The 56,960-nt window shown below is 67.1% G+C and carries 54 protein-coding genes (2 of these 54 running past the window's edge); 17 read left to right on the top strand and 37 right to left on the bottom strand.

The window, feature by feature from the left end; all coding sequences use genetic code 11:
• The 10 genes from ACRCUN_RS10330 to ACRCUN_RS10285 form a co-directional block, all read right to left on the bottom strand.
• Positions 1-172 carry the 5' portion of a glutamate synthase subunit beta gene (locus ACRCUN_RS10330; protein WP_462141528.1) on the bottom strand. It extends 1,331 nt beyond the left edge of the window, so only the first 172 of its 1,503 coding nucleotides appear in the window; its start codon is at positions 170-172; the stop codon falls past the left edge of the window.
• The gene (gltB, locus tag ACRCUN_RS10325) at positions 165-4,721 is read right to left on the bottom strand and encodes a glutamate synthase large subunit (protein ID WP_462141527.1); all 4,557 of its coding nucleotides are present in this window, start codon (positions 4,719-4,721) and stop codon (positions 165-167) included. Before gltB ends, ACRCUN_RS10330 begins: the two co-directional genes overlap by 8 nt.
• An 84-nt stretch (positions 4,722-4,805) precedes the next feature.
• Positions 4,806-5,219 (bottom strand): DUF2752 domain-containing protein, encoded by a 414-nt coding sequence (locus tag ACRCUN_RS10320; RefSeq protein ID WP_462141526.1) that lies wholly within the window; start codon positions 5,217-5,219, stop codon positions 4,806-4,808.
• A complete protein-coding gene (locus ACRCUN_RS10315; protein ID WP_462141525.1) occupies positions 5,209-5,616 on the bottom strand; it encodes a TM2 domain-containing protein in 408 nt (135 codons plus the stop codon). The genes ACRCUN_RS10320 and ACRCUN_RS10315 overlap by 11 nt, the downstream gene beginning before the upstream one ends.
• 27 nt (positions 5,617-5,643) lie before the next feature.
• Complete coding sequence (lgt, locus tag ACRCUN_RS10310) at positions 5,644-7,701, bottom strand: prolipoprotein diacylglyceryl transferase (protein ID WP_462141524.1); 2,058 nt, start codon at positions 7,699-7,701, stop codon at positions 5,644-5,646.
• Positions 7,698-8,486 carry a tryptophan synthase subunit alpha gene (gene trpA / locus ACRCUN_RS10305; RefSeq protein WP_462141523.1) on the bottom strand — a complete coding sequence of 263 codons (789 nt, stop codon included), beginning with the start codon at positions 8,484-8,486 and terminating at the stop codon, positions 7,698-7,700. The genes lgt and trpA overlap by 4 nt, the downstream gene beginning before the upstream one ends.
• Positions 8,486-9,748 (bottom strand): tryptophan synthase subunit beta, encoded by a 1,263-nt coding sequence (gene trpB / locus ACRCUN_RS10300; protein WP_462141522.1) that lies wholly within the window; start codon positions 9,746-9,748, stop codon positions 8,486-8,488. Before trpB ends, trpA begins: the two co-directional genes overlap by 1 nt.
• Positions 9,749-9,783: 35 nt before the next feature.
• Positions 9,784-10,602 (bottom strand): indole-3-glycerol phosphate synthase TrpC, encoded by an 819-nt coding sequence (trpC, locus tag ACRCUN_RS10295; protein ID WP_462141521.1) that lies wholly within the window; start codon positions 10,600-10,602, stop codon positions 9,784-9,786.
• An 83-nt stretch (positions 10,603-10,685) separates the two neighbouring features.
• Positions 10,686-11,291: a TIGR02234 family membrane protein gene (locus ACRCUN_RS10290; protein ID WP_462141520.1), complete on the bottom strand. Its 606-nt coding sequence runs from the start codon at positions 11,289-11,291 to the stop codon at positions 10,686-10,688.
• Positions 11,288-12,829 (bottom strand): anthranilate synthase component I, encoded by a 1,542-nt coding sequence (locus ACRCUN_RS10285; protein ID WP_462141519.1) that lies wholly within the window; start codon positions 12,827-12,829, stop codon positions 11,288-11,290. The genes ACRCUN_RS10290 and ACRCUN_RS10285 overlap by 4 nt, the downstream gene beginning before the upstream one ends.
• Before the next feature lie 71 nt (positions 12,830-12,900).
• Between ACRCUN_RS10285 and ACRCUN_RS10280 the strand changes: the two genes are divergently transcribed.
• Positions 12,901-13,356, top strand: coding sequence for a peroxiredoxin (locus ACRCUN_RS10280; protein WP_462141698.1), 456 nt, complete (start codon positions 12,901-12,903; stop codon positions 13,354-13,356).
• On the opposite strand, the gene ACRCUN_RS10275 is transcribed toward ACRCUN_RS10280, so the two are convergent.
• Positions 13,343-15,091 carry a 2-isopropylmalate synthase gene (locus tag ACRCUN_RS10275; RefSeq protein ID WP_462141518.1) on the bottom strand — a complete coding sequence of 583 codons (1,749 nt, stop codon included), beginning with the start codon at positions 15,089-15,091 and terminating at the stop codon, positions 13,343-13,345. The genes ACRCUN_RS10280 and ACRCUN_RS10275 overlap by 14 nt on opposite strands.
• A gap of 156 nt (positions 15,092-15,247) precedes the next feature.
• Between ACRCUN_RS10275 and ACRCUN_RS10270 the strand changes: the two genes are divergently transcribed.
• A complete protein-coding gene (locus ACRCUN_RS10270; protein WP_462141517.1) occupies positions 15,248-15,919 on the top strand; it encodes a FadR/GntR family transcriptional regulator in 672 nt (223 codons plus the stop codon).
• Positions 15,916-16,713, top strand: a complete 798-nt coding sequence (locus ACRCUN_RS10265; RefSeq protein ID WP_462141516.1) for an ABC transporter ATP-binding protein — start codon at positions 15,916-15,918, stop codon at positions 16,711-16,713. Before ACRCUN_RS10270 ends, ACRCUN_RS10265 begins: the two co-directional genes overlap by 4 nt.
• Here the strand turns inward: ACRCUN_RS10265 and ACRCUN_RS10260 are convergent.
• A complete protein-coding gene (locus tag ACRCUN_RS10260) occupies positions 16,710-17,705 on the bottom strand; it encodes a hypothetical protein (RefSeq protein ID WP_462141515.1) in 996 nt (331 codons plus the stop codon). The two genes, ACRCUN_RS10265 and ACRCUN_RS10260, sit on opposite strands and share 4 nt — an antisense overlap.
• Complete coding sequence (locus tag ACRCUN_RS10255; RefSeq protein WP_462141514.1) at positions 17,695-19,362, bottom strand: N-6 DNA methylase; 1,668 nt, start codon at positions 19,360-19,362, stop codon at positions 17,695-17,697. The genes ACRCUN_RS10260 and ACRCUN_RS10255 overlap by 11 nt, the downstream gene beginning before the upstream one ends.
• Positions 19,363-19,416: 54 nt before the next feature.
• Here ACRCUN_RS10255 and ACRCUN_RS10250 point away from each other — a divergent pair, with 54 nt between their 5' ends.
• Positions 19,417-21,036: an HNH endonuclease signature motif containing protein gene (locus ACRCUN_RS10250; protein WP_462141513.1), complete on the top strand. Its 1,620-nt coding sequence runs from the start codon at positions 19,417-19,419 to the stop codon at positions 21,034-21,036.
• Positions 21,037-21,060: 24 nt separating this feature from the next.
• Here the strand turns inward: ACRCUN_RS10250 and hisI are convergent, their stop codons facing one another.
• From hisI to hisD, 8 genes are read right to left on the bottom strand one after another with little or no spacing between them, the layout of a single operon-like run.
• Positions 21,061-21,414, bottom strand: a complete 354-nt coding sequence (gene hisI / locus ACRCUN_RS10245; protein ID WP_085145579.1) for a phosphoribosyl-AMP cyclohydrolase — start codon at positions 21,412-21,414, stop codon at positions 21,061-21,063.
• Positions 21,415-21,442: 28 nt separating this feature from the next.
• Positions 21,443-22,228, bottom strand: coding sequence for an imidazole glycerol phosphate synthase subunit HisF (hisF, locus tag ACRCUN_RS10240; protein ID WP_462141512.1), 786 nt, complete (start codon positions 22,226-22,228; stop codon positions 21,443-21,445).
• A complete protein-coding gene (locus ACRCUN_RS10235; protein ID WP_462141697.1) occupies positions 22,225-23,055 on the bottom strand; it encodes an inositol monophosphatase family protein in 831 nt (276 codons plus the stop codon). Before ACRCUN_RS10235 ends, hisF begins: the two co-directional genes overlap by 4 nt.
• Positions 23,052-23,786: a bifunctional 1-(5-phosphoribosyl)-5-((5-phosphoribosylamino)methylideneamino)imidazole-4-carboxamide isomerase/phosphoribosylanthranilate isomerase PriA gene (gene priA / locus ACRCUN_RS10230; RefSeq protein WP_462141511.1), complete on the bottom strand. Its 735-nt coding sequence runs from the start codon at positions 23,784-23,786 to the stop codon at positions 23,052-23,054. The genes ACRCUN_RS10235 and priA overlap by 4 nt, the downstream gene beginning before the upstream one ends.
• Complete coding sequence (gene hisH, locus ACRCUN_RS10225; RefSeq protein WP_462141510.1) at positions 23,783-24,400, bottom strand: imidazole glycerol phosphate synthase subunit HisH; 618 nt, start codon at positions 24,398-24,400, stop codon at positions 23,783-23,785. The genes priA and hisH overlap by 4 nt, the downstream gene beginning before the upstream one ends.
• Positions 24,397-25,005: an imidazoleglycerol-phosphate dehydratase HisB gene (gene hisB, locus ACRCUN_RS10220; protein WP_067845475.1), complete on the bottom strand. Its 609-nt coding sequence runs from the start codon at positions 25,003-25,005 to the stop codon at positions 24,397-24,399. The genes hisH and hisB overlap by 4 nt, the downstream gene beginning before the upstream one ends.
• Entirely contained in the window at positions 25,002-26,135 is a 1,134-nt protein-coding gene (locus ACRCUN_RS10215) for a histidinol-phosphate transaminase (RefSeq protein ID WP_462141509.1), read from the bottom strand. Before ACRCUN_RS10215 ends, hisB begins: the two co-directional genes overlap by 4 nt.
• Positions 26,132-27,460, bottom strand: coding sequence for a histidinol dehydrogenase (gene hisD, locus ACRCUN_RS10210; RefSeq protein ID WP_462141508.1), 1,329 nt, complete (start codon positions 27,458-27,460; stop codon positions 26,132-26,134). The genes ACRCUN_RS10215 and hisD overlap by 4 nt, the downstream gene beginning before the upstream one ends.
• Positions 27,461-27,554: 94 nt before the next feature.
• On the opposite strand from hisD, the gene ACRCUN_RS10205 reads away from it, so the two are divergent.
• Complete coding sequence (locus ACRCUN_RS10205) at positions 27,555-27,965, top strand: nitroreductase family deazaflavin-dependent oxidoreductase (protein WP_067845890.1); 411 nt, start codon at positions 27,555-27,557, stop codon at positions 27,963-27,965.
• Between the two features lie 21 nt (positions 27,966-27,986).
• The gene (gene rhtB, locus ACRCUN_RS10200; protein WP_462141507.1) at positions 27,987-28,622 is read left to right on the top strand and encodes a homoserine/homoserine lactone efflux protein; all 636 of its coding nucleotides are present in this window, start codon (positions 27,987-27,989) and stop codon (positions 28,620-28,622) included.
• A gap of 10 nt (positions 28,623-28,632) precedes the next feature.
• Here rhtB and nadC read toward each other — a convergent pair whose 3' ends face one another.
• From nadC to nadA, 3 genes are read right to left on the bottom strand one after another with little or no spacing between them, the layout of a single operon-like run.
• On the bottom strand, positions 28,633-29,490 hold the full coding sequence (nadC, locus tag ACRCUN_RS10195; RefSeq protein WP_462141506.1) for a carboxylating nicotinate-nucleotide diphosphorylase: 858 nt from the start codon (positions 29,488-29,490) through the stop codon (positions 28,633-28,635).
• Positions 29,490-31,070, bottom strand: coding sequence for an L-aspartate oxidase (locus ACRCUN_RS10190; protein WP_462141505.1), 1,581 nt, complete (start codon positions 31,068-31,070; stop codon positions 29,490-29,492). Before ACRCUN_RS10190 ends, nadC begins: the two co-directional genes overlap by 1 nt.
• Complete coding sequence (gene nadA, locus ACRCUN_RS10185; protein ID WP_462141696.1) at positions 31,067-32,092, bottom strand: quinolinate synthase NadA; 1,026 nt, start codon at positions 32,090-32,092, stop codon at positions 31,067-31,069. Before nadA ends, ACRCUN_RS10190 begins: the two co-directional genes overlap by 4 nt.
• Positions 32,093-32,155: 63 nt before the next feature.
• Here nadA and ACRCUN_RS10180 point away from each other — a divergent pair, with 63 nt between their 5' ends.
• The 4 genes from ACRCUN_RS10180 to ACRCUN_RS10165 are packed head-to-tail and all read left to right on the top strand — an operon-like array spanning position 32,156 to position 35,504.
• On the top strand, positions 32,156-32,848 hold the full coding sequence (locus ACRCUN_RS10180) for an NUDIX hydrolase (protein WP_462141504.1): 693 nt from the start codon (positions 32,156-32,158) through the stop codon (positions 32,846-32,848).
• A gap of 43 nt (positions 32,849-32,891) precedes the next feature.
• Positions 32,892-34,223: a lipase family protein gene (locus tag ACRCUN_RS10175; RefSeq protein ID WP_462141503.1), complete on the top strand. Its 1,332-nt coding sequence runs from the start codon at positions 32,892-32,894 to the stop codon at positions 34,221-34,223.
• Between the two features lie 17 nt (positions 34,224-34,240).
• Positions 34,241-35,059: an AraC family transcriptional regulator gene (locus ACRCUN_RS10170; protein ID WP_462141502.1), complete on the top strand. Its 819-nt coding sequence runs from the start codon at positions 34,241-34,243 to the stop codon at positions 35,057-35,059.
• Positions 35,060-35,108: 49 nt separating this feature from the next.
• A complete protein-coding gene (locus tag ACRCUN_RS10165) occupies positions 35,109-35,504 on the top strand; it encodes a VOC family protein (protein ID WP_462141501.1) in 396 nt (131 codons plus the stop codon).
• Here the strand turns inward: ACRCUN_RS10165 and ACRCUN_RS10160 are convergent.
• Genes ACRCUN_RS10160 through bioB form a run of 3 tightly spaced genes read right to left on the bottom strand, consistent with a single transcriptional unit; the run spans position 35,485 to position 37,409 of the window.
• Entirely contained in the window at positions 35,485-36,099 is a 615-nt protein-coding gene (locus ACRCUN_RS10160) for a DUF2567 domain-containing protein (protein ID WP_462141695.1), read from the bottom strand. The genes ACRCUN_RS10165 and ACRCUN_RS10160 overlap by 20 nt on opposite strands.
• Positions 36,100-36,152: 53 nt before the next feature.
• Positions 36,153-36,389 (bottom strand): biotin synthase auxiliary protein BsaP, encoded by a 237-nt coding sequence (gene bsaP, locus ACRCUN_RS10155; protein ID WP_462141500.1) that lies wholly within the window; start codon positions 36,387-36,389, stop codon positions 36,153-36,155.
• A gap of 12 nt (positions 36,390-36,401) precedes the next feature.
• On the bottom strand, positions 36,402-37,409 hold the full coding sequence (gene bioB / locus ACRCUN_RS10150) for a biotin synthase BioB (protein ID WP_462141499.1): 1,008 nt from the start codon (positions 37,407-37,409) through the stop codon (positions 36,402-36,404).
• 109 nt (positions 37,410-37,518) lie between these two features.
• Between bioB and ACRCUN_RS10145 the strand changes: the two genes are divergently transcribed.
• The gene (locus ACRCUN_RS10145; protein WP_462141498.1) at positions 37,519-38,124 is read left to right on the top strand and encodes a TetR family transcriptional regulator; all 606 of its coding nucleotides are present in this window, start codon (positions 37,519-37,521) and stop codon (positions 38,122-38,124) included.
• Between the two features lie 11 nt (positions 38,125-38,135).
• On the opposite strand, the gene ACRCUN_RS10140 is transcribed toward ACRCUN_RS10145, so the two are convergent.
• From ACRCUN_RS10140 to ACRCUN_RS10120, 5 genes are all read right to left on the bottom strand, one after another.
• Positions 38,136-38,891 carry a maleylpyruvate isomerase family mycothiol-dependent enzyme gene (locus ACRCUN_RS10140; protein WP_462141497.1) on the bottom strand — a complete coding sequence of 252 codons (756 nt, stop codon included), beginning with the start codon at positions 38,889-38,891 and terminating at the stop codon, positions 38,136-38,138.
• A gap of 13 nt (positions 38,892-38,904) precedes the next feature.
• Complete coding sequence (locus ACRCUN_RS10135) at positions 38,905-39,414, bottom strand: 2'-5' RNA ligase family protein (RefSeq protein WP_462141496.1); 510 nt, start codon at positions 39,412-39,414, stop codon at positions 38,905-38,907.
• On the bottom strand, positions 39,415-40,092 hold the full coding sequence (gene bioD / locus ACRCUN_RS10130; RefSeq protein ID WP_462141495.1) for a dethiobiotin synthase: 678 nt from the start codon (positions 40,090-40,092) through the stop codon (positions 39,415-39,417).
• 28 nt (positions 40,093-40,120) lie between these two features.
• Positions 40,121-41,269 (bottom strand): 8-amino-7-oxononanoate synthase, encoded by a 1,149-nt coding sequence (locus ACRCUN_RS10125; protein ID WP_462141494.1) that lies wholly within the window; start codon positions 41,267-41,269, stop codon positions 40,121-40,123.
• Between the two features lie 73 nt (positions 41,270-41,342).
• Positions 41,343-42,692, bottom strand: a complete 1,350-nt coding sequence (locus ACRCUN_RS10120; RefSeq protein ID WP_462141493.1) for an adenosylmethionine--8-amino-7-oxononanoate transaminase — start codon at positions 42,690-42,692, stop codon at positions 41,343-41,345.
• Positions 42,693-42,738: 46 nt separating this feature from the next.
• Between ACRCUN_RS10120 and ACRCUN_RS10115 the strand changes: the two genes are divergently transcribed.
• The 4 genes from ACRCUN_RS10115 to treZ are packed head-to-tail and all read left to right on the top strand — an operon-like array spanning position 42,739 to position 51,052.
• Positions 42,739-44,898: an acetyltransferase SucT gene (locus ACRCUN_RS10115; RefSeq protein ID WP_462141492.1), complete on the top strand. Its 2,160-nt coding sequence runs from the start codon at positions 42,739-42,741 to the stop codon at positions 44,896-44,898.
• Entirely contained in the window at positions 44,895-47,045 is a 2,151-nt protein-coding gene (glgX, locus tag ACRCUN_RS10110) for a glycogen debranching protein GlgX (RefSeq protein ID WP_462141491.1), read from the top strand. The genes ACRCUN_RS10115 and glgX overlap by 4 nt, the downstream gene beginning before the upstream one ends.
• A 3-nt stretch (positions 47,046-47,048) precedes the next feature.
• Positions 47,049-49,313: a malto-oligosyltrehalose synthase gene (gene treY, locus ACRCUN_RS10105; RefSeq protein WP_462141490.1), complete on the top strand. Its 2,265-nt coding sequence runs from the start codon at positions 47,049-47,051 to the stop codon at positions 49,311-49,313.
• Positions 49,310-51,052 (top strand): malto-oligosyltrehalose trehalohydrolase, encoded by a 1,743-nt coding sequence (gene treZ, locus ACRCUN_RS10100; RefSeq protein ID WP_462141489.1) that lies wholly within the window; start codon positions 49,310-49,312, stop codon positions 51,050-51,052. The genes treY and treZ overlap by 4 nt, the downstream gene beginning before the upstream one ends.
• Positions 51,053-51,065: 13 nt before the next feature.
• Here treZ and ilvA read toward each other — a convergent pair whose 3' ends face one another.
• Positions 51,066-52,346 (bottom strand): threonine ammonia-lyase IlvA, encoded by a 1,281-nt coding sequence (gene ilvA / locus ACRCUN_RS10095; protein ID WP_462141488.1) that lies wholly within the window; start codon positions 52,344-52,346, stop codon positions 51,066-51,068.
• A gap of 28 nt (positions 52,347-52,374) precedes the next feature.
• The gene (locus tag ACRCUN_RS10090) at positions 52,375-52,812 is read right to left on the bottom strand and encodes a nitroreductase family deazaflavin-dependent oxidoreductase (RefSeq protein WP_462141487.1); all 438 of its coding nucleotides are present in this window, start codon (positions 52,810-52,812) and stop codon (positions 52,375-52,377) included.
• Between the two features lie 90 nt (positions 52,813-52,902).
• On the opposite strand from ACRCUN_RS10090, the gene ACRCUN_RS10085 reads away from it, so the two are divergent.
• Positions 52,903-53,133 (top strand): hypothetical protein, encoded by a 231-nt coding sequence (locus tag ACRCUN_RS10085; protein ID WP_462141486.1) that lies wholly within the window; start codon positions 52,903-52,905, stop codon positions 53,131-53,133.
• Here the strand turns inward: ACRCUN_RS10085 and ACRCUN_RS10080 are convergent.
• On the bottom strand, positions 53,130-53,531 hold the full coding sequence (locus ACRCUN_RS10080) for an SRPBCC family protein (RefSeq protein ID WP_462141485.1): 402 nt from the start codon (positions 53,529-53,531) through the stop codon (positions 53,130-53,132). The genes ACRCUN_RS10085 and ACRCUN_RS10080 overlap by 4 nt on opposite strands.
• Before the next feature lie 51 nt (positions 53,532-53,582).
• The gene (locus ACRCUN_RS10075) at positions 53,583-53,972 is read right to left on the bottom strand and encodes a MerR family transcriptional regulator (protein ID WP_462141484.1); all 390 of its coding nucleotides are present in this window, start codon (positions 53,970-53,972) and stop codon (positions 53,583-53,585) included.
• A gap of 61 nt (positions 53,973-54,033) precedes the next feature.
• Here ACRCUN_RS10075 and ACRCUN_RS10070 point away from each other — a divergent pair, with 61 nt between their 5' ends.
• Positions 54,034-54,495, top strand: coding sequence for a PPOX class F420-dependent oxidoreductase (locus ACRCUN_RS10070; protein ID WP_462141483.1), 462 nt, complete (start codon positions 54,034-54,036; stop codon positions 54,493-54,495).
• Here the strand turns inward: ACRCUN_RS10070 and dnaE are convergent.
• Positions 54,492-56,960, bottom strand: partial view of a DNA polymerase III subunit alpha gene (dnaE, locus tag ACRCUN_RS10065; RefSeq protein ID WP_462141482.1) — the 3' portion only. The gene runs 1,086 nt beyond the window's last position; the window shows 2,469 of its 3,555 coding nt (coding positions 1,087-3,555); its start codon lies off the right edge, out of view; the stop codon is at positions 54,492-54,494. The genes ACRCUN_RS10070 and dnaE overlap by 4 nt on opposite strands.

Genomic DNA, 56,960 nt, shown 5'->3' with positions numbered 1-56,960 from the left:
AGAACGGGATTCCGCAGTCCATGCAGCGGCGTGCCTGTTGCGACACCTCGCCGGCACGTTCGTGCGGGTCCTGGCGTTCGTACACTTCGCGCCAGTCTCCGACGCGCTCGTCCACCGGCCGCTTGGCGGCTTCGATCTTGGGTACTCGCAGGAATCCGGTCGGATCAGCCACGGCTGGCCTCCATAATCGCGCTGTCGACGTCGCGTCCCTCGGCCTTGGCCATCCGGGTGGCCTGGAGCACGCGCTGGTAGTCGGTGGGCATGACTTTCGTGAATTGAGCACTGCGCCTTGGCCAGTCGGACAGGATCGACGTGGCCACGGTGCTGCCCGTGTGTTGAGCGTGTCTGGCGACGACGTCGTGCAGCCAGGTCAGATCCTCTGGCTCCAGACGCTGCAGTTGCACCATCTCGGTGTTGACCCGCGCCGGGTCCAGGCCGAGAACGTAGGCGATGCCACCGGACATACCTGCCGCCAGGTTGCGCCCGGTCTTCCCGAGGATGACGACGCGACCACCGGTCATGTATTCGCATGCATGGTCACCGACGCCCTCGACGACGGCGAGCGCCCCGGAATTGCGGGCGCAGAACCGTTCCCCGACGCGACCGCGCAGGAACACCTCCCCGGACGTCGCGCCGTAGAGCAAGGTGTTGCCCGCGATGACGTTGTCCTCGGGCAGGAAGAGCACATCGTCGGGTGGCCGAACAACCACCCGTCCGCCGGACAATCCCTTGCCGACGTAGTCGTTGGCGTCGCCGATCAATTCGATCGTGATGCCGGGCGGGAGAAACGCCCCGATCGACTGCCCGGCCGAACCGGTCAGGGTTATGTGAATGGTGTTGTCGGGCAGGCCGGCCGCGCCGTAGCGGCGGGTGACCTCAGCGCCCAGCAGCGTGCCGACCGTGCGGTTGACGTTGCGGACCGGCAATTCCAGCCGAACCGGGTGCGCGTCCTCGAGAGCACCTTCGGCAAGTTGAATCAGCGTGCGGTCCAGCGCTTGTTCCAGACCGTGGTCCTGTGCGCGGAGCCGGCGGCGCTGGGTGAGCTTGCCGCCGTGGGCGTCGGTGGGCACCGCGAATATCGGACTGAGATCGAGCCCGCGGGTTTTCCAATGCGCCACGCCCGGTGCCGTATCGAGCACCTCCGCGTGTCCGACGGCCTCGTCGATGCTGCGGAAGCCGAGCTCGGCGAGGTAGCGCCGGATGTCCTCGGCGATGAACGTGAAGAAGTTCTCCACGAACTCCGGCTTTCCGTTGAACCGGGCCCGCAATTCGGGATTCTGCGTGGCGACGCCGACGGGGCAGGTGTCCAGATGGCAGACGCGCATCATGATGCAGCCCGAGACGACCAGAGGTGCGGTGGCAAAGCCGAACTCCTCCGCACCGAGCAGCGTGGCCACCATGACGTCGCGCGCGGTCCGCATGCCGCCGTCGCACTGCACGGTGATGCGGTCGCGCAAGCCGTTGAGCACCAGGGTCTGCTGCGTGTCGGCCAGTCCGATCTCCCACGGGGCGCCGGCGTGCTTGAGCGATGTGAGCGGTGCCGCGCCGGTGCCGCCGTCGTACCCGGAGATCAACACCACGTCGGCGTGCGCCTTGGAGACACCCGCGGCGACCGTTCCCACGCCGACGCTGCTGACGAGCTTGACGTGGATGCGTGCGTCGGCGTTGGCGTTCTTCAGGTCGTGGATCAGTTGGGCCAGATCCTCGATCGAGTAGATGTCGTGGTGGGGCGGCGGCGAGATGAGCCCGACCCCTGGCGTCGAGTGCCGGGTTTTGGCGATGTTGGGATAGACCTTGTAGCCCGGAAGTTGGCCGCCCTCACCGGGCTTGGCGCCCTGGGCCATCTTGATCTGGATGTCGGTTGCGTTGACGAGGTAGTCGCTGGTGACGCCGAAACGTCCCGACGCCACCTGCTTGACGGCGCTGCGGCGGCTCGGATCGTAGAGTCGGTCGACGTCCTCGCCGCCCTCACCGCTGTTGGACCGTCCGCCGAGATTGTTCATGGCGATGGCCATCGTCTCGTGGGCTTCAGCCGAGATCGAGCCGTAGCTCATGGCTCCGGTGTTGAAGCGCGTGACGATCGAGTCGACCGGTTCCACCTCGTCGAGTGGGACCGGTGGGCGCAGACCTTTCTTGAACTCGAACAGGCCGCGCAGCGCCCCGCCCTCGCGGGCCAGGCGGTCGACTTCCCCGGAGTACTGAGCGAATACGTCCTCGCGCCCGGTACGAGTCGAATGTTGTAGCAGGAACACCACTTCCGGCGTGAACAGATGAAGCTCGCCTTCGCGCCGGAACGCGTACTCACCGCCCACCTCAAGCCGGCGGTGCACCCGTTCGGTCGGGTTCTCCGGATAGGCGCGCCGATGCCGCTGCTTGACCTCCTCGGCGAGCACATCCAGCCCGACCCCGCCGAGTTGGCTCGTCGTGCCCGCGAAGTACTCGCTGACGACGTCACGGTCCAGGCCGATCGCTTCGAACACCTGGGCACCGGTGTAGGACGCGACCGTGGAGATGCCCATCTTGCTCATCACCTTGACCACGCCCTTGCCGAGCGCTTTGACGTAATTGCGGACCGCGGTGGCGGATTCGATACCGGTGAGTTCTCCTTCGCGAATCAGGTCCTCGATCGATTCGAATGCCAGGTACGGGTTGACCGCGGCGGCGCCGAATCCGATGAGCATCGCGATGTGGTGGACCTCGCGGGCGTCGCCGCTCTCCACCACGAGCGCCACCTTGGTGCGTTCCTTGGTGCGCACCAAATGATGGTGCACGGCGGAGACCGCAAGGAGCGACGGAATCGGCGCCCGGGTGTGATCGGAGTCCCGGTCCGAGATCACCAGCGTGCGAGCGCCTTTGGCGATCGCGTCGCAGGCCCGCATCCGCAGGTCCTCCAACGCCTCGGCCAGTCCTTCGCCCCCGCGTTCGACATCATAGAGAGCCCGCAGCACGGTCGTGCGCAAGCCGGGGTGTTCGCCGTCATCGTTGATGCGCACGATCTTGCCGAGTTCGTCGTTGTCGAGCACCGGCCACCGCAGCACGATCTGACGACAGGATGCGGCCGTGGGTTCCAGCAGGTTTTCCTCGGGCCCCATCACTCGGGCCATCGAGGTGACCACCTCTTCCCGTATGGCGTCCAGGGGTGGATTGGTCACCTGTGCGAACAGTTCGACGAAGTAGTCGTATAGCAGCCGCGACCGCGATGACAGCACCGCGGTCGGAGTGTCGGTGCCCATCGAACCGAGCGGCTCATTGCCCGATGCCGCCATCGGGGTGAGCAGGATCCGAAGTTCTTCCTCGGTATAGCCGAATGCGATCTGACGCCGCACGACCGATTCATGGTTCGGCTGGATCGAGGCCCGGTCGGGCAGGGTCTTGAGGTCGAGCAGCCCGGCGTGCAACCACTCCCCATAGGGTTCGGCCGACGACAGCTGCTCTTTGATCTCGTCATCGGTGATGATGCGGCCGGCCGCGGTATCGACCAGGAACATCTTCCCCGGCTGCAAGCGCCCCTTGGCGACGATCTCGCCGGACGGCACGTCCAGCACGCCACTCTCGCTGGCGAGGATGACTTTGTCGTCGACCGTGCGCCACCACCGGCCGGGCCGTAAACCGTTGCGGTCCAACACCGCTCCGACGACAGTTCCGTCGGTGAACGTGACGCACGCCGGACCGTCCCACGGTTCCATCAACGATGCGTGGTACTGCCAGAACGCACGCTCGGCCGGACCCATCGTGGTGTTGTTCTCCCACGCCTCCGGAATCATCATCAGCACCGCGTGCGGCAGGCTGCGGCCCCCGAGATGAAGCAGCTCCAAGACCTCGTCGAACGACGCCGAATCAGACGCGTCAGGCGTGCAGATGGGCGACAGCCGGCTCAGGTCACCCGGGATCCGCGAACTCGCCAGCATGGCCTCGCGCGCATGCATGCGATTGCGATTGCCACGGACGGTGTTGATCTCGCCGTTGTGGGCGACGAACCGGAACGGATGCGCCAGCGGCCACGATGGGAACGTGTTGGTCGAGAACCGGCTGTGAACAATGGCGATGGCGCTCTGGCACCGCTCGTCACGAAGGTCCGGAAAGTACTGGGGCAGTTGCAAGGTCGTCAACATGCCCTTGTAGACGATGGTGCGGCTCGACAGCGACGGGAAGTACACGTCAGACCGTTCGGCTCGTTTGCGCAAGGGATAGACCCTGCGGTCCAGCTCGATTCCGCTCGGCCGGCTGCCTGCGACCTCGGGGCCTGCGACGAACAACTGCGCCATGTAGGGCATACACCCCAGTGCTGTCATTCCGATGCCTGCGCCGTCCGGGTCGACCGGAAGTGCTCGCCAGCCCAGTACCTCCAAGCCTTCCTCGGCGGCGATGGCCTCGACCTCATCGCGAGCAGCGCTGCGCGCGATCGGATCCTGCGGCAGGAAGCAGATGCCTGCGGCGAATGCGTTGCTGCCGTCGGCGGCCGGTTCCGGCAGCGCGAAGTCGACGGTCTCGCGCAGCAGCTCGACCGGCAACTGCAGGAGAATCCCGGCGCCGTCGCCGCTGTTGGGTTCGGCTCCGGCCGCGCCGCGGTGCTCGAGGTGCTCGAGTGCGACCAACCCGTCTGTGACGATGCCGTGGGATCGGCGGCCCTGGATATCGGTGATCATGGCAACGCCGCAAGAATCGGCTTCGTGGTCAGGGTCGTAGAGACCCTGCGCGTCTGGCAATGCCGAGAAGAGCACTGGCTCGCACCTCCGCAGTCGGGAACTTCCTGGTCCCGGGACTGCACCGGCCCGAATTTCTAGTGTATCAGCGCAGGTCGGCGACTACTCCGCAATCAGAGTCGGCACGAAAGGGAAGCCGGGCAGGTTTCGTACGACAGTCCAGGCAACGATCGCGACCACGAGGATCACCACCGCCGTGACCGGAAACGGCTTCCTGCCCGTACGCCACCGCACCACGGCCCATGCGGCCAGCAGCGGTAGCCCGACCAGCAGAAACACGTTGTCCACCACTGCCGCGGCGATGTCGCCGTGCAGCAGGTCGTGCGTCATCCGCAGCCCGCCGCAGGCGGGACAGTCCCACCCGGTGATCGCCTTGAACGGGCATGGCGGGAAGAGAAAACCCGCCCGGTGGGGATCGGCGATGCCGATGTAGGCGAGCGCCCCGACCAACGCCGCGCCGGTGCCCAGCGCGCCGTAGCGCGCGGCCTTCGCCTGGGATGCGCTGCTAGGTTCCATCGCGCAGCGGACGTCCCTGCGGATCGCGGACCTTGTCGGTCAGAATCAGGATCGCGTCGACGATGCCCCAGATGAAGGCGCCGACGCCACACGTCACCAAGCCGACGAGCAGTTGGGCGATACCCAGGCCCGTCTGCCCGAGGTAGATGCGACCAAAGCCGACGAAACCGATCAGGCCGATCAGCTGGAGCACACCCGCGGTGACTTTGGACTTGTCGGAGTAGGGCTCCCCGGTGAGCGGGTGGCGGCCATACGGGGCGCTGGGGTCACCGAACCCGGGCGCATAACCGGGCGACGGTTGATAGCCCGGTGGGGGCGGCGGATATCCCGCAGGCGGAGGAAAAGGCGGCGTCGATGCGCCGTCGGCGGTGCCACCGGACTGCGTTGGATCGGTCATGTTGCCAGCATGCCAGAGCGTCGGGCGTTATCGGTTGCGGCGCAACCACCGGCGAATGCGCCCGCCCTCCGGCTGGGTCGGCGCGGGTGCTGCGACGCTTTCCGCGGAAGCAGGCTGCGCGACGGGGGTTTCGGCTTCAGCGTCGTCTGACGTAGCCGCTTCGGGGGCCGGCTCAGCGGGCTCAGGCTCGGCCGCGCCGGTCTGGTCTTCCGGCTCGCTCTGATCGGGTTCTTCGACGGTTTCGGTGACGTCTGCGGGCTCGCTGGCCTCGTCAGCGGCGGCCTCGCTCTCCGCCGGTGCCTCGGTGTCGGCCTCAGCCTCGCCGGCCTGCTCTTCGCCTTCCGGCTGGATCTGCTTGGGCTCTTCGACGCCCTCGGTGGCCTCTGCGGGCTCACTGGCCTCGTCAGTGGCGGCCTCGCCTACCGCTTCGCCGTCGGTAGGTGCCTCAGTGGGCTCGGCGCCGACCGGCTCTTCGGCTTCCGGCCCGGTCTGCTCGGGTTCTTCGACGGTTTCGGTGACGTCTGCGGGCTCGCTGGCCTCGTCAGCGGCGGCCTCGCCGTCCGCCTCGCCGTCCGCAGGTGCCTCATCAGCCTCGCCCTCGTCGGCCTGCTCTTCGGCTTCCGGCTCGGTAGACGACTCCGCGACGATGTCAGACACATCAGTCTCACCATCGTGCTCAACGGACTCAGCCGCCTCAGGCGCTTCGTCCTCCGCCTCGGGCTCGGCGGGGGCGCCCTCGGTATCGAGCGCGGACTCGTCGGCCTCGGCGATCTCAGCGGACTCGTCTTCTGCTTCGGTTGCAGTGGGTGCGCCCTCGACCTCCGGCTCGCCATCCTCGCTGAGTTCCTCGGAAGGCGGCTCGGTCGCGTCCGTCTCGTCGGCCTCAGGCTCCCCTTCGGTCTCTTCTTCCGCTTCCGGTTCGGCGGGCGCACCCTCGGTGTCCAGCTCGGTCGCCTCGGCCGAGTCGGGTTCTTCGACCGAATCGTCGTGGTCGGCCTTGGAGGCGACGGCCTTGAGCTCGACTGCGGCCGCGGCATCGACGCTGTCGTCCGCGACGACCTCATCCGTATGCATGTGGTCGGCTTCGGTGTCCCCGACCGCTGCCGCATCCTCAGCCTCGTTCTTCCCGGCGACGGCGGCTGCCGCCACCACCCCGGTCGTCGCGGCAGCGGTGACGAACTCCTTGCCGACCTCGTCGAGCGCAGACTCCTCGTCCTCAGCGCGCTTGCCGCCAAGCGTGGCCGGATCCTCGCGCCCCTTCGGCGCGAGCATGATGTAGACCACCGCGCCGATGAACACGAATGTCGAGGTGAACGTGTTGACCCGGATTCCGGCGAACTCGGTCGCGAAATCGCTGCGCATCAGCTCGATCCAGAACCGACCTGCGCAGTAGCCGGCGACATACAGCGCGAACAACCGCCCGTGGCCAAGGTTGAACTTGCGGTCGGCCCAGATCAACAGCGCGAATATGAGGACGTTCCACAGCAGTTCGTAAAGGAACGTGGGATGGACGACGGCGACCACTTGACCGGTCGACACACCGTTGAGTTCGTCCCGGACTCCGGCGGCGTTGAGGCGTTCGTAAATCTCCAGACCCCAAGGCAGCGTCGTGGGCCGGCCGAACAGTTCTTGGTTGAAATAGTTGCCGAGCCGGCCGATCGCCTGGGCCAGGATGATGCCGGGCGCGATCGCATCCCCGAACGCGGGCAACGGAATTCCGCGCAGGCGGCAGGCGATCCAGGCACCCAATGCACCCAGCGCCACAGCGCCCCAGATGCCCAGGCCGCCTTCCCACACCTGGAAGGCCGCTCCCAGGCCCTTGCCCGTTGGGCCGAAATAGGTGTTCCAGTCGGTCAGGACGTGATAGAGCCGGCCACCGATCAAGCCGAACGGCACTGCCCACAACGCGATGTCGTAGATGACGCCGGGTTCGCCGCCGCGTGCCTGCCAGCGTCGGTCACCGATGATCAGCGCCGCGACTATGCCGATGATGATGCAGAGCGCGTACGCACGGATCGGGACCGGGCCCAGATGCCATACCCCCTGTGCCGGGCTGGGCAGGTATGCGAGCACGGTTGTGGTCAAGCCGAAATCCTCTGTCGAACCCCGCCGGCCAGTTCCTCGGTCAGCGCGCGCACCGAGTCGAGTCCGCTCTGCAACGCCGAGACGAGCGCCGATCCGACGATCACGCCGTCGGCGTACGAACCGATCTGGGCGGCCTGTTCACCGGAGCGCACCCCCAGCCCCACACCGACCGGGATGTCGGACACCTCGCGCACCCGGCGCACCAACTCAGGGGCGGCCGAGGAGACCGCGTCACGTGCACCGGTGACCCCCATCGTCGATGCGGCGTAGACGAACCCGCGCGACGCCTGCACCGTGGCAGCGAGCCGTTCCGGGGTCGAGGACGGCGCCACCAGGAATATGCGGTCCAACTTGTGCGCCTCGGAGGCCGCAAACCACTCGTCGGCTTCCTCCGGGATGAGGTCAGGGGTGATCAACCCGTAGCCGCCTGCCGCGGCGAGGTCTCGAGCAAAGGTGTCAACTCCCCTGCGCAGCACGGGATTCCAGTAGGTCATCACAACCGCTCGGCCGCCGGCATTGCTGATCGCCTCGACCGCGGCCAGTGTGTCGCGCACCCGGACGCCCCCTGCCAGTGCAGCCTCGGTGGCTGCGGCGATCGTCGGGCCGTCCATGCCGGGATCGGAGTAGGGCACACCGACTTCGACGAGGTCGCAACCTGATTCGACCATCGTCGTCATCGCCGCGATCGAAGTCTGTACATCGGGGAATCCCGTCGGCAGGTAACCGATCAGCGCGGCGCGGCCCTCCGCGCGGCAGGTATCGAAGAGTTCGGCCAGGCGGCTCATCAGGAATCTCCCTCGTCGAGCAAGCCGAACCACTTGGCTGCCGTTTCGACGTCTTTGTCACCGCGACCCGACAGGTTTACCACGATGACCGCGCCGGCACCGAGTTCCTGACCCAGCTTGAGGGCGCCGCCCAGCGCATGTGCCGACTCGATCGCCGGGATGATTCCCTCGGTGCGGCACAGCAGCGAGAAGGCGTCCATGGCTTCGGTATCGGTGACCGGCCGGTACTCGGCCCGCCCGATGTCCTTGAGATGGGCATGCTCAGGTCCGACCCCGGGATAGTCGAGACCCGCCGAGATCGAATGCGATTCGATGGTCTGCCCGTCCTCGTCCTGCAGCAGGTACGAGAACGATCCCTGAAACGCGCCCGGCGACCCGCCGGTGAAAGTCGCGGCGTGGCGACCGGTTTCGACGCCATCGCCCGCAGCCTCGAAACCGATCAGCCGAACACCTGGGTCGTCGATGAACGCGTGGAAGACACCGATCGCGTTGGATCCACCGCCGACGCAGGCGGTCACGGCATCGGGAAGCCTGCCGGCCTGCTCCTGGATCTGCGCCCGCGCTTCCAGGCCGATGACCCGTTGGAAGTCACGGACCATGAGCGGGAACGGATGCGGTCCGGCCGCGGTGCCGAAGCAGTAGTACGTCTCGTCGGCGTTGGTCACCCAGTCCCGGAACGCCTCGTTGATGGCATCCTTGAGAGTTTTCGACCCGGCCTGTACCGCGACCACGGTCGCGCCGAGCAGGCGCATCCTCGCGACGTTGAGCGCCTGACGTGCGGTGTCGACGGCGCCCATGTAGATCACGCACTCGAGACCGAGCAGCGCACAAGCCGTCGCGGTGGCCACGCCGTGCTGGCCGGCCCCGGTCTCGGCGATGACGCGTGTCTTGCCCATCTGCTTGGCCAGCAGCGCTTGGCCGAGCACATTGTTGATCTTGTGAGAACCGGTGTGGTTCAAGTCTTCCCGCTTGAGGAAGAGGCGGGCGCCACCGGCGTGCTCGGACAGCCGGGTCGCTTCGTAGAGCGGCGACGGGCGACCGCTGTAGTGACGCTGCAGCCGATCGAGCTCGTCGAGGAAAGTCTGGTCGCCCCGGGCCTTCTCGTAGGCCGCGGTGACTTCCTCGATCACGGCCATCAGCGCCTCGGGCACCAGCCGGCCACCATAGGAACCGAAATGCCCGCGGTTGTCGGGATCATGGACAGTGCGTTCGGCCACCCCCGCGCTCGAGCGCGGAAGTTCGGGGCCGGCGAGATCCGCCATCAGTTTGTCTCTTCGTGCAAGCGGCTCATGGCCGATTAGCGAGCCGGTTTCGGACAGGACGGGTGAGTGCCGGCGGTGACCAGATCGGCAACCGCGCTGCGGGGATCTCCGCTGGTCACCAAGCCCTCACCGACGAGCACGGCATCGGCGCCTGCGCCGGCGTAGGCCAACAGGTCGGCGGTGCCGCGGACACCGGACTCGGCGATTCGGATGACATTGCTCGGAAGTCCGGGCGCGATGCGTCCGAAACAGTCCCGATCGACCTCGAGCGTTTTGAGGTCGCGCGCGTTGACCCCGATCACGGTGGCACCGGCCTGCAACGCCCGGTCCGCCTCCTCTTCGGTGTGCACCTCGACGAGGGCGGTCATCCCGAGCGACTCGGTACGTTCCAGCAGCGATTCGAGCACCGACTGGTCCAGCGCCGCAACGATCAGCAACAGCATGTCGGCGCCATGCGCGCGGGCCTCGTGGATCTGATACGGCTTGACGATGAAGTCCTTGCGCAGCACGGGAATTGACACCGCTGCGCGAACCGCGTCGAGGTCGGCGAGTGAGCCGTTGAACCGCCGTTGTTCGGTCAACACGCTGATGACCCGGGCGCCACCGTCCTGATATGCCTGCGCCAACTCGGCGGGATCGGCGATGTTGGCCAACTCGCCGCGCGACGGGCTCGCCCGCTTCACCTCGGCGATGACGCCGATTCCCGGTTCCCGCAGCGCGGCCATCACGTTCAACGGCGCCGGTGCGGCTTTCGCCCGCTCCTTGATCTCAGCAAGGCTTATTAGGGCCTCGCGGGCGGCAACATCGGCACGGACTCCCTCGATTATGGAGTCGAGCACTGTGGCCGAACTCATCGCCCGTCGATTCCTTTCCGGTGTGACCGGGACGATCCCGGTTGACCTCCATCGAAGGGTAGCCGCCGCCGCACGTTCATCTGTCACCGACCCTTGTTGTCCGTATCGGTCTGGTCGCCGGTCGGATCATGACCTTCGTCCAGCGCATCCCAGATCATTCGCTCCGACATCGGTTCGTCGGAATCTTGCCGGGTAGCGGCCCGGCGGGCCGCCGGCGCGGCGTAGCGCGTCGCGACCCGGCGCTGCGCGCCTTTGGCCGAACGCATGAGCAGGACCGCACCTGCCAGCGCGCACACCGCCGCCACCAGAGTGATCACCGCGCCGCCGTAGTACCGCTGTGTGCCGGTCAACTGCGCGACGGGCACCAGTGCCAGGTCTGCGGCACGCACCGCGACGTCTTCGATCACCCAGAGGCTGATCGCGAGGTAACCCATCCCGGCGCTCGCCGCAGCAACGAGGATTGCGAGCAAACGCAGCGGCCAACCGCGCACGGCCAGCGCTGCGACTGCCGCCGCCAACACCAGTAGCGCCAGGGGAACCAACGCCGTCGACCACGTGGCGCCGTTGAGCTCGGTGCTCTTGGGCTGTCCGAGCCCGTCGAACGAACTCACCTGCACCCAATCCATGCGCGAGGCCACCCACAGCCCAAGTGCGGCCACGACGAGCAAGGCCTGCGCTATCCGCATCATGGCTCGGCCAGCGTGTCGGCGGCCGCGATCGCGTTCAGCACTGCCTTGGCCTTGTTGGAGGCCTCGGTGTACTCGTATGGCCCGTTGGAATCGGCCACGACTCCCCCGCCGGCTTGCACGTAGGCAGTGCCGTTGCGCATCAATGCCGTGCGGATCGCGATGGCGAAGTCGGCGTTACCGGCGAAATCGAGATAGCCCAGCACGCCGCCGTACAACCCGCGACGCGTCTTCTCTACCTCTTCGATGAGTTCCATGGCCCGCACCTTCGGCGCACCCGACAGCGTTCCCGCCGGGAAACAGGCCGTCACCGCGTCGAGCGCCGTCTTGCCCGCGGCAAGCTCGCCGGTCACCGTGGACACCAGGTGCATCACGTGGCTGTAGCGCTCGATGTGGCTGTAATCCTCGACCCGCACGCTGCCCGGCCGGCACACCCGGCCCAGGTCGTTGCGACCCAGATCGACCAGCATCAGGTGCTCGGCACGTTCCTTCTCGTCGGCCAACAGCTCTTTTTCGAGCAGCACGTCTTCTTCTTCGTCGTTCCCGCGCCACCGGGTCCCGGCGATCGGATGTGTGGTCGCGCGCCCGTCCTTGACCGTGACCAGCGCCTCCGGGCTGGAACCCACGATCGAGAAGTCCAGTCCCCCATCGGCATTGGGGACGTTGAGCAGATACATGTAGGGGCTCGGGTTGGTCACGCGCAGCATCCGGTAGACATCGAGCGGGTCTGCCGCGGTATCCATCTCGAACCGCTGCGACGGCACGACCTGGAACGCTTCGCCCGCCTCGATGTCGCCGACGAGTTTCTCCACGATCGCGGTGTACTCCTCGACCGTCCGTTGGGCACGATGCGCCGGCACCGGGCGGCTGAAGGTTGCGACGGTTGACGGCAACGGCTGGCCGAGCGCCTTGGTCATCACATCCAGTCGCGCGACGGCGTCGTCGTAGGCCCAGTCGACGCGCTCGTCGGTGCCGTTCCAGTTGACCGCGTTGGCGATCAACGTGATGGTGCCCTCGTGGTGGTCGACCGCGGCGATGTCGGTGGCCAGGAGCAGCACCATGTCCGGCAGCCCCAAGTCATCCACGGCGAGCTCGGGCAGCCGTTCGAGCCGCCGCACCATGTCGTAGGCGAAGAATCCGACGAGCCCCGACGACAGCGGTGGAAGCCCCGCCATGGACTCGGTCTTCAACAACTCCAGTGTCGCGGCGAGGGCCTGCAGCGGATCCCCACCGCTCGGCGCGCCCTTGGGCGCCGTTCCCAGCCATACGGCCTGGTCGTCGCGCACGGTCAACGCCGACGGCGCGCCCGCACCGATGAATGACCATCGCGACCACGACCTGCCGTTCTCGGCGGATTCCAGCAGAAAGGTCCCGGGACGGTTGGCGGCCAGCTTGCGGTACGCCGACAGCGGCGTCTCGCTGTCGGCAAGCACCTTGCGGGTGACGGGCACGACCCGGTGCTCAGCAGCCAGCGCCCGGAAGTCCTCGCGGGACGTGGTGACTGCGAGCGAGCCTGCGGCCCCGTTGGCGGTGATTTGCACGGTTCAATCCTCCCAGACCGCCAGCACCGTGCTGGCATCCAGACGGCGTAGCGTGGGCGGCCATGACACCTATCAGAACGGGTGACACCGTCGCCGAGTTCGAACTGCCGGATCAGACCGGCACAGTCCGAAGCTTGACAAGTTTGCTCGCCAACGGTCCCGTCGTGCTGTTCTTCTATCCGGCGGCGATGACGCCCGGATGCACCAAAGAGGCCTGCCATTTCCGAGATCTGGCCGCTGAGTTCGCCGCTGCGGGGGCGAGCCGGGTCGGTATCAGCACCGACCCGGTCGCCAAGCAGGCCAAGTTCGCCGACATCCAGCGCTTCGATTACCCGTTGCTGTCCGATGTCGACGGGAAGGTGGCCTGCCAGTTCGGTGTGAAGCGTGGCCTGCTCGGCAAGCTCATGCCGGTCAAGCGGACCACGTTCGTCATCGACACCGATCGCACCGTCCTCGAGGTGATCTCGAGTGAGATCAGCATGGACATGCACGCCGACAAGGCGCTCGAGGTGCTCAAGGCGCGTTGACGGCGCGCAGCACCGCTGCCATCGAGGCCCCGAGCACCGAATCGCTGCGACCGCACGCCCAGCCGGAGCCACCGCCCGAGCGGAACTCCAGGTAGGTGATCGCCGTGCTGCCGATCGACTGCTGAGTCAGGCTCAGCACTTCGATCGGCCGGCCGATCTCTGCCAGCGCGGCCGTCAGCGCGTCCACGGGTCCGATTCCGCGGTGCGTGCTGGCGACCGTGCACCCGTCGGCAACGAGGGTCAACTCGGTGACCGCATCGGCTCCGTCGCCGCCGGTGTGCCAGTCCTTGAGTTCGACCGAACCTCCGGGCTCCAGATACGTCGTTTCGAACAGGTCGAACAGCTCGGCCGCGGTGATCTCGGCTCCGCTCTCGTCGGTGCGCTCTTGGACACGGCGGGCGAAGTCGATCTGCAACCGCCGGGGCAGATCCACCCCGTACTCGGTGAGCAACAGGTAGGCGATGCCGCCCTTGCCGGACTGCGAATTCACCCGGATCACCGCATCATAAGTGCGCCCGATATCGGCCGGGTCGATCGGCAAATACGGTACATGCCAATCGATTTCGCGTTCCGCCCGACCCGTCGCCAGGGCTCGTGCGCGATGCTCGGCCATTCCCTTCTTGATCGCATCCTGGTGGGTGCCGGAGAACGCCGTGTGCACCAGGTCCCCGACGTAGGGATGACGTTCGTGGATCAGCATGCGCGTGCAGTGCGCGACGGTCCGGGCGATCTCGTCGATATCAGAGAAGTCGATCATCGGATCCACGCCCTGCGCATGGAGGTTCAACGCCAGGGTCGCGATGTCGACATTGCCGGTGCGTTCACCGTTGCCGAACACGCATCCCTCGACGCGCTGCGCGCCGGCCAGGACGGCCAGTTCCGCGCACGCGATGCCGGTACCCCGGTCGTTGTGCGGATGTACCGACAGGATGACGCTGTCGCGGCGGGAGATGTTGCGGTGCATGTACTCGATCTGATCGGCGTACACGTTCGGGGTGGCGATCTCGACCGTGGCGGGCAGATTCAGGATCACGGGGCGTTGCGGAGTGGCCTGCCACAGGTCGGTCATCGCGTCGCAGAGCTCCAACGCGAAGTCGGGCTCGGTGAGGTTGAAGACCTCCGGAGAGAACTCGAACCGCACATTCGGCAGGTCACCGGCGAGTTCGAGGACGTCACGCCCACCGGCCAGGATCAGTTCGCGCAACTGATCGCGGTCCTTGCCCAACACGACGTCACGCCACGTCCGTGCGGTTGCCGTGTACATGTGGACGACGACCTCGTTGGCCATGCCCCGCACCGAGTCGACCGTGCGCTCGATCAGATCGCGGCGGGCCGGGGTGAACACCACGATGGCGACGTCGGGAGGCGCGATGTCGGATTCGGCCAACAGCCGGACGAAATCGAAATCGGTCTGGGATGCCGACGGGTAGCCGACCTCGATCTCCTTATAGCCCATGGCGACGAGTAGTTCGAAGAACCGGCGCTTACGGGCCGGATCCATCGGCTCGGCCAGGGCTTGATTGCCGTCACGCAGGTCGACCGGAACCCACAGCGGCGCGGTGGTGATCTGGGCGCTCGGCCAATCTCGTTGGGTCAGTGGGACTTCGACGCGGTCGTAGACACTCGCGTAGCGGCGCGAAGGCATCTGGGAGTGCCGCTGCCGGTTCCAGGCCGGCGCATCCGCCGCGACGTTCCCGGCCGGGGTGTCGATGGTGGGAAAAGCAGAAGTGGTCATGAGGGTCTTTCGGTCGGTTGAAGATCGACCGGCGCGGCGCAGCCCCACGGCAGGGGGCCGGTCGATTCAGGCCCCGCCGAGGCGGCTAAGGAGAAGGACGCGCGTCATGATGGCTAGACTGTACACAACTCCTCAGACAAGTAGAGAGGTTTGGCCATGCCCGCGCAGGTCCAGCGTCATCCATTGGCAGCGCAAACCGCGTCGCTGCTGCTGGCACGTATTCGCGACGGCGAGTGGCCATTGGGACATCGGTTGCCGGGCGAGACGACGTTGGCCGCCCAACTGGGCGTCGGACGCTCGACGCTGCGGGAAGCTGTCCGCGAGCTCGCGGGCAAGGGGGTGCTCGACAGTCGGCAGGGAGCCGGTGTTTTCGTGACCGCGCTCGACGTCGCCGAAGACTGGGACACCGTGCTGCGACGGTCGACGATCGTGTCGGTGATCGAAGCGCGGATCGCGATCGAGGCCGAGGCAGCGGCCCTGGCAGCGACCCGGCGCACGCCCGCGGATTTGCGCACGATCCGCCGCACGCTGGTGGCGCGCGGCGTCGTGGGACAGTCGGTGCCCGACCACGTCGACGCGGACATGGCGTTTCACCGAGCGGTCATCGCGGCCGCCCACAACGATGTGCTGACGCAGTTGTTCGACGCCTTCCTCCCCCGGCTGCGGCTGGCGATGATCGACATGCTCAAGATCCAACCCATCGCGTCCGAACCCTGCGACCACGCGCTGCATCAGCAGCTGGCGGACGCGATCATCGCCAGGGACCCCGAAGCGGCGGCCTCGGCCAGCAGAACCCATCTGAGCTCGTTGAAGGAGTCTTTCGCATGACGTCGGTCCTCGAACTCGACGAGGTCACATTCCGTCGCAACGGAAAGCAGATCATCGACGGGATATCGCTGACCGTGCAGGCCGGTGAACATTGGGCACTACTGGGCCCGAACGGTGCCGGCAAGAGCACGCTGCTGGGATTCTGTGCGGCCGTAACCTTTCCGACCACCGGCACCGTGCGGGTGCTGGGCGGGCAGATGGGCCGCACCGATCTGACGGTGCTGCGGCGGTCGATCGGTCATGTCAATCCGCGTCATCGCCTGCAGTATCCGCTGACCGTGCGCGAGGTGGTGCTGACCGGTATCACCGCGACCATCGACACCGCGGCGCGATGGACACCCAGTTCCGAACAGGTGCGCCGGGCCGAGGAACTGATCGACACGGTGGGCCTGTCAGCGCGGGTCGACGCGGTGTGGCCGACTCTGTCGCAGGGTGAACGCGGGCGCGCCCTGATCGCACGCGCACTGATCTCCGATCCCCGGCTGTTGCTGCTCGACGAGCCCACCACGGGGCTGGACGTCGCCGCCCGCGAGCAACTGCTGGAAACCCTTGACACACTGGACGACACGCATCCGGACATGGCTTCGATCCTGGTGACGCACCATCTGGAGGAGCTGCCGACCAGCACGACACATGCGTTGTTGATCGCCGACGGGCGAACGGTCGCCAGCGGCCCCGCCCTCGACACGGTCACCACAGACCATGTGACGACGGCGTTCGCGCATCCGGTTGCCGTCGGCCATCAGGACGGCCGGTGGACGGCCCGCGCGAAGCCCGGCCCGCGGATCCGTTAGGTCGCCTCGGCCGGAGTGCTGCGGCGCCTGCGCGCTTCCCGGTGCCGGGTCACCGGCGAGATGTCGAGAACGCGCGACACCATGGTGGCCAGAAATCTCGCCGGCTGCAGTTGAGGCGGCACGACATCGTGGCGGACGGCAATGTCGGGCAATGCCGCCAACGCCTCATCGACCGCGGCCGTCTCGACATCGACGATCTCGAAAAGCGTGTCGGGTTCGGCCTTTTCGATGCTGTCGACCTCATCCTCTTCGCGAGGCACCTCGGCGTCGTAGTCGATCATCACCAACGCGACCGCGTGATAGGCGTCGTCCTCGGTGCCGAGCTTGCCCAGGAGATCGATGAGCCATTCGGCCTTGTCGGGTTCGGTGTTGAGGATGGTCGAGCGCAGGCCGTAGACGAATCCGAGCGCGGCCAGCGGGTGCCGCAGTCTCAGGTTCTTGGCGTCGCCGTAGCTCTCCTCGACGCGGTTGGCCGCGTTCTTGCCGAAGCTCGAATCCATGCGTTTGGTGCTGATGAGAAGCTCGGGCCCGGTGTCCCAGTCCGAGATCACCACGTCGACCTGCTTCATGTAGTGCTTGCCGAGCACGCTCGCGCTGGACCCCGCCACGCCCTTCATCGAGCGCCGCAGACGTTGTTCGATCAGCACCCGTTCTTTCTGCGGCAGGGCGTCGAGCAGGTTCGCGATGGCACTCGGCATGATGCGGGGATCGGTGGGCCGCGGCCATACCGCGTCCGGTTCGAAGCCGGCGCGCCGCAGCTCATACGACAGCCACACGTCGAGCGCCAACGCAGGCACCCCGGTGGTGGACGGCGCGTTCAGATGGAGCGGCACGCCGAGCAGCTTGCGCAGTACGCGGAAATCGGGCATGTACGTCAACTCGCCGCCACTACGCACCCACGGGTTGGTGTGTTGACCGCCCGGTGCGGCGTCGGCCACGATCCGATCGAATATCGCCCACGCGGTCGCCTTGGTCGACGGTTCAGCGGGCACGCCGTGACCTTACCGCCCGCCGGGTGGCCAGTGAATCGTGCGCGCTGCGAACCGATTCCAACGGCACGCGACCCTCCAGGCCGAGCGCATCGTCGACGATCCCGACCGCCCCGAGCAGTTCGCCCCGGCTCAACAGCGCCGCGACCCGGCGCCTGACCTCCCGAAGCTGCGAGCTCCGCTCGGCGATCAGTTGCGGTGCCGGCACCAGCCACCGATCCGCTTCGCGCGGTTCGATTTTCAGAATGCCGCCGCCGTAGGACCGGCCGACCATCTCGGCATGCAAGAGGGTCGCCGAGTTCAGTGCGGCCAACGGCAGCAGGTCGCGTCCGAGCCCGGTGAGTCCGTCGCGCAGGTACACCCCGTGCACCGAGTTGAGGTGGTGGGCTTTGGCCCGATTGGTGACCAGACGTGGGGTGTCGGCGTTCATGCAGGTCAGCAAGAGGTCGGCCGGCTCGACCAGCGGCACCAGGTACCAGGGCTCGCGTACCCGGCACTTGTAGGCCAGGTGCACCCCGGCAGCGTGCCCGGCCTCCACATATCGTTTGGCCGCGGCCGAAAGTGCACCCGTAGGCCGGAAGAGATGGATCGACTTGCCGTCCCCCCCCAGCCGTGTCAGCTGGTCGGCCGACAGCGTGAGGCCCCGCAGATGGGCGCTGCCCGGCGGAGACAGCGGCAGCACATCGGCCGGCCGCAGCCCCAGCTCGCGTACCCGAGCCGGCGACAGGGCGAAATAGCCGTTGTTGCCGGTGACCATGCCGAGCGTGGTGTCGGCCCAGTGTTCGAGCAGCGTGAAATCGCCTGCGGTGTGCAGCGCATGGAGGGCATCGACCGGGCCGTTGCCGATGAGGCCGCTGATCCACTTGTCCGCCGGATCGCGCGGTGACCAATTCCGTTGCACGAGCTCGGATGTCAGCGATTCGGCATTGCGAGCCCGATGGATGACGGCATGACCCGACGGGCCGCCGTCGAAACCGTCGGCCAGCAGCAGCACGACATCGGCCTCGGCTTCCGGGAACACTTGCTCGTCGAACATCACGAGCTCGACGCTGGCGAACCGGTCGAACAGGAACTTCCGCACGGCCGCCGCGTAATTGACACTGAGCAGCTCGGCAGGCAGCACGAGCGCCATCCGGCCGCCGGGGCGTAGGAACAGAGCGGCGTGCACCGTGAATGCCGCCCAACTCGACGCGAGCCCGGACAGCGTGACGCCGGCTTTCAGCGCGGCCCGCCGCGACTGCGCGCGCACCTGACCGCGGAAATCCTGATAGCGGATGTACGGCGGGTTGCCGATCACCGCCGCATACTCCGGACGCGGCTCGATGCCGAAGAAATCGGCGGTACGGACCCGGGCTCTTCCACCGGCCTCGGCCACCCGCCGCCTCGCGGTGGCGGCACTGGCCGGGTGGATCTCGACACCGTCGACTTCCGGCCCGGTTGCGCCGAGTTCACGCAACCGGTGGGTGACAGCGACCAGGAACGCCGCGTCGCCGGCCGACGGCTCGAAGATGCGGTCTTCGGCCGATCGCACCGCCCATTGCGCGAGATAGGCCGTGATGGCGTCGGGCGTGAAAAATGCACCGCGTACCTTGCGAGCGTCGGCGGTGTCAGTCACCTCGTCATTGTTGCCGACGGCACCGACAAAGTCCCGGAAGGACATGTGTCGGTGGCAAACGCGTTGCTACGCAGGGGGAACGCGAGTAATATCGAACATATGTTCGAACAGCGTGATCTTCCGCCGCTCGGTGAGCTCACCGACGCGGCGCTGATCGACGCGCTCGCGCAACGCACACGCGCTGAGGCCATCTCGGCCGCAGAGCGGCTGGCAGCCATCGGCGAGATCGTGGCTCGTCATTGTGATGACGAGGACGACGCCTCCGCGCACCGCGCGATCGATGGCTGGGAGTGCGCTACCGCGGCGGTCAGTGCGGCGTGCAATCTCGGTCGCCGGGCCGCCTCGGCGCAAATGCGCATCGCCGAGGCGCTACGTGACCGGCTGCCGAACGTGGCGGCGGTGTTCGGGCAGGGCCATATCTCCGCGAAGGTCGTGGCCACGATCACCTGGCGCACCCAACTCGTGGTCGACACCGAAGCCCTCGCGTTGATCGATACCGCGCTGGCCGGTGCGGCCACGAGCTACGGGACGCTATCGGCCACAAAGGTCGAGCAAGCCATCGATGTGTGGGTGGAGAAGTTCGATCCTGCCGCGGTACGCCGGACGCGCACTGCGGCCCGCAGCCGCGACGTGAACTTCGGCGACACCGACGATCCCGCGGGCACTGTGTCGATCTGGGGCCGGTTGTCGATGATCGACGGGGCGATTTTGAAACAGCGGCTCATCGACATGGCGTGCGGCGTATGCGACGGCGACCCGCGCACCATGGCCCAACGCAGATCAGATGCCTTGGGCGCGCTCGGAGCCGGGGCTGATCGGCTGACCTGTCTGTGTGGCAGCCCTGACTGCGCCGCGGCCGGGGTCGATCCCCGGGCCGGCAGCGTGGTGGTTTACGTGCTCACCGACGAGCTACCCATGTCCTCTCCCAGCAGCGACGAGAGCGCGTCGCAGGCTGACGTTTCACCAACCGAGAATGCCGGCGACGACGCTGACGCGCAGGAACCACAGGACGTTCAGGACCCGCAACCCGAGAACACCGCCAGTCCGCTTGCGGCGCCCCGAGACCCGCTGTTACACGGCGAACCCGATGTCGCCGATCTCCCCGCCGACTCCGTGCCCGCGGTATCGGGTGGGCCGGGTGTGCTGCTCGGCGGCGGCATCGTGCCCGCGCCCATGTTGGCCGAGTTGATCGCCACCGGGGCCGCGGTGAAACCTCTCAAAGATGCGGGTGCACTTGGAGACGAGGCGCACTATCGGCCGTCGTCAGGGTTGGCGGCGTTCGTGCGGATGCGGGACCTGACCTGTCAGTTCCCGGGATGTGGTGTCTCGGCGCAGTACTGCGACCTCGACCATGCCGTCGCGTGGCCGGCCGGTCCCACCCACCCGGGCAACCTCGGCGCCAAATGCCGAAACCATCACCTGCTGAAGACCTTTCACACCGGCGTTGACGGCTGGACCGATGTGCAACATCCCGACGGCGGCCACACCTGGACCGCTCCCACTGGCCACAAGTCGCACACGGCCCCGTTCAGCCGAATTCTCTTCCCCCACTGGAAGCCCCACACACCGCCGCCGCCTGCGGGGCCGCTACCAGCACCCAACGCCGACCGTGTGGTCAAGATGCCGACGCGCGCACGAACCCGTCGGCAAACCCGCGATCAGCGCATCAATGCCGAACGCCGACTGAACATCGAATTGGACAGACCGCCACCGTTCTGACCGAACTTCGATTCTGCGCAGCGGCTATCCCGTCGGTTCGCCACCCAACAACAGGTCGGCGTCGAAGCACGTGTGTGCGCCGGTGTGGCAGGCCGCACCGACCTGGTCGACCTCCAGGAGCACCGTGTCACCGTCGCAGTCCAGACGAATCGAGTGCACGTATTGCGTGTGCCCGGAGGTCGCGCCCTTGACCCACTGCTCACCGCGGGACCGCGAGAAGTACGTGGCCTCACGGGTTTCCAGCGTGCGGGCCAGCGCGTCGTCGTCCATCCAGGCCACCATCAAAACCTTGCCGGTACCGCGCTCCTGCGCGACCGCACTGAACAGACCGTCAGCATTCCGCTTCAACCGAGCGGCGATTTTCGGATCGAGACTCATCGCACCCCTCGGCTCTTCGCGCAAGCGCTCATCGCACAATGATCCCTTCCGCCGCCATCGCCGCCTTGACCTGGGCAATGGTCAGTTCGCGGAAATGGAACACACTGGCGGCCAGCACTGCATCGGCGCCGGCCTGCACAGCGGGCGCGAAATCAGCCACCGCACCGGCACCACCGCTGGCGATCACCGGAACCCCGACCGCCGCCCGCACCGCACGCAGCATCTCCAAGTCGAATCCGGCCTTGGTGCCGTCGCGGTCCATCGAGTTCAGCAGGATCTCCCCGACACCGAGCTCAGCGCCCCGGGTAGCCCACTCGACCGCGTCGATACCCGTGCCGCGGCGGCCGCCGTGCGTGGTGACCTCCCAGCCGGAGGGGGTCGGCGGGTCACCGGCGGGCACCGTCCTGGCATCCACGCTAAGCACGATGCACTGCGAGCCGAACTGCCGGGCCATCTCGGCCAGCAGTTCGGGCCGCGCGATCGCGGCGGTATTGACCGAAACCTTGTCCGCACCGGCACGCAGCAGCACATCGACGTCATCGACCGAACGCACACCACCGCCGACCGTCAACGGGATGAACACCTGCTCGGCGGTCCGCTTCACCACTTCGAGCATGGTGGCCCGACCCGATGATGACGCGGTCACGTCGAGGAAGGTCAGCTCATCGGCGCCCTCGGCGTCGTAGGCGGCGGCGAGTTCGACGGGATCGCCCGCGTCGCGCAGGTTCTCGAAGTTCACGCCTTTGACGACCCGGCCGGCGTCGACATCCAGACATGGGATCACCCTCGTGGCAACATCGGATACGACGCTCACAGGTAATCCTCCGGATTTCCAGCCGATTTCACGATCTCCAACATCTTCTCGTGCACGCCGGGCGCGGCGGCCAGCGCCGACTTCGACTCGACGGTCCATGGCTCACCCGCCAGATCGGTCACGATGCCGCCGGCCGCGCGCACCAGCGCGACTCCGGCCGCGTGGTCCCAGATGTGGTGTCCGAAACTGATTGCGCCACCGAGGATTCCGGCGCCCACGTACGCCAGGTCCACCCCGGTGGCCCCGTGCATGCGCACCCGCGAGCAGACCCGGCTGAGGTTGGCCAGGACCGACGCACGGTAGCGGCCGGGAAACCGGCCTCGGGAATCGATGTTGAACGTCTGGATACCGATGATGGAATCGGCGAGTGTGGGCGATCCGAGCGGCTGCTGTGCTACGCCGTTGTCCTGCAAAGGACCACCGACGATTGCCGAGTATCGCTGCCCCATGAACGGCAGCCACGTCAGGCCGGCGACCGGCTCACCGTCGGCCAGCAGTCCCAGCAGGATCGCGGCCATCGGGGAACCGGCCGCGTAGTTGAACGTTCCGTCGATCGGGTCGAGCACCCACACCAGCGAAGAGTCGATCGGCTCGCCGCCGAATTCTTCACCGTGCACCCCGATTCCGGTGGCCTCGGTCAGCGCCCGCACCACTTGCCGCTCGATCGCGAGATCGACCTCGGTCGCGAAGTCGTTGCCCTGCTTCCGCACAGCGGAGTCCGCCCGGTGCCCCGCGACGAACGGAACCGCAGCGGCGTCGAGGATCTCGGCCGCGGTGGCGACCAATGCGGCGAGCTTTGAAGTCTCCAGTTCCCCCACCGCCGTTATCCGCTGACCGCGGCCAACGCCTGCGGCAACGTGAATCGCCCGGCGTAGAGCGCCTTGCCGACGATCGCGCCCTCCACACCGCTGCCGGTGAGCGTAGCGATGGCCCGCAGATCGTCGAGACTCGAAACCCCGCCCGATGCGATCACCGGGGCGTCGGTGCGGCCGGCGACCGCTGACAGCAGCTCGAGATTGGGTCCCGTCAGGGTGCCATCCTTTGTGACGTCGGTGACGACGAACCGCGAACAGCCTTCGCGGTCAAGCCGTTCCAGAACCTCCCACAGATCGCCGCCGTCGGTCTCCCAGCCGCGGCCGCGAAGGCGGTGGGCGCCGTCGACGATCTGCACGTCCAGGCCGACGGCCACCTTGTCGCCGTACTCGGCGATCGCCCGCGCGCACCACTGCGGATTCTCCAGCGCCGCGGTGCCGATGTTCACCCTGGCGCAGCCCGTCGCCAGGGCGGCCTTGAGCGAATCGTCGTCGCGGATACCGCCGGACAGCTCCACATCGACGTCGAGCTTGCCGACCACCTCGGCGAGCAGCTCACGGTTGCTGCCCCGGCCGAATGCGGCGTCCAGATCGACCAGGTGAATCCACTCGGCGCCGTCGCGTTGCCAGGCCTCTGCAGCCTCGAATGCCGAGCCGTAGTCCGTCTCGCTGCCCGCCTTGCCTTGCACGAGCCGTACCGCCTGGCCGCCGACCACGTCGACAGCGGGAAGCAAAATCAAACTCACAGTCCCTCAACCCAATTCGCGAGGAGCGTCGCACCGGCGTCGCCACTCTTCTCCGGATGAAATTGTGTCGCCGACAATGCGCCGTCCTCGACGGCGGCGATGAACGGCACGTGATGCGTCGCCCACGTCACCAGGGCTTCGGATCGCCCGGTCCACTCCTGCGCGGCGTAAGAATGGACGAAGTAGAAGCGGGTGGAGTCATCGAGACCCTTGAACAACGTGCTGCCTTGGGGCGCGTCAACGACGTTCCAGCCCATGTGTGGCACCACCGGCGCGTCCAGCCGAGTGACGGATCCGGGCCACTGACCGCACCCGGTGGACTCCACCCCGAACTCGATGCCGCGCGCGAACAGGATCTGCATACCCACGCAAACCCCGAGCACCGGGCGGCCGTTCTGCAGCCGATCGGCGATGATCTTCTCTCCGCCGATCGAGCGCAGGCCGGTCATGCATGCCTCGAACGCCCCGACACCGGGCACGACCAAGCCGTCGGCCGCCGCCGCGGCCCCCGGATCGGCAGTCACCTCGACATCGGCGCCAACGCGCTCAAGGGCCCGCTGTGCGGACCGCAGATTGCCCGACCCGTAGTCGAGCACAACGAGTTTCCTTGTCACAGCGTGCCTTTGGTCGAAGGAACGCCGGTCACCCGGGGGTCGAACTCCACGGCCTGACGCAGTGCCCTGGCCACGGCCTTGTACTGGGCCTCGGTGATGTGGTGCGGATCGCGGCCGTAGAGCGTGCGCACATGCAACGCGATGCGCGCGTTGAACGCCAGCGACTCGAACACATGCCGGTTGATCACGGTGTGGTACGGCGCGCTGGATCCGGCGATCGTGAACTCGACCATGAACTCCGGCTCACCGGTGTGCACGAAGTACGGTCGGCCCGAGACGTCGACAGCCGCATGTGCCAACGTCTCGTCCATCGGGATGAACGCATCGCCGAACCGGCGGATGCCCTTCTTGTCGCCGAGCGCCTCACCGAGAGCCTGCCCCAGCACGATCGCGGTGTCCTCGACGGTGTGATGCCCCTCGATCTCGATGTCGCCCTTCGCGTGCACGGTCAGATCGAAGCTCGCGTGGCTGCCCAACGACGTGAGCATGTGATCGAAGAACGGGACGCCGGTGTCGATGTCGACGACACCGGTGCCGTCGAGGTCGAGTTCGACGACGATGTCGGATTCCTTGGTCTTGCGTTCGACCTTCGCGCGACGGCTCACGATGCTCCTACCGGGCTGTTGAGTTCGGTCTTGGCCAGTTGCGTACTGGTGGCCAGAAATGCGTCGTTCTCCTCGGCCAGGCCGATGGTCACCCGCAGATAGCCGGGAATCCCGACGTCGCGAATGAGGACGCCGTCGTCCAGATAGCGTTGCCAGGTCGCGGGGGCGTCGGTGAATTCACCGAACAGGACGAAGTTGGCGTCGCTCGGGATCACCCGAAATCCCATCCGCACCAACTCGGCGCTCACCCGGTCGCGTTCGGCGGCGAGCTTGGCGACGCTGCCCAGCGTCTCGTCGGCATGGCGCAGCGCGGCGCGCGCGGCGGCCTGTGTCAGCACCGACAGGTGGTAGGGCAACCGCACCAACAGCAGCGCGTCGATCACCGCGGGCGCGGCGGCCAGATAACCGAGCCGGCCGCCGGCGAACGCGAACGCCTTGCTCATGGTTCGCGAGACGACGAGCTTGGCCGGATACTCGTCGAGCAGGGCCACCGCGCTGGGCTGTGAGGAGAACTCGCCGTAGGCCTCGTCGACGATCAGGATGCCGCCGGCCATGGCATCGAGGATGCGGCGCAGATCGTCGAGCTTAATGCTCTGTCCCGACGGGTTGTTGGGGCTCGTCACGAACACCACATCGGGCCTGCCGTCCTCGATGGCCGCGACGGCGACATCGACGTCGAGGCCGAAATCGCCTGCCCGCGCGGCCTGTAGCCACTCGGTCTGGGTGCCGTCGGAGATGATGGGATGCATCGAGTAGGACGGCACGAACCCGATGGCGCTACGGCCAGGGCCACCGAACGCCTGCAGAAGCTGCTGCAGGATCTCGTTGGAACCGTTTGCCGCCCACAGGTTGTCCACCGTGAGATGCGTACCCGTCTTCGTGGTCAGGTACGCCGCTAGATCGGTGCGCAACGCGACCGCGTCCCGGTCGGGATAGCGATGCAGTTCAGCGGCGGCCTCGCGCACCGACGCGGCGACGTCGTCGACGAGGGCCTGGGTCGGCGGATGCGGGTTCTCGTTGGTGTTGAGCCGCACCGGGACCTGCAGTTGCGGTGCGCCGTAGGGCGACTTGCCGCGCAGGTTGTCCCGCAACGGCAGGTCGGCCAGCGTCACATCTTTTGAGCCCGTCACCGCTCAAACCTCCGTCGCACCGCTTCACCGTGCGCGGGCAGATCCTCCGCCTTCGACAACGTGATCACATGGCCGGACACGTCTTTGAGTGCCGCCTCGTCGTACTCGACGACGTGGATGCCCCGCAGGAAGGTCTGCACCGACAACCCGCTGGAGTGCCGGGCACAACCCGCGGTCGGCAGCACGTGGTTGGAACCTGCGCAGTAATCCCCCAGGCTCACCGGCGACCAAGCCCCCACGAATATCGCACCGGCGGAACGGATCCGGCCCGCTACCCCGGCGGCGTCGGCGGTCTGGATCTCGAGGTGCTCGGCGGCGTAGGCGTTCACCGTTCGGATGCCGGCTTCGATGTCGTCGACGAGCACCGTCGCCGACTGCTTGCCGGTCAGCGCCGCCGTCACGCGATCGACGTGGACCGTGGTGGCGAGCTGGTTGGCCAGTTCGCGGTCGGTGGCCTCGGCGAGCGCCACGCTGTCGGTCACGAGCACGCTCGCCGCCATCTCGTCGTGCTCGGCCTGGCTGATCAGGTCGGCGGCGACGTGCACCGGATCGGCGGTGTGGTCGGCGAGGATGGCGATCTCGGTCGGACCGGCCTCGGCGTCGATGCCCACCTGGGAGCGGCAGATCCGCTTGGCGGCGGTCACATAGATGTTGCCCGGCCCGGTGATCATGTCGACTGGCGCCAGTTCGGCGCCATCGGTGTCGGTGCCGCCATAGGCCAGCAATGCGACGGCCTGCGCTCCGCCGACCGCCCACACGGCGTCGACGCCGAGAAGTGCGGCCGCGGCCAGGATCGTCGGGTGCGGCAGCCCGCCGAACTGGGCCTGCGGCGGGCTCGCGATGACCAGCGAGTCCACCCCGGCGGTCTGTGCGGGCACGACGTTCATCACGACGCTCGACGGGTAGACCGCGTTGCCGCCAGGCACGTAGAGCCCGACCCGCTCGACGGGAACCCAACGCTCGGTGACGGTCGCACCCGGGGCGAGCGTCGTGGTGGTGTCGGTGCGGCGCTGATCGGCGTGCACCGCACGCGCGCGGTCGATCGACACCTGAAGCGCGGTGCGCACCGCCGGGTCGAGTTCGGCAAGTGCCTGCGCGAGGGCCGCGGCCGGTACCCGCACGGTGTCCGGGCGGACACCATCGAAGGATTCGCCGTACTCCAGCGCCGCGGCCGCACCGCGCTGCGCGACCGCCTCGACGATCGGGCGGACCTTGGGCACCACGGCGTCCACGTCGACGCCACCGCGCGGCAGGGCAGCACGGAGTTGGGCTGCATTCAACGCGCGGTTGCGCAGGTCGATACGGGACATCTGAAACTCGGCCATCACGTCAATTGTCCCTGATCAGTCCACCTGAATAAAAATCCACCGAGCCGCAGCCACCGTAGGGTGGCCGCAAGACCTGCGAACGGAGCCCGCGATGTCCGCCAAAGACCACCCCAACCACGCCCCCGGCGTGCCGATGCTCGTTCCGCCCTGGCTGGAACGCCTGCAGATCAAGTACATGAATCCGGCCATGCGACCACTGTCGAAACGCCTGCCCGGCTTCACCGTCATCAAGCATCGGGGCCGCACGTCGGGAACCCCGTACGAGACCATCGTCACGAGCTATCGCAAGGGCAATGTGCTGGCGGTGCTGCTCGCCCACGGCAAGACGAACTGGGTCAAGAACGTCCTCGCGGCAGGCGAGGCGGACGTGCACCTGTTCCGCGGGGACGTCAAGATCACCAATCCCAGGGTGCTGCCCGCCGGCACCGACGATCCGTCGCTCCCCCGGATCGCCCGCATCGGCGCCCGCCGGACCGGGGTGTTCGTGGCGGATATCGTTTGACGCCGCTGCCAGACTTCACCTATGGCGTGGCAAGTCTGGCTGACTTTCTTCGGCGCGGCGATCCTGATCAGCGTCTCCCCGGGTGCCGGGGCGATCAATTCGATGGCCACGGGCCTCACGCACGGGGTGCGGCGGGGCTACTGGAGCATCCTCGGCCTGGAGATCGGCCTGATGCTGCAACTGGCGCTCGTGGCCGTGGGCCTCGGCGCGGCGGTGGCCAACTCGATGCTGGCGTTCAACATCATCAAATGGGTCGGCGTGGCCTACCTCATCTATCTGGCCGTTCGGCAGTGGCGCACCGCCACGCTCGACCTGCGAGAGCAGGTCGGCAAGTCCACCGATAGCAGCCGCCTGGGCCTGGTCGTGCGCGGTTTCCTGGTCAATGCCACCAACCCGAAGGGGCTGGTGTTCTTCCTCGCGGTCCTGCCGCAGTTCGTGGTGCCGACCGCCCCGCTACTGCCGCAATATCTGGCCATCGGGGTGACGATGATCGTCGTCGACCTCGTCGTGATGGGCCTCTACACCGGACTGGCGGCCCGTCTGCTGAAGTGGCTGCACACACCACGCCAGCAGACGGTGCTCAACCGCGTGTTCTCCGGGTTGTTCGCGACCGCGGCGGTCGTCTTGTCCCTCGTGCGCCGAAGCGCGCCCGCCTAGCCGAACCCGGTCAGATGTCGAGTCCGATATCGAGTACCCGCACCGAATGTGTGAGTGCTCCGATCGCGAGGTAGTCGACGCCGGTGCCGGCGTACTCCGCAGCACTGGCCAGGGTCAGCCCACCCGACGATTCCAGCAGCGTCTTCGGCGACCGCGAATCCCGCCGCTGAACAGCGATCTGGGTCTGCCACACCGGGAAGTTGTCGAGCAGCACCAGCTCGACATCGGCCGAGAGCACGTCGTCGAGCTGTTCGAGCGAGTCCACCTCGACCTCGCACGGAAGGTCGGGGGCCTCGGCCCGAACGGCCTTGAGCGCCGCCAGCACCGATCCAGCCGCGGCGACGTGGTTGTCCTTGATCAGGGCGGCGTCACCGAGACCCATCCGGTGGTTGACACCGCCGCCGACCCGCACCGCGTACTTCTGCAGCGCTCGCAAGCCAGGAAGCGTCTTACGGGTGTCGCGGATCTTGGCGTTCGTGCCGGCCACCGCGTCGACCCAGGCCGCGGTCGCGGTCGCGACGCCGGACAGGTGAGACACCAGGTTGAGCATCGTGCGTTCGGCGGTCAACAGTTCGCGCGTGGGTGCCTCGACGGTGAGGATCGGCGACTTGGCATCCAACCGTGCGCCGTCGTCGACCCGGTGCAGGACCCGGTATGCGTTCGCACCGACCACCTCGTCGAGGACCAGCAGCGCGATGTCGACCCCGGCGATCACCCCCGGCTCTCGATTGACCACCGAGGCCGTGGTCACCGCGTCCGCCGCGACCGTGGCCAATGTGGTGACGTCCGGGCCGTAGCGCAGGTCTTCCTCGAGCGCCCTGGCGACGACCGCCTTGGCTTCGACGTATTCAGATTCCGAAAGTGCCATCAGCACACCCCCGATGGGATCTCGACGGCGATCTCGCCGCCGTCGGCGCGAACCGTCAACGAATGCTCCTGGGTCGAATCGGCACCGGGGAAGTCACCGCGATGGTGACAACCGCGGCTCTCGGTGCGGGCCAACGCGGCGCTGACCACCGCGCGTGCCGTGGTGGTGAGTGCGGCGTCTTCGAAACTGCTGCGGCTGAGCGGTTCTGCCGACCGCCCGACGTCGAGGGTCGCGCTCAGCCGGCTCAGGCCGGCCGCGTCGCGGACCACCGAGGCGTGCGCGGACATCGCGCGCTGCAATGTCACCCGGTCGACCACGTCGTGGTGGCGGTGCTGCGGGGCCCGGGCCCGCACCGAACCGGCGTGCACCGCATGGTCGGCCGCGGCCCTGCCGGCGCGCCGGCCCACCACAAGCCCCTCGAGCAGACTGTTCGAGGCCAGCCGATTCGCGCCGTGCATACCCGTCCGCGCCACCTCACCGGCTGCGAACAGACCTGGCAGTTCGGTCCGGCCGTGCACGTCGGTCACCACGCCGCCGCAGCTGTAATGCGCACCTGGCACGACGGGGATCGGCTGACGGGTCGCGTCCACACCGAGGGCCGCACAGGCTGCCGCGACGGTGGGAAACCGGCGTGCGAAGTCACCGACGCCACGCGCGTCGAGGTAGACGCACGGGTCTCCGGTTTCGATGAGCCGGGCGTTGATCGCGGCGGCAACGACATCGCGCGGCGCCAGGTCACCCATGGGGTGTACGCCTTCGGTCACCGAGTTGCCGTGGGAATCGACCAGTATCGCGCCTTCACCGCGCAGGGCCTCGGTGATCAGCGGCCGCCGGCCACCGGCGTCGGCGTCGAACAACATCGTCGGGTGGAACTGGATGAACTCGATGTCGCTGACCGCGATGCCCGCCCACAGCGCAAGGGCGATTCCGTCGCCGGTCGAACCGCCGGGGTTGGTGGTGGCCGCGTAGAGGTGGCCGAGGCCGCCGGTGGCCAGGATCACCGACGGCGCATGCACGATGCCGGGGCCGTCCTCGTTGCGCACCAGTACGCCGGTCACCGCGGTGTCGTCGTGCAGGATCTGCACCGCGACATGGTTTCGCCGGATGACGAGCGTCGCCGCGGCCAGGTCGAGGGCGCGTTGCACCTCGGCTCCGGTGGCGTCACCGCCTGCGTGGACGATCCGGCGCCGGGTGTGCCCGCCCTCACGTGTCAAAGCCCAACGGCCTGGCGCGGTTTCGTCGAATCGGGCGCCGTGGGCGACAAGGTCGGCAACGGCGGCATGGCCGTCGGCGACGATGGAGCGCACCGCGTCCGGATCGCAGAGTCCGCCGCCGGCCGCGAGCGTGTCGGCGACGTGCGCGTCGACCGAATCGTCGTTGTCGGGCAGTACGACGGCGATTCCACCCTGCGCGTAGAAGGTCGCGGTTTCCCGTGCCTTGCTCAGGACGACGACGCGCTGCCCCCGCCGGTGCGCGGCCAGGGCCGCGACGAGTCCCGCGACACCGGTGCCGATCACGACGACGTCGGCCCGCTGCTGCCACAGCGTCGACGTGCCGCAGGCGAACCGCGGGGAGTTCATTCTCCGCCGCCGGGCTGCCCGATCGCGATCATCCGCTGCACGCTGGCACGACCCAGCCGCGCGGTTTCGGAGTCGACATGAACCTCGTCGGCGCCTTCGATGAGGCATCGCAGCAATGCGGCGGGCGTGATCATCTTCATGTACGTGCACGAAGCCCGGTCATTGACCGCAAGGAAATCGACTTCCGGTGCCGCGCGGCGCAATTGGTGCAGCATGCCGACCTCCGTTGCGACGAGCACCTGCCGCGCTTCGGTCTCCCTCGCCGCATCGAGCATGCCGCCGGTCGACAGGATCTTGACGCGCTCTTCGGGCACCGCGCCTTCGCCGGCCAAGTAGAGCGCCGACGTCGCGCAGCCGCATTCAGGATGCACGAACAGCTCGGCATCGGGGTGTGAGCGGGCCTGGGCTGCCAGTTCGTCGCCGTTGATCCCGGCGTGCACGTGGCACTCGCCGGCCCACACGTGCAGGTTCTTGCGGCCCGTGACGCGCCGGACGTGTGCGCCGAGGAACTGGTCGGGGCAGAACAGCACCTCACGGTCCTCGGGGATCGACGCGACCACCTCGACCGCGTTCGAGGATGTGCAGCAGATGTCAGTGAGCGCTTTCACCGCGGCGGTGGTGTTGACGTAGGAGACGACGACGGCGCCGGGATGCTCGTCCTTCCACGCCGCCAGTTCCTCGGCGGTGATCGAATCGGCCAGGGAGCAGCCGGCGCGCTGATCCGGGATCAGCACGGTCTTGTCGGGGCTGAGGATCTTGGCCGTCTCGGCCATGAAGTGCACGCCGCAGAACACGATGGTGTCCTCGGGGGCTTCGGCTGCGATCCGCGACAGCGCCAACGAGTCGCCCACGTGGTCGGCGACGTCCTGGATGGCGGGCAGCTGATAGTTGTGCGCGAGCAGCGTGGCGCCCCGCATCTCCACCAGCCGGCGAATCTCGGCTGCCCACTGTTCGTCGCCCGCAACACCCGAATAGCCACCGGAACCGTCGACGATCTGGTCGCCGAGCGCCGTCGCGGGCATTCCGTTGAGCACCGTCACCGCGGCCTCCTCATGAAGTCAGGTTTTCGACTTATAATCGAAAACATGCCATATGGTAACACCGCGCACGAAGTGCTCGCCGTCGTGTTCCAGGTTCGCGACCTCAGCTCCCGGCAACCCACGCTTAACGTGCTGTTATGGCAACGGGCACTCGAACCGGAGCGCGGAAAGTGGTCATTGCCCGGCGGGCGGCTCGACGACGACGAAGATCTGACGAGCTCAGTGCGGCGCCAGCTGGCCGAGAAGGTCGACCTCCGTGAGTTGGCTCACCTCGAGCAACTCGCGGTGTTCTCCGACCCGGCCCGCATCCCGGGCGTCCGCACGATCGCGTCGACATTCCTGGGGCTCGTACCCTCCCCCGCCACACCGGCCCTTCCGTCGGACACCCGATGGCACAACGTCAACGACCTACCACCGATGGCGTTCGACCACGCGCCCATGGTCGAACACGCGCGCACTCGCCTTGCCGCCAAACTCTCCTATACGAACATCGGATTTGCTTTGGCTCCAAAGGAATTCGCAATCTCAACGCTGCGCGACATCTACAGCGCGGCACTCGGGTACCAGGTGGACGCGACCAACCTGCAGCGGGTGCTGGAGCGGCGGAACGTCATCACCCGCACCGGCACCACCGCACGCTCGGGGCGCAGCGGCGGCCGCCCGGCTGCCCTCTACGGCTTCACCGAGTCGAGATACCGCGTCACCGACGAGTTCGCGGCCCTTCGCCCGCCAGGGTGAGTCGGACTGGATTCTTAGACCCCTCTTAAGTAACAATGCCGGGATGGATTTGGGCAGTGCCGCGAACGCGAGCGGAGCCGAGTGGATCGGGTGCGCGCCACACGAGGAACTCGATCGCACCGCCCGGCCCGAACTGCCCAGCGACGACGCGTTCTACCTGCCGCCCGCGGGCTTTCATCACGCCGAACCCGGCACCGTGCTGCGCAGCCGCGACGTCGAGGTGGCGTTTCTCGGCCTCATCCCGCAGCGTTTCCATGCCACGCAGCTGCTCTACCGGTCCACCGATCGCCACGGCGCCCCGGAAGCCGCCGTCACGACGGTGATCGTGCCGCCCGACGCCAAGCCCGACTGCCCGATCGTGTCCTACCAGTGCGCGATCGACGCGATCTCGAATCGCTGCTTTCCGTCCTACGCGCTGCGCAGGCACGCCAAGGCGGCCGGCTCGCTGGCGCAACTCGAGTTCCTGCTCATCACCGCCGCGCTCGCCGAGGGGTGGGCCGTCTCGGTACCCGACCACGAGGGCCTCGACGGCATGTGGGGCGTACCGTACGAACCCGGTTACCACGTGCTCGACGGCCTGCGCGCGGCGCTGAACTGCGAACAGCTGTCGCTGACGGACGAGTCACCCATCGGGTTGTGGGGTTACTCCGGCGGCGGTCTGGCGAGCGCCTGGGCCGCGGAGATGAGCGGCTCGTACGCGCCAGAGCTCAACATCGTCGGCGCCGTGCTCGGCTCGCCCGTCGGCGATCTCGGGCACACCTTCCGCCGCCTCAACGGCACGGTGTTCTCCGGGCTCCCGGCGCTCGTGGTGGCCGCGCTCGCCGACACCTACCCCGGCCTGAACCGCGTCATCGCCGAACACGCCACCACCGAGGGACGCAAGCTGCTGCGCAAGCTCCACGACATGAGCACCGTCGAGGCCGTGGTGCGGTTCGCCCGCACCGACATGGACGATCTCGTCGACCTGCCGCTCGAACAGATCCTCGACAGTGCCGAGGTCACCGAGGTGTTCGACGACATCAAGCTGGGCGTCGCGACCCCGAACCCACCCGTCCTGATCATCCAGGCCGTTCACGACGAGCTGATCGCCGTCGACGACATCGACGAGCTGGCCGACGCGTATCTCGCGGGCGGCGCCGACGTGACCTATCACCGCGACCTGTTCAGCGAGCACCTGCTGCTGCATCCCATGTCGGCACCGATGGCCCTGCGTTGGCTGACCGACCGGTTCGCCGACCGGCCGCTCAGCGAGCACCTCGTGCGTACCAAATGGCCGACGCTGCTCAACCCGATGACCTATGTCGGGATGGCCCGGCTCGGACGGATCGCGCTCAAAGTGGCCACCGGACGGGCCATCGGGCGCCGCCCGCTCTGAGGCACAATGGGGTGTAGATGCGCTACACCCGACATATCCCGGCGGTGGCCCTGCGCGACAGCGTCGACCACCTGTGGTGCATTGCGGACGGGCCCCGGCATCCGGCTGAGCGGATTCTGCCCACCGGCACCACCGAACTTGTCGTCAACGTCGGCGCAGACGCCATAGTTGTCACCAACAGTCAAGGCGCACAACGCCTTTCGAGCACAGTACTGGCCGGACCGTACACCACGCCGTTCGATATCGACGCGCGGATGCACACCGCGATGGTCGGTGTGCATTTCAAGCCGGGCGGCGCGCGCACGGTCCTCGGGTTGTCGCCGCCCGAGCTGCTCGACACCCATCTCGACCTTCGTGCATTGTGGAACGGCGCAGCAGACGCCGTCCACGCCGAAATCTGTGAAGCACAGTCGGACACCGAACGCATCGCGGTCATGGAGGCCGCACTGCTCACTCTCGCGGCGACCCGCGTCACGTTGACCCCTGAAGTGGCATTCGCGGTCGATGCACTCGATGCCGGCGCGCCGCACCCCCCAATCGCTGCACTCGCGCGCGAGGTGGGATTCAGTCACCGGCGGCTGGTCCAACTGTTCACGCAACAGGTCGGCATGCCCCCGAAGCGCTTCGCGCAGGTGAGACGGTTCCGGCGCGCACATCACCACGTCGTGTCGGCGCAATCGCCGCCGCACTGGCCGGTGTTCGCGCTCGCGCACGGCTACGCCGACCAATCCCACATGATCCGCGAGTTCCGGCGATTCTCGGGCCTCACTCCCCTGGAGCATTTCAGCGGGCGAAACCTGATGAGCAAGGACGACCACCTCGCACTGCGCCACTAGGTCAAATTCGTTCAATACACCGGCCGTCGATCGGTTCGATACTGCAGGCATGTTCAGCACCGGAGCAGTCCGCTACCTGGTCGCCGATGTCGACCGGGCAGTCGGCTTCTACACCCGGCATCTCGGCTTCAAGCTGCTGCGGCAGCCCGCACCGGCGTTCGCGGCGATCTCCAGCGGCTCACTCACGCTGTGGCTGAGTGGGCCAGGAAGTTCGGGGGCCCGTCCGCTGGCGGACGGTCACGCCCAGACTCCTGGCGGATTCAATCGGATCGTGCTCGAGGTCGATGACCTGGATTCCGCGATCGAGGAATTGCGCGGGCGCGGAATCGAATTCCGCAACGATCTCGAAGTAGGCCCCGGCGGCAGGCAGGTCCAGTTCAGCGATCCCGACGGGAACCCGATCGAGCTGTTCGAGCCCGCGCCGGTCAGGGTGCCTGCGGAGTGACCGGCGGCGGCATCACGGGAAACGGCGGCGTCTCGACGGGCGGCCAGGCGCCGAGATCATCACGTGGAGTCGACACCGCGAGGAGCGCGTAGACGAGCGCTGCCATCGCCGCCGGGAAGAGGATGGTGGCAGCGATCTGCAGCGGCGTGTGACCGAAAAACACCGGTGGCGCCTCCACGACGTAATGCACGCGATGCTCCGGGGTCACCGGCGCACCTGCGACGTCGACGGTGCCATAACGCCAGTGCACCAGCGCTGCCCCGACGCCGGAGGCCGTGGCGGCCGCGACGGCGCAGCCTGCGGCCAGCGCACCCACCAACACCGGCCCGCGATGGGCACGCCACTGCCACAGTGCGACCGCCGACACGACGGCGAGAACCACGAGCAGTCCCGAGAACATGAACGCCGCGGTGAAGAAATGGTCGGATTCGCTGCCGAGGTAGGCCCGCAGCCGCTCGCCGCTGCGGCTCAACGCCACCACACCGTGGATCGCGGGCGCCAACCACGCCCACAACGCTCCCAGCAGCGCGCCCGCCACTGCCAGCGCGGCTATGACGATCACGACCGCACGCGGGCGCGAAACCCGTGGGCCCACGGGGACATCGGCGGGCTCGGCGACCGCCGCGTTCTGTGTCTCGTTCGAGACGCTCACCGCTGCGTCTCGAGTTCGGTCGAGTCCACCTGGCCGTGTCGCGAGCACTTGGCCCACCAACCGTCGGGCCGCACCTGAACGATCATCCGGCGGCCGCATTCGGCGCAGAACCGCGGCGGTTCCAGGCCGAGCTGGGCCGTGGTGGGCAGGGCGCTACCCGCCGGACCACCGGTGTAGACGTTGTAAACGCCTGCGCCGACGGGCGCGGGCAGCGCCGGAGTGTGCTCGATCATCACCACCCTGTTCTACAGGCTGGCGTTGAGAGCCTTGATCGGCATCTGCAGATCGTCAAGGAGTTCCAGGTCAGCCTCGGCCGGGCGCCCCAGCGTGGTGAGGTAGTTCCCGACGATGACGGCGTTGATGCCGCCCAGGATGCCTTGCTTGGCGCCGAGGTCACCGAGGGTGATCTCGCGACCGCCTGCGAAGCGCAGCATGGTCCGGGGCAGCGCCAGCCGGAACGCGGCCACGGCCTTGAGCGCCTCCGAGGCGGGCAACACCTCGAGATCGCCGAACGGGGTGCCCGGGCGCGGGTTGAGGAAGTTCAGCGGAACCTCGTGCGGATCGAGCTCGGCGAGGTTGGCCGCGAACTCGGCCCGCTGCTCGAGGGTCTCGCCCATGCCGAGAATGCCGCCGCAGCAGACCTCCATGCCCGCTTCGCGGACCATGCGCAGGGTGTCCCAGCGCTCTTCCCAGGTGTGCGTCGTCACCACATTGGTGAAGAACGAGCGGGCCGTCTCCAGGTTGTGGTTGTAGCGGTGCACGCCCATGTCCGACAGTCGCTGCACCTGCTCCTCGGTCAGCATGCCCAGCGAACAGGCGATCTGGATGTCGACCTCGTTGCGGATGGCTTCGATGCCTGCGGCTACCTGCGACAGCAGCCGCTCGTCCGGCCCGCGGACGGCGGCCACGATGCAGAACTCGGTGGCTCCGGTTTTGGCGGTCTGCTTCGCGGCCTCGACCAGACTGGGGATGTCGAGCCACGCGCTACGCACAGGAGACGCGAAAAGGCCGGACTGTGAACAGAAATGGCAGTCCTCGGGGCAGCCGCCGGTCTTGAGGCTGATGATGCCCTCGACCTCGACGTCGGGGCCGCACCACTTCATGCGGACCTCGTGTGCGAGCGACAGCAGCTCGTCGAGCCGATCGTCGGGAAGCTGCAGCACCTGCAGCGTCTGGTCCTGGTCGAGGCCTACGCCGCGCTCCAGAACCTGCTCGCGGGCTACACCCAAGACATCTACGGCTGCCTGCGTCACCGGCTTTCCTCCTGCGGGTCGTCGACGGGACCTTGAACTCGTCGGCGGTGCCGACCTTGAACACGTCGGCGGTGCCGACCTTGAACACCGTTCAGGTTAGGGTAACGGTGTGCAACTCCACAAACCCGACGTGGTGGATGCGGCGACGACCATCCTCGACAACTACGGCATCGGCGATCTGACGATGCGGCGCCTCGCACGCGAGCTCGGTGTGAGCCCGGGTGCGTTGTACTGGCATTTCGCCAACAAACAGGAACTGCTCGGCGCCGTGGCCGATCACATCCTGAAACCTGCACGCATCGACGCCGGCCAGTTGGGTTGGCGGGATCGCGTGCATGCGATCTGCACGACGCTGCGCGACGCGTTGCTCTCCCACACCGATGGCGCCGAACTGGTGTCGTCGAGTTTCGCGGCAGGCCAGTCGTCGGCGGCTGCGGGGATCGTCGCGCAGCTGACGGCCGCTGCGCGCGAGGCCGGGGTCGACGGTGAGGACGCCGAACTCGCCGCTCGTACGGTCATCTACTACGTACTCGGGTTCACTGTCGACGAGCAGTCCCGGCTGCAGTGGGACGCCGCCGGTGCCCTCACCGATGAGCAGTCCGTGCTGGTTCGCGACACCAACCGGCAGTTCGCGTTCGGGCTGCGGCTGCTTGTCGACGGTCTCGGCGTGCAGAGCGGCGCCGAGGTCGACGTGCGGGACCGCATAGCGGACTGATCCGGGCCGCATCACTGCATGCCGTTGGAGACCACCGCCCGCAGAGCGGCCAACGACTCCGACGCACCGGACAGTTCGACCGAGCCACCGCGACCCCACGCCCAGAGCGCGAGATCGGCAACCGAACCGCGGGCCGTGGCGGTCGCGGCGGCGGTGTTGCGGGCACGCACCGCGCGCGGCCAGTCGCCTGCTCGGCCGACCTGGATCAGCCAGCGCTGCCCGGTATCGGTGCTGAGGAATTCGACCACGGCATGCGGCTCATGCGTCGTATCGGCGGGTTGCCAACCCCACATGACGTCGATCGCGTGGTCGACCGCGCCGGCTGCCACCTCAGGCCCGATCGCGCTGATCGACAGTCCTGCAGCCAGTTCCGCGTCCACCCGGTGCATTGTCGCCTCGTAGGTCTGCATGCGCCTCGTGAACCCGACGGTCTGGTCGGGCTCCCACCACGACCAGCGCACAACGTCGTCGTCGAGCCGTTCGAGCTGCCCGACAAGCGCGGCCGTCGCCTTCGCACGCAACTCCAGGAGATCGGCCACCGCTGCGGGCCGCACGGGTTTGGACTGCTCGACGGATGCGAGATCGGCTTCGCTGCAGGCATTTCGGGCCAGTATCGCGGCCCAGAAGTAGTGCACCTCGGTGACGTGCCACAGCAGATCCGCGGCGCTCCAATCCGGACAGGTGGGGCACCGAACGTCGGGATCCGTTTCGGACAGCACGTCGGCGATTCGCTGCGCCTCGGTACGGATGATGCCAATCCGGTCCATGCAAACCAGGATGTCAGCCGATCGGGTGCTCTGCTTTCTTGTCGCCGTCCCAGCGCCGCAACCCGACGATCGTTCCGGCGATCTCGGCCGGGCGACCCGCGATTCGCAGCGCCGTGGCGAGCTTGGCCGGCGCGACCCGCCGCGCCAGCATGACGTGCGGTGTCCATTGCCCGGGCTCGGTGTGCGGCAGGGCAGCGGGCGACACCAGCGGCAGGCATGCCCGGTAGACCTCCGCCTGTACGTCGAGCAGCTCTGGCGACGGCACGAGCAAGCGGGCCAGCACGCCCGCGGATCGCCCGAAGATCAGCGTGGCTCCCAACTGGCACGGCAACGGAAATCGGTCGGTCAACGGCCGCAGCACGGTGTCGGCCGTGATGTCGATGCGCTGGGCGACAGTCAACGTCGCATGCGGGCGGCCGGCCGGAGCCTGACTGGGGATACCGGCATCGCGCAGCCCGTCCCAGATGTGGCGGACCGTCGCTTCCGTGTCCGCGTCGAAGACGAGCTCGACCGAGTGCACCATCTAGCCGAGGCTCTCGACCCACGTGCGGTCGAACGCCGCCGAACTCACCTCGGTGAACTCCGCGGCGGTCAGGCCACCGGCTCCCGCTGGCAACACGGCACGCACCGGCGCCAGCTCGCCAAGTGCCTCCCGGTTGCCCAGCTCGGCGACGCCGGGTTCGGCCGGCCATGACCCGATGACGAGCCCGGCACACGGAATGTTCTGCCCGGCAAGCGATTCCAAAGTCAATGCGGTGTGGTTGAGGGTGCCGAGGCCCGCGGAGACGACCACGAGTACCGCCGCCGACAGGTCGGCGGCGAGATCGCGCAGCGTGACACCGTCGGCGCCGAGTTCCACCAGGAGACCCCCGGCCCCCTCCACGAGCGTCAGCCGCCCGGGACCGTCCACCGCGCGGACCGCGGTGACCAGATCGGCACGGGTCGGCAGCGCGAGCCCGGCCCGCTCGGCGGCGGCCACGGGAGCCAGCGGTTCGGGGTAGCGCCATCCGCCGTGCAGTTCGGTCACACCAGAGAGCCGGCGCACCTCGCCGAGGTCGTCATCGCCGTCGATCGTCCCGGTCTGCACGGGCTTTCCCACAGCGACGTCGAGGCCCGCGAGTCGGGCCGCACACGCCAGCGCCGCGGTCGTCACGGTCTTGCCGACTCCGGTGTCGGTGCCGGTTATCGCCAGGACGCTCATAACGGCTCCTCGCGCAAGCGCTCGTCGGTCATGCCCGCACGGCGGCAAGCACGTCGGTCAACACCCGGGCGGCCAGATCCATCTCGTCGCGCGACAACGAAGCCCGCGCGGTCAAACGCAATCGGGACGTGCCCGCAGGCACGGTCGGCGGGCGGAAGCATCCGACCCGGACACCGCGTTCGAGACACGCCGCCGCCGCTGCCACGGCGACCTCGGGCTCCCCCAGAATCACCGATACCACCGCCGAGTCCGGCTGCGCTGCGACACCCGAGATGCGGGCCAGTTCAGCGGCATGGGTCAGCACGTCCCGGGCCCGGTGCGGCTCGGCGATCAGCACGCGCAGTGCCGCCCAGGCCGCGCCGACCGCGGCGGGCGCGAGTCCGGTGTCGAAGATGAACGGCCGCGCCGCGTCGATGAGGTGTGCGCGCACTGCCTCCGGACCGAGCACGACCCCGCCCTGGCTGCCCAGCGCCTTGGACAGCGTCGTCGTCATCACGACGTCGGGCGCTCCGGCCAGACCGACCTCGTGGAGCAGGCCCTGCCCGCCTGGACCGCGTACACCGAGCCCGTGTGCCTCGTCGACGAGCAGCAGGGCCCCGTGGCGCCGGCATACCGCGTGCAGCTCGCGCAGCGGGGCAAGCACCCCGTCGGCGCTGAACACCGATTCCGTCACGACCACGGCGCGTTCCTCGGCACGCGCGGTGAGCGCGGCCTCGACCGCGGCGACATCGCGGTGCGTCGTCACCGTCACCCGGGCCCGCGACAGCCGGCAGGCGTCGACGAGCGACGCGTGCGTGAGCGCATCCGAGACGACGAGCGATCCCGGTCCGGACAGCGCGACCAGGGCGCCGAGGTTCGCGGTGTAGCCCGATGAGAACACCAACGCCGATTCGGCCCCGACGAAGGACGCCAGCGCGGTCTCGAACCCCTCGTGCAACTCGGTGTTGCCCGTGACCAATCGAGATCCGCCGGCTCCCGCGCCCCAGATCCGCAACGCCTCGACGCCGCCGTCGAGCACCTCGGGATGCTGCGACAACCCGAGGTAGTCGTTGGACGCCAGGTCCAGTTCCGCGCCGACCGGCGGTCGGGACCGAAGTTCACGCCGCAGCCCCGCCTCGCGGCGCTGCCGTTCGACGTCGGCCAGCCAGGCCAGCGGAGAAAGACCTGTGCGTGTCACCCTGTGCTCCTCAGTGCCGAGTGCGGACAGCCCGGCTGCGATGAAACGTGAACGGGCGGTCATTGAACACCGTTCAGGTTAATGCACGAGCGACGCCCACCATCGCGGCGGTGATCTGTTCGACCTCGGCCGGTGTGCAGATGTAGGGCGGCATCGCGTAGACGAGATTGCGAAACGGCCGCAGCCAGACGCCGTGCCGCAACGCCGCCGCGGTCGCCACCCGCATGTCGACGGGCTCGGCCATCTCGATGACGCCGATCGCACCCAGTACCCGGACATCGGCCACACCGGCCAACTCCCGCGCAGGCGCAAGACCGTCCCGCAGGCCCGCTTCGATCTCGCGGACCTGGGTACGCCAATCACCGTGGATCAGAAGCTCCACTGCCGCCACACCCACCGCGCAGGCCAGCGCGTTGGCCATAAAGGTCGGACCGTGCATGAGGGCCCCAGGCTCCCCCGAACTGATGGTCTGCGCGATCTCTCCCGTGCACAAGGTCGCCGCCAGCGTGATGTACCCGCCGGTCAGCGCTTTGCCGACACACATGATGTCCGGGCTCACGCCAGCATGCTCGGCGGCGAAAAGCTCGCCGGTCCTGCCGAAACCCGTGGCGATCTCGTCGAAGATCAGCAGAACGTCGTGGCGATCGCAGATCGCCCGCAGATCGGAGACATAGCGCGGATCGTGAAACCGCATCCCGCCGGCACCCTGCACGACGGGTTCGACGATCACTGCGGCGAGTTCGTCGGCACGCTCGGCGAGTTGCTGCTCGAACGCCGCGGAGTAGGCCGGATCGTAGTCGGCGGGCACCGGCGGCGCGAACTCCTGGGCGACCAGAACGTCGGTCCACAACGAGTGCATGCCGCCATCCGGGTCGCACACGCTCATCGGCGTGAAGGTGTCGCCGTGATAGCCGCCGCGCCAAGTCATCAGGCGGTGTTTGGCGCCGCGGCCGAGGCTTCGCCAGTACTGCAACGCCATCTTGACCGCGACCTCGACCGAAACCGATCCCGAGTCACTGAAGAACACGGTCTCCAGACCGGCAGGCGTGAGCTCGACCAACAGCTGGGCCAACCGCGCCGCGGGTTCGTGCGTCAAGCCACCGAACATCACGTGGTTCATGGTGGCCATCTGACGGTTGATCGCACTGTCGAGGGCCGGGTGGCCATGACCGTGCACGGCAGTCCACCACGACGCCATCGCGTCGAGCACCTCGATCGGCCGGCCTGCGTCGTCGGCGGGATCGATGACCGTCAGCCACGCGCCCTTTGCCCCGACCGCGACGACCGGCGGCAATGCCTCGGCACCGATGGTGCTGTAGGGGTGCCAGATGTGCGCGCTGTCGATCGCACTGATCTGCGCCGGGGTCAGGTCAGCCACAGACCGGCAGCCTAGCCCTTTGCTCACAGAGTGTGGTGAAGGCATCCGAAATATGAGCGGCAGGCTGTTCTTAGGTAAATTGACCTCGATCATGATGACCCTTGCCCCAGCCCGGCCGGCGCCCGTAAGCGAAACATCGCGCGCCACCCCCGCGTCCATGGGCACCCGGAAGTCGGGTTTCTACCGACACGATCTCGATGGCCTGCGCGGTATCGCGATCGCGCTCGTCGCGGTGTTTCACGTTTGGTTCGGCCGTGTTTCCGGTGGTGTGGATGTTTTCCTGGCGCTGTCCGGGTTCTTCTTCGGCGGCAAGATCCTGCGGGCCGCACTGACCCCGGGAGCTTCGCTCTGGCCCATGCCCGAGGTCGTCCGGCTGGTGCGGCGCCTGCTGCCCGCACTCGTGGTCGTGCTCGCGGCTTCGGCGGTGCTCACGATTCTGATCCAGCCGGAAACACGTTGGGAAGCGTTTGCTGACCAAAGCCTCGCGAGTCTCGGTTACTACCAGAACTGGGAGCTCGCAAACACCGCCGCGGATTACCTTCGCGCCGGTGAGGCGGTCAGTCCCCTCCAGCACATCTGGTCGATGTCGGTTCAGGGACAGTTCTATATCGCGTTTCTCGCGCTGATCTTCGGGTTCGCTTTCCTGTGCCGCCGGTTGTTCGGCAGGCATCTGCGGACGGCGTTCATCGTGGTGCTCACCGCGCTGACGATCGCGTCGTTCGTGTACGCGATCATCGCGCACAACACCGATCAGGCGACCGCGTACTACAACAGCTTCGCGCGTGCGTGGGAACTGCTGCTGGGCGCGCTCGCCGGCGCCGTCGTCGGTTTCGTGCGTTGGCCGATGTGGTTGCGGACCGTGATCGCCGTCGTCTCGCTCGCCGCGATCGTGTCGTGCGGTGCGTTCATCGACGGCGTCAAAGAGTTTCCCGGCCCGTGGACGCTCGTTCCGGTGGGCGCCACGGTGCTGTTCATACTGTCGGCCGCCAACCGGTCGGACACCGACCGGTTGCCCGCGCCGAACCGATTGCTCGCGACGAAACCGTTCGTGTCCCTCGGCGCGATGGCCTACTCGCTGTACCTGTGGCACTGGCCGCTGCTCATCTTCTGGTTGTCGTATTCGGGGCACACGCACGCCAATTTCCTCGAGGGCACGATCGTCCTGCTGGTGTCGGGTGTGCTGGCCTGGCTCACCACCCGCTACATCGAAGAGCCACTGCGTGCCCAGAGCGTCAAGACCCCAGCGCCCGCCGTCCCGCTGCGCGCCCGTTTGCGCCGCCCGACGATCGTGCTCGGCTCGATCGTCGCGCTCCTCGGTGTCGCACTCACGGCCACGTCGTTCACGTGGCGTGAACATGTGACCGTTCAGCGCGCCAAAGGCAAGGAACTGTCGGGCCTGTCGGCACGCGACTACCCCGGTGCCAGGGCCCTGCTCAACAACGTTCGCGTGCCCAAGCTGCCCATGCGGCCGACTGTGCTCGAAGCCAAGAACGACCTGCCGGCTTCGACGAACGACGGATGCATCAGCGACTTCAACAACGTCGGGGTCATCAACTGCACCTACGGCGACAAGAATGCGGCCCGCACCATCGCGCTCGCAGGCGGCTCACACGCCGAGCACTGGATCACCGCGCTCGATCTGCTCGGCCGGTTGCACAACTTCAAGGTGGTCACGTACCTGAAGATGGGTTGCCCGTTGACCACCGAACAAATGCCGCTCGTGATGGGCGACAACCGGCCATATCCGAAATGCCGTGAGTGGAACCAGCGGGTCATGGCGAAACTCATCGCCGACCACCCGGATTTCGTCTTCACCACCTCGACGCGTCCGTGGAACATCAAGCCCGGCGATGTGATGCCCAGCACATATATCGGGATCTGGGAGACGTTGTCGCAGAACAACATTCCGATTCTCGCGATGCGGGACACCCCATGGCTGGTCCGCGATGGCGAACCGTATTTCCCGGCGGACTGCCTGGCAAACGGCGGGGACGCCATCTCCTGCGGCATCGAGCGGTCCGAGGTACTCTCCGACCACAACCCCACACTGGATTTCGTCGGACGGTTCCCCCTGTTGAAGCCGCTCGACATGAGCGATGCGGTGTGCCGTAAGGACTATTGCCGCGTGGTGGAGGGAAATGTGTTGCTGTACCACGATTCTCACCATCTATCGACGACCTACATGCGCACCATGACCAATGAACTGGGTCGCCAGATGGCTGCTGCCACTGGTTGGTGGGCGCAGCCATGACGTCGGCTCCCCTACCCGAACGGATGTCGACGGTATGGCCCGGTGAGGCCTATCCGCTCGGCGCCACCTACGACGGCGCAGGCACCAACTTCTCGCTGTTCTCCGAGGTCGCCGAGCGCGTCGAGCTGTGCCTGATCGCCAAGGACGGTTCCGAGGAGCGCATCAACCTCGACGAGGTGGACGGGTACGTCTGGCATGCCTATCTGCCGACCGTCACGCCGGGTCAGCGCTACGGATTTCGCGTATACGGCCCCTGGGATCCGGGCGCCGGACATCGTTGCGACCCGAGCAAGTTGCTGCTCGATCCGTACGGCAAGTCGTTCCACGGTGATTTCGACTTCTGCCAGGCGCTGTTCTCCTACGATTTGAGCGCCGAACCTCCCGGCACGGGTACGCCGCCGGGGGTCGACTCCCTGGGCCACACCATGACGAGCGTGGTCATCAACCCGTTCTTCCAGTGGGGTTCGGATCGTGCCCCCAAGACGCCCTACCACGACACCGTCATCTACGAGGCTCACGTCAAAGGGATGACGCAGACCCACCCCGGCATTCCCGAGGAACTCCGGGGCACCTACGCGGGCCTGTCGCATCCGGTGATCATCGACCACCTCAAGTCGCTCGACGTCACCGCGATCGAGCTGATGCCCGTGCACCAGTTCATGCACGATCACCGCCTGCTGGACCTCGGGCTGCGAAACTACTGGGGCTACAACACCGTTGGGTTCTTCGCACCACACTTCCAGTACGCGGCCAACCGGCACGCCGGCGGCGCGGTCGCCGAGTTCAAGACCATGGTCAAGGCGTTCCACGACGCGGGCATCGAAGTCATCCTCGACGTCGTCTACAACCACACCGCCGAAGGCAACCACCTCGGCCCGACGATCAACTTCCGCGGCATCGACAACGCCGCCTATTATCGCCTGCTCGACGGCCAGCCCGAGTTCTACAAGGATTTCACCGGGACCGGCAACAGCCTCAACGCCCGGCATCCCCACACCCTGCAGCTCATCATGGATTCGCTGCGGTACTGGGTGCTGGAGATGCACGTCGACGGGTTCCGATTCGACCTCGCCTCGACCCTGGCGCGCGAGTTCTACGACGTCGACCGACTGTCGGCGTTCTTCGACCTGGTGCAGCAGGATCCGGTGGTCAGCCAGGTGAAATTGATCGCCGAGCCGTGGGATGTCGGCGAGGGCGGTTACCAGGTGGGCAACTTCCCAGGTTTGTGGACCGAGTGGAACGGGAAATATCGCGACACTGTGCGCGATTACTGGCGGGGAGAACCCGCAACCCTTGGCGAATTCGCATCCCGGCTGACCGGCTCGTCGGACCTCTATGAGGCGACGGGCCGGCGGCCGAGCGCGAGCATCAACTTCGTCACCTGTCACGACGGCTTCACGCTCAACGATCTCGTGTCCTACAACGAGAAGCACAACGAGGCCAACGGCGAGGACAACCGCGACGGCGAGAGCCACAACCGCTCGTGGAACTGCGGCGTGGAAGGTCCGACCGAGAACCCCGACATCCGCGCGCTGCGCGGTAAGCAGATGCGCAACATCATGGGGACGCTGATGCTCTCGCAGGGCACGCCGATGCTCGCGCACGGTGATGAGATCGGCCGAACCCAGCTGGGCAACAACAACGTGTACTGCCAGGACTCGGAGATCTCGTGGATGGACTGGTCGCTGTGTGAGACCAACGCCGACCATCTCGCGTTCACCCGGAAGGTGGTCGAGTTCCGCAAACGCCATCCGGTGTTCCGCCGCCGCCGGTTCTTCGAGGGCAAGCCGATCCGCAGCGGGGACCAGGTGCGCGACATCGCATGGTTGACGCCGTCCGGCACCGAGATGACGCCGGAGGACTGGGGTACGGGCCTCGGCACCTGCGTGGCGGTGTTCCTCAACGGTGATGCCATCGAAGCGCCCAACGCCCGCGGCGAACGCGTCGTCGATGACTCATTTCTGTTGTGCTTCAATGCCAACGACCACGCGCAGGACTTCGTGACACCGGACGGCGACTATGCCGCGGAGTGGACCGCCGATCTCGACACCGCCGATCCGACCGGCAATTCGGATCTGGTCGTGGCGGCCGGGGACAAGATCTCACTGCAGGCCCGGTCACTTCTCGTACTGCGTAAGACGGCCTGACCGATGGCGCGTCCGGTGCTAACGACGTATCGGTTGCAGATGCGTGGGGATTGCTGCACGTTCGACGACGCCGTGAACCTGCTCGACTATCTCGACGAGCTCGGCGTCTCGCATGTGTACCTGTCTCCCATCCTGACCGCCGCCGAAGGTTCGACACACGGCTATGACGTCACCGATCCAACGACGGTTTCGTCCGCGCTCGGCGGCCCGGAAGGATTGCGCCGGCTCTCCGACGCCGCGCACAGCCGCGGAATGGGCGTGATCGTAGATATCGTCCCCAATCACGTCGGTGTCGCCGATCCCCAGCAGAACCGCTGGTGGTGGGATCTGCTCACGCACGGTCGGGAGTCGGCCTACTGCTCCTTCTTTGATATCGACTGGGATCTCGACAACGGCCGAATCGTGCTGCCGATCCTTGGTTCTGATCAGGACGTCGCCGACCTCAAGGTGGACGGCGACGTGCTGCGCCTGGGCGACCTGACCCTGCCGATCGCCCCGGGAACGGGGACGGGTACCGGCGCGCAGGTCCATGACCGCCAGCATTACCGGTTGATCGGATGGCGGCGCGGGGTGTGCGGTTACCGCCGCTTCTTCTCGATCACCTCACTGGCGGCGCTCCGTCAGGAAGACCGAGCGGTGTTCGACGCGACGCATGTCGAGGTCAAACGCTGGTTCGACGAGGGTCTGGTCGACGGCCTGCGCATCGACCATCCCGACGGTCTGACCGATCCGGCCGGATATCTCGTGTGGTTGCGCGAACTGGTCGGCCCGTCCGCGTGGATCGTCGCCGAGAAGATTCTGGCAACCGACGAAGCCCTCGACCCGGCGCTGCCGGTCGCCGGCACCACCGGGTACGACGCCCTCCGCGAAATCGGTGGCCTCCTCATCGATCCCGCAGGCGCACCCGCACTCAGCGAGCTGTGCGCCGAACTCGATCCCGGGTCCGAACAGCAGCTCAAGACGGCCGCGGTGACCAATACTCTGCGCAGCGAGCTGAATCGGCTGTGCCGGCTCATGTCCGGTAAGACGGCAGACGACGACCCCGCGCTGGCTCAGGCCATCGCATCGCTTGTCGGCCGGATCGGCGTCTACCGCTCGGACTATCCGGCGCTATCTGCCGTACTTCCGGTCGCGCTCGCCGAAACAGGCGAGGCCGCACCGGAACTCGCCGAATCGCTGACTACCGTCGCGATCGCGTTGTCAACGAGCGACGAAGCGATGGCACGGTTCAACCAACTGTGTGGCGCCGCGACCGCTAAAGCGATCGAAGACTGCCTGTTCTACCGGGATGCCCGGTTGGTGTCGCTCAACGAGGTGGGCGGCTCACCCGAGCAGTTCGGCGTCAGTGCGGCCGAGTTCCATCAGCGGGCCGCGACCCGCGCGGCCATGTGGCTGACCGCGATGACGACGCTCACCACCCACGACACCAAGCGCGGCGAAGATGTCCGTGCCCGGATCGGCGTGTTGTCCCAAGTCCCGACGCTGTGGTCAGAGCTGATCGACCAGTGGACCACGCTCGCACCCCCGCCGGACGCCGCGACCGCATTGTTTCTGTGGCAGAACATCTTCGGGGTGTGGCCTGCCGACGGCAAGGTCACCACCGAGCTGCGTGACCGGCTGCATTCCTACGCCGAGAAGGCGATGCGCGAGGCTGCGACCGAAACATCATGGCATGATCCCGATTCCGCGTTCGAGGATGACGTACACCGCTGGCTGGACGCGGTGCTCGATGGACCGGTCGCCGCAGGCATGACCGAACTCGTCGCCCAACTCGATCAGCATGCGCGCAGTGACAGCCTCGCGCAGAAGCTCATCCAACTGACCGCTCCTGGCATTCCGGATGTGTACCAGGGCACCGAACTGGCCGAGGACAGTCTCGTCGATCCGGACAACCGTCGTCCCGTCGACTACGAGGTCCGCCGTATCGCACTGCGGGAGTTCACCGATCCCAAGATCCGGGTGACCAGCGCCGCGCTGCGGCTACGCCGCGAGCGGCCCGAACTCTTCGGGTCCGGTGGTTACACACCGTTGCAGGCGTTCGGAACCGCAGCGACGCACCTGGTGTCCTACCGGCGCGGCGCCGACGTCGTCGTGGCCGTCAGCCGATGGACCGTCGGATTGGCCGAAACCGGGTGGGGGGACACCGGTTTGACTCTTCCTGACGGCGAATGGGTGGACCGGCTCGGTGGACGCCGGTGGACGGGGACGGTGCCGGCCACCGACCTGTTCGCGGAACTGCCGGTCGCACTGCTGGAGCGTGAGGCATGACCGAATTCGCCGTGTGGGCGCCGAACCCGCGTAACGTCCGACTCGACGTCGACGGCACCACGCACGAGATGACCCGGTCGGACGACGGGTGGTGGCGCGCCGACGTGGCCTGCCCGGACGACGCCAGGTACGGATTCGTCCTCGACGACGATCCGAAGGTGCTGCCCGACCCGCGCTCACCACGCCAGCCCGACGGTGTTCATGAACGCTCGCAACTGTGGCAGCCCGCCCCGAACTCCTGGACCGACGCCGGGTGGGCCGGCAAGTCGATCGCGGGCGCGGTGATCTACGAACTGCACACCGGGACCTTCACACCCGCCGGCACGTTCGACTCCGCGATCGAAAAGCTGGACTATCTCGTGAATCTGGGCGTCGACTTCGTCGAGTTGATGCCCGTCAACGCCTTCAGCGGAACACACGGCTGGGGATACGACGGGGTGCTGTGGTACGCCGTGCACGAGCCGTACGGCGGCCCCGACGGGCTGGTCAGGCTGATCGACGCGTGCCACGCCCGCGGAATCGGTGTCCTCATCGACGCGGTGTTCAACCATCTTGGCCCGTCCGGCAACTATCTGCCGCGGTTCGGCCCCTACCTGTCTGCGGGCCAGAATCCATGGGGCAGCTCGATCAACCTCTCGGATGCCGACGCCGACGAGGTGCGCACATACATCATCGAGTGCGCGCTGCGCTGGATGCGCGACTTCCACGCCGACGGACTGCGACTGGACGCCGTGCATGCCCTGATGGACAACACCGCGATTCACATTCTCGAAGAACTGTCCGCCGAAACCGAAACGCTGGCCGAGGAACTCGGCAGACCGCTGTCGTTGATCGCGGAGAGCGATCTCAACGACCCTCGCCTGATAACGCCACGCGAACGCGGCGGATACGGGCTGACCGCGCAGTGGGACGACGACATCCACCACGCCATCCACACCGCGGTATCTGGCGAACGGCAGGGCTATTACGCCGATTTCGGTTCGCTGCAGGCACTGGCGACCACGCTCAAGAACGGCTATTTCCACGCCGGGACGTATTCGTCGTTCCGGCACCGCAGACACGGGCGCCCACTGGACACCACCACCATCCCGGCGACCCGGCTGCTCGCCTACACCCTCACGCACGACCAGGTGGGCAACCGCGCGGTCGGCGACCGCCCGTCCCAGCGGTTGGACTTCGGTCAGCTCGCCGTCAAAGCCGCGTTGGCTCTCGGATCACCGTATACGGCAATGCTTTTCATGGGCGAGGAGTGGGGCTCGTCGTCACCGTTCCAGTTCTTCAGCTCTCACCCCGAACCGGAGTTGGCCCGCGCGACCGCCGAGGGCCGCAAAGCCGAGTTCGCCGAACACGGTTGGGATGCCGACGAGATACCCGACCCTCAGGATCCGGCTACATTCGAGCGGTCCAAACTCGACTGGGATGAGGTCGACGACGGCGAGCACGGCAGGTTGCGCGCGATCTATCGCCGATTGATCGCCCTGCGCAAGACCGAGCCCGATCTGGCCGATCCGTGGCTCGACCACATGCGGATCGAGTTCGATGAGGCGCAGCGCTGGATCGTCATGCATCGCGGCGCCCTGTCGATTGCGTGCAACCTCGGTGCCGAGACCGTGAAGATCCCCGTCACCGGCGAGGTGGTGCTGGCCTCGGACGAACCCGGCACCGACTCCGCGATGACGGTGCTCGGCGGGCACTCGTTCGCGATCCTGCGAACGGTCAACCCGTTGTCCACAGATTGAGTGAGGCCCGACCTCAGGTCAGGTAGCGGTACGTCGGAGAACCGGGCTCGAGAAGCTCGACGTGGATGTCCGACGCCTCCATACGCGCCAGCAGACCTTCCAGATCGGCCGCCGAGCTCAATTCGATGCCGCACAGCGCCTCGCCCGTCTCGCGGTTGTTGCGCTTGACGTATTCGAACAGCGTGACGTCGTCGCCCGGCCCGAGGATCTCGTCGAGGAAGCGACGCAACGCCCCGGGTTCCTGAGGAAAATCGACGAGAAAGTAGTGCTTGAGCCCCAGGTGCACAAGTGAACGCTCGAGCACCTCGTTGTAGCGGGTCACGTCGTTGTTGCCGCCGGAGACCAGGCACACGACCGTGGATCCGGGCTCGATGTCGGCCTCCAACAACGCGGCAACCGACAGCGCACCCGCAGGCTCGGCGATGATGCCCTCGTTCTGGTACAGGTCGAGCATCGCGGTACACACCGCGCCCTCGTCGACCGTGGTGATCGACACCATGTCGCCCGCCGCGGCAAGAGCGGCGTACGGCAGCGCGCCGGCCCGCGCAACCGCCGCGCCGTCCACGAACTGGTCGACATGCTCCAAGGTCACCGGCTCACCGGCCGAGAGTGCGGCGATCATCGACGCCGCACCCGCGGGTTCCACGCCGAGCACCGAGGTGCCCGTCGTGCGCTCGGCCAGGTAGGTCGTCATTCCGGCGATGCATCCGCCGCCACCGACCGGCACGATCACCAGGTCCGGCTCGTCGTCGAGTTGATCGAGCAGCTCGGCGGCAATGGTCCCCTGGCCGGCCATCGTGCGCACATCGTCATACGGCGGCACCAGCGTGGCCCCGGTTCGCGCGACGTCGTCGAGCGCAGCCGCCGCGGCGAGGTCGTATGTCGATCCGACGGCGATGAGCTCGATGAACTCCCGGCCGTGATAGCGGATGCGGTCGCGCTTCTGCTTCGGGGTCTTGGCCGGCACATACACCCGGCCGTGGGTCTTCATCGATCGGCAGGCCATGGCGAAACCCTGTGCATGGTTGCCTGCCGACGAACACACCACGCCTGCGGCGAGCTCATCGTCCGACAGCTGCGCCATCAGATTGAACGCCCCGCGCACCTTGTACGAGCGCACGGCCTGCAGATCTTCGCGCTTGAGGTACACGGTCGCGCCGGTGGCCTCCGACAGCCGCTCGCTGATCTGCAGCGGGCTGCGGGTGACCACGCCGGAAATTCGCTGAGCAGCCTCGTCGATGTCAGCCGCGGTCAGCGGCGCCACTCGGGAGTCTTTGCTCAGTTCGGCAGTCACCGATCAATAGTGCCACTGGCCAGCGTTTTCACTTAATCGGGGTCAGGACAAAGACTGGGATCTGGCGTTCGGTCTTCGTTTGGTACTCGGCGTAGTCCGGAAAGGCTTCCACTGCCCGCTCCCACCACACGGCCTTTTCGTCGCCGAACACCTCGCGCGCCTGGTAGTCGCCGACGGCGGCGCCGTCCTGCAGTTCGACATGCGGATTCTTCTTGACGTTGTAGTACCAGACCGGGTTCTTCGGAGCGCCGCCGAGCGAGGCGACCACTGCATACTCGCCGTCGTGCTCGACCCGCATGAGCGGCGTCTTGCGGATCTTGCCGGTCTTGGCGCCGAGGGTGGTCAGCAGGATCACCGGCCTGCCCTGCAATTCAGTCCCCTGAGTACCACCGGAGGCCATGTAGGTCTCCGCGTTTTCCCTGGACCAATCCGACGAACTCGGCTCATATTCTCCGGTCAGAGGCATGACGTCAGCCTAGGCCCGCCGTGCGGCGTGACGATCCTCATTCAGAGTTTCGGCTGGCCGAAATCCTTCTTGCGAGCTATCGTTGTACACATGACCGCCGCAGGGAACTTTCGTAGCGCGGCCTCCCGGGCCGAGCGCGAGATCTGCATAGCCGGGGTCCCCTGGCCTGCGTACAAGCTCGTCGCCCTCGCGGTCGGCCTCGCCGTTTTTCTGGTCGTGGGCGTCGCGACCATGAGCGCGGCACCCGCGGTTCTGTCAGGCGCTGCCGCCGCCACCGTGGTGTGGCTCGCCCTCGGCACCTTCTCGTCGTCGAGCGACTAGCTTTCGAGCAGGCCGCGCAGAGTCTCCAGATCAGCGGCAACCGCCGCCGTATCGGCGTCGAATTCTTCGTCGGACATCCCTGGGCGCTGTCGCACCGTGAACACGACCTCGCACCGCGCCTCCCCCACACCGGCGGGCAGCACCCGCATCGGGTTGTAGACGGCTTCGCCCGACGGCAGCCGCACGACATGGTCGAGCACGCCATGCGTGTTGGGCGGCGTGAACTCGACACTCACCGCGCCCATCGGGGAATCGGCAACCCATCCGTCCGCGGTCAGGCGTAGCCCACCTTCCGCGAGGCCCGCCGCCCAACGTGACATCTGATGCGGATCAGCGGTAAACGCGTACACCGCATCGGGTGCGGCTTCGATCCAGACGCTCACGTGCCGGCTGCGCATGAGTCCAGCGTAGGCCAGCGGGCCACTCTCCGATCCTCGGGAGTGGCGCGTTCAGGCCGGTACGGTGTCGTGAATTCCACACGTGCACGAGTCAATTGACGGGCAGGTGCACCGCATGCCCCACTCGATGATGTCCCTGGCACGAGCCAGCGACTGCATCTGCGCGTCGATCTCGGTGAGCTTCGCCTCGGCCAGTGCCCGCGCGTGCGGCCGGCCCGGTGCAACGTCTGCCATCAACACGGTGATCTCGTCGAGGGAGAATCCGGCCGCCTTGCAGAGCCGAATCACCTCCAGCCGAACCAAAACCGACTCTTGATAGCGCCGCTGGCCGCCTGCGCGGTCAGGCGGCGGAATGAGACCGACCCGCTCGTAGTAGCGCAGCGTCGTCTGCGCGACGCCAGCACGACGCGCCACGTCACCGATCGTCAGACGTGGCGTCATCCGGGTCTCCTCGATTCGGTGGCTTGACTTAGAGTCAACTCTAAGTCCTTGACTTGGTCACATGCCACTCACCGACAGCACGCTCGAAACCCTGCGCCGGTCCCGCTACGCCCTCCTGCGCACGTACCGCCGCGACGGCACAGCCGTCGACACCCCGATCTGGTTCGTGCTCGAGGACCGAACGATGTTGTTCCGCACCAAGATCGGGCCCAAGACACGGAGAATCGCGGCGCGGCCCGACGTCGAGCTGGTGCCATGCGACCACAAGGGCCGCGTGACGGGCACAGCGCGGGCGATCGGACGTGCCACCGTATTGACCGGTGTCGACGCCCAACGCGGCAACCGGGCACTGCACGGACGCTACGGCTGGCAGTGGAACATCCTGCCGGTGCTGAAGATCCCCGGCATCACCAACGTGCACCGCGACCTGCCGCTTGGCGAAAAACTGCGGCGGGCCCGCGATCGGAACGTCTGGCCCGACAGCGCGATCGTCCGCATCGACCTCGACGTACCAGAGGCCTAACCGAGGCAGCCCGGACCCAACAGCGCCTTGAGATCGCCCATCAGCGCCGACGACGGGGTGACGCGTAGCGACTGATCGAGCTCGAGTGTGGTGATCCGCTCGCCACTGATCAGCCGCAGGTGCACCTGCGCTGTGCCCGGGTGGTTGGCCAGCACCTGTTTGAGCGCGCTCACCTTGTCGATCGTGCACTGCCGGGTGGGCAGGCTCACCGCGAGCGGCCGGTCGGCCTGGGCGCTCGTGAAATCCGGAACGACCAACTCGTGGGCGATCAGCGCGATCCGGTCGTCGCGCGCGGCGACCTTCGCCTTGACCAGAACCACCACGTCGTCGGCGATCTCGGCGCCGAACAACGAGTACGTCTGCGGGAAGAACAGCACCTCGATGCCACCGGTGAGGTCTTCGAGTTGCGCTGAGGCCCACGGCAACCCGTTCTTGTTGACCCTCCGGTTGACCGAGGCCAAGATACCGCCGACCAGAACCTGGGCGTCATTGGCGACGTCGCCGTCGAGGATGGCCGGGATCTGTGTGTCGACCTGGTTGGCCAGCAGGTGCGCGACGCCGTTGAGCGGGTGCCCGGACACATACAGGCCGAGCATCTCACGTTCGAGCGCCAGCTTGTGCTTGTCCTCCCACTCCTCTTCGGGAACTTTGATCGCGAACGCCGAGTAGCCAGTGTCGGTGTCCGCTCCATCCCCGCCGCCGAACAGGTCGAACTGACCCATCGCCTCGGCTTTTTTGGTGCCGAGCACCGAGTCGACGGCGTCGGTGTGCACCAGGAACAGGCCTTTGCGCGGATGCCCGAGCGAATCGAACGCGCCCGCCTTGATCAGCGACTCGGTGACCTTCTTGTTGCACGCGGCGATGTCGATCTTGTTGAGGTAGTCCGAGAAGTCGGTGAACTTGCCCTTTTCGGTGCGCGTATTGATAAGAGACGCAACGACGTTCGCGCCCACGTTACGAATGGCGCCGAGCCCGAACCGGATGTCGTCGCCCACCGAGGCGAAGTTCTGCACCGACTCATTGACATCGGGCGGCAGCACGGTGATGCCGAGCCTGCGGCAGTCGGCGAGGTAGACCGCGGCCTTGTCCTTGTCGTCACCGACCGAGGTGAGCAGACCGGCCATGTACTCGGCGGGATAGTTCGCCTTGAGGTACGCCGTCCAGTAGGACACCAGACCGTAGCCGGCGGCGTGCGACTTGTTGAACGCATAGCCGGCGAACGGAAGGATGGTGTCCCACAGCGCTTTCACCGCGCCTTCGGAGAATCCGTTGGCGGTCATGCCTTCTTTGAAACCCTTGTACTCGGCCTCGAGCACCTCGAGCTTCTTCTTACCCATGGCCTTACGCAGCGCGTCGGCCTTGCCCATCGTGTAGGAGGCGACCTTCTGTGCGATGAACATGATCTGCTCTTGGTAGACGATCAGGCCGTAGGTCTCGGCGAGAATGTCCTTGAGCGGTTCCTCGAGCTCAGGGTGGATCGGTTTGATGGCCTGCCGGCCGTTCTTGCGGTCGGCGTAGTCATTGTGGGCGTTCATGCCCATCGGGCCGGGCCGGTACAGCGCAAGCACCGCGACGATGTCGTTGAACCCGGTGGGCTGCATACGGCGCAGCAGGTCCCGCATGGGGCCGCCGTCGAGCTGGAACACGCCCAGCGTGTCGCCACGGCCCAGCAGTTCGTAGGCGGCCGGGTCGTCGAACGGCAGCGTCTCGAGATCCAGATCGATGCCGCGGTTGGCTTTGATGTTCTCGATGCAGTCACCGATGATCGTCAGGTTCCGCAGGCCCAGGAAGTCCATCTTGAGCAGACCGATGGCCTCGCACGACGGATAGTCCCAGCCGGTGATGATGGCGCCGTCCTGGGGCCGCTTCCACAGCGGGATCGCGTCGATGAGCGGCTCGGAGCTCATGATCACCGCGCACGCGTGCACACCCGCGTTGCGGACCAGGCCTTCGAGACCGCGCGCCGTCTCGAAGATGGTGCGCACGTCGGGATCGGTGTCGATCAGAGCCCGGACCTCGGCGGCTTCTTTGTACCGCTCGTGGTTCGGATCGGTGATCCCCGACACCGGGATGTCCTTGGCCATGATGGGCGGCGGCAAGGCCTTGGTGATCCGGTCGGCGATCGCGAAGCCCGGCTGCCCGTAGTGCACCCGTGCCGAGTCTTTCAGCGCCGCTTTGGTTTTGATCGTGCCGAAGGTGATGACCTGGGCGACGCGATCACTGCCCCACTTGTTGGCCGCGTAGCGCAGCATTTCGCCGCGGCGGCGGTCGTCGAAGTCGATGTCGATATCGGGGGCGGACGGCCGCTCCGGGTTGAGGAAGCGCTCGAACAGCAGGCCGTGCGGGATCGGGTCGATGTTGGTGATACCCAGTGCATAGGCGACGAGCGACCCGGCGGCCGATCCACGGCCGGGCCCCACCCGGATATCGACCGAACGTGCGTAGTTGATGAGGTCGGCCACGAT

Source organism: Mycobacterium venezuelense (genome assembly GCF_054919535.1).
This window is presented reverse-complemented; position numbering and strand designations above follow the sequence as displayed.

Excerpts from the sequence above, each read along its gene's own strand:
- ACRCUN_RS10320 (WP_462141526.1), bottom strand. The coding sequence starts at position 5,219 with ATGGAACCTAGCAGCGCATCCCAGGCGAAGGCCGCGCGCTACGGCGCG.
- ACRCUN_RS10315 (WP_462141525.1), bottom strand. The coding sequence starts at position 5,616 with ATGACCGATCCAACGCAGTCCGGTGGCACCGCCGACGGCGCATCGACG.
- trpA (WP_462141523.1), bottom strand. The coding sequence starts at position 8,486 with ATGAGCCGCCTGGCCGAACTCTTCGATACCTGCCGCGCGGAGGGCCGC.
- trpB (WP_462141522.1), bottom strand. The coding sequence starts at position 9,748 with ATGGCGGATCTCGCCGGCCCCGAACTTCCGCGCTCGAGCGCGGGGGTG.
- trpC (WP_462141521.1), bottom strand. The coding sequence starts at position 10,602 with ATGAGTTCGGCCACAGTGCTCGACTCCATAATCGAGGGAGTCCGTGCC.
- ACRCUN_RS10290 (WP_462141520.1), bottom strand. The coding sequence starts at position 11,291 with ATGATGCGGATAGCGCAGGCCTTGCTCGTCGTGGCCGCACTTGGGCTG.
- ACRCUN_RS10275 (WP_462141518.1), bottom strand. The coding sequence starts at position 15,091 with ATGACCACTTCTGCTTTTCCCACCATCGACACCCCGGCCGGGAACGTC.
- ACRCUN_RS10270 (WP_462141517.1), top strand. The coding sequence starts at position 15,248 with ATGCCCGCGCAGGTCCAGCGTCATCCATTGGCAGCGCAAACCGCGTCG.
- ACRCUN_RS10265 (WP_462141516.1), top strand. The coding sequence starts at position 15,916 with ATGACGTCGGTCCTCGAACTCGACGAGGTCACATTCCGTCGCAACGGA.
- ACRCUN_RS10255 (WP_462141514.1), bottom strand. The coding sequence starts at position 19,362 with ATGTCCTTCCGGGACTTTGTCGGTGCCGTCGGCAACAATGACGAGGTG.
- ACRCUN_RS10250 (WP_462141513.1), top strand. The coding sequence starts at position 19,417 with ATGTTCGAACAGCGTGATCTTCCGCCGCTCGGTGAGCTCACCGACGCG.
- hisI (WP_085145579.1), bottom strand. The coding sequence starts at position 21,414 with ATGAGTCTCGATCCGAAAATCGCCGCTCGGTTGAAGCGGAATGCTGAC.
- hisD (WP_462141508.1), bottom strand. The coding sequence starts at position 27,460 with ATGGCCGAGTTTCAGATGTCCCGTATCGACCTGCGCAACCGCGCGTTG.
- ACRCUN_RS10205 (WP_067845890.1), top strand. The coding sequence starts at position 27,555 with ATGTCCGCCAAAGACCACCCCAACCACGCCCCCGGCGTGCCGATGCTC.
- rhtB (WP_462141507.1), top strand. The coding sequence starts at position 27,987 with ATGGCGTGGCAAGTCTGGCTGACTTTCTTCGGCGCGGCGATCCTGATC.
- nadC (WP_462141506.1), bottom strand. The coding sequence starts at position 29,490 with ATGGCACTTTCGGAATCTGAATACGTCGAAGCCAAGGCGGTCGTCGCC.
- ACRCUN_RS10190 (WP_462141505.1), bottom strand. The coding sequence starts at position 31,070 with ATGAACTCCCCGCGGTTCGCCTGCGGCACGTCGACGCTGTGGCAGCAG.
- nadA (WP_462141696.1), bottom strand. The coding sequence starts at position 32,092 with ATGCCCGCGACGGCGCTCGGCGACCAGATCGTCGACGGTTCCGGTGGC.
- ACRCUN_RS10180 (WP_462141504.1), top strand. The coding sequence starts at position 32,156 with ATGCCATATGGTAACACCGCGCACGAAGTGCTCGCCGTCGTGTTCCAG.
- ACRCUN_RS10175 (WP_462141503.1), top strand. The coding sequence starts at position 32,892 with ATGGATTTGGGCAGTGCCGCGAACGCGAGCGGAGCCGAGTGGATCGGG.
- ACRCUN_RS10170 (WP_462141502.1), top strand. The coding sequence starts at position 34,241 with ATGCGCTACACCCGACATATCCCGGCGGTGGCCCTGCGCGACAGCGTC.
- ACRCUN_RS10165 (WP_462141501.1), top strand. The coding sequence starts at position 35,109 with ATGTTCAGCACCGGAGCAGTCCGCTACCTGGTCGCCGATGTCGACCGG.
- bsaP (WP_462141500.1), bottom strand. The coding sequence starts at position 36,389 with ATGATCGAGCACACTCCGGCGCTGCCCGCGCCCGTCGGCGCAGGCGTT.
- ACRCUN_RS10140 (WP_462141497.1), bottom strand. The coding sequence starts at position 38,891 with ATGGACCGGATTGGCATCATCCGTACCGAGGCGCAGCGAATCGCCGAC.
- ACRCUN_RS10135 (WP_462141496.1), bottom strand. The coding sequence starts at position 39,414 with ATGGTGCACTCGGTCGAGCTCGTCTTCGACGCGGACACGGAAGCGACG.
- bioD (WP_462141495.1), bottom strand. The coding sequence starts at position 40,092 with ATGAGCGTCCTGGCGATAACCGGCACCGACACCGGAGTCGGCAAGACC.
- ACRCUN_RS10120 (WP_462141493.1), bottom strand. The coding sequence starts at position 42,692 with ATGCCTTCACCACACTCTGTGAGCAAAGGGCTAGGCTGCCGGTCTGTG.
- ACRCUN_RS10115 (WP_462141492.1), top strand. The coding sequence starts at position 42,739 with ATGATGACCCTTGCCCCAGCCCGGCCGGCGCCCGTAAGCGAAACATCG.
- glgX (WP_462141491.1), top strand. The coding sequence starts at position 44,895 with ATGACGTCGGCTCCCCTACCCGAACGGATGTCGACGGTATGGCCCGGT.
- treY (WP_462141490.1), top strand. The coding sequence starts at position 47,049 with ATGGCGCGTCCGGTGCTAACGACGTATCGGTTGCAGATGCGTGGGGAT.
- treZ (WP_462141489.1), top strand. The coding sequence starts at position 49,310 with ATGACCGAATTCGCCGTGTGGGCGCCGAACCCGCGTAACGTCCGACTC.
- ACRCUN_RS10090 (WP_462141487.1), bottom strand. The coding sequence starts at position 52,812 with ATGCCTCTGACCGGAGAATATGAGCCGAGTTCGTCGGATTGGTCCAGG.
- ACRCUN_RS10085 (WP_462141486.1), top strand. The coding sequence starts at position 52,903 with ATGACCGCCGCAGGGAACTTTCGTAGCGCGGCCTCCCGGGCCGAGCGC.
- ACRCUN_RS10080 (WP_462141485.1), bottom strand. The coding sequence starts at position 53,531 with ATGCGCAGCCGGCACGTGAGCGTCTGGATCGAAGCCGCACCCGATGCG.
- ACRCUN_RS10075 (WP_462141484.1), bottom strand. The coding sequence starts at position 53,972 with ATGACGCCACGTCTGACGATCGGTGACGTGGCGCGTCGTGCTGGCGTC.
- ACRCUN_RS10070 (WP_462141483.1), top strand. The coding sequence starts at position 54,034 with ATGCCACTCACCGACAGCACGCTCGAAACCCTGCGCCGGTCCCGCTAC.